General features: G+C 71.3%; 41 protein-coding genes, 1 pseudogene and 2 riboswitches. Of the genes and pseudogenes, 22 read left to right on the top strand and 20 right to left on the bottom strand.

Annotation, left to right across the window (positions count from 1 at the left end; genetic code table 11):
- A pseudogene (locus G6038_RS19190) lies at positions 1 to 341 on the top strand (LLM class flavin-dependent oxidoreductase); the annotation flags it as partial.
- A gap of 72 nt (positions 342 to 413) precedes the next feature.
- On the opposite strand, the gene G6038_RS19185 reads toward G6038_RS19190, so the two are convergent.
- A complete protein-coding gene (locus G6038_RS19185; protein ID WP_165039383.1) occupies positions 414 to 1,466 on the bottom strand; it encodes an MBL fold metallo-hydrolase in 1,053 nt (350 codons plus the stop codon).
- Positions 1,467 to 1,651: 185 nt separating this feature from the next.
- Positions 1,652 to 2,596 (bottom strand): AraC family transcriptional regulator, encoded by a 945-nt coding sequence (locus tag G6038_RS19180; protein WP_165039382.1) that lies wholly within the window; start codon positions 2,594 to 2,596, stop codon positions 1,652 to 1,654.
- A gap of 237 nt (positions 2,597 to 2,833) precedes the next feature.
- On the opposite strand from G6038_RS19180, the gene G6038_RS19175 reads away from it, so the two are divergent.
- From G6038_RS19175 to G6038_RS19155, 5 genes are all read left to right on the top strand, one after another.
- On the top strand, positions 2,834 to 3,406 hold the full coding sequence (locus G6038_RS19175; protein WP_165039381.1) for a flavin reductase family protein: 573 nt from the start codon (positions 2,834 to 2,836) through the stop codon (positions 3,404 to 3,406).
- A 31-nt stretch (positions 3,407 to 3,437) separates the two neighbouring features.
- A complete protein-coding gene (locus G6038_RS19170; protein WP_165039380.1) occupies positions 3,438 to 5,057 on the top strand; it encodes a 4-hydroxyphenylacetate 3-hydroxylase N-terminal domain-containing protein in 1,620 nt (539 codons plus the stop codon).
- Positions 5,058 to 5,076: 19 nt separating this feature from the next.
- The gene (gene catA / locus G6038_RS19165; RefSeq protein WP_165039379.1) at positions 5,077 to 5,925 is read left to right on the top strand and encodes a catechol 1,2-dioxygenase; all 849 of its coding nucleotides are present in this window, start codon (positions 5,077 to 5,079) and stop codon (positions 5,923 to 5,925) included.
- Between the two features lie 80 nt (positions 5,926 to 6,005).
- Positions 6,006 to 8,090, top strand: coding sequence for a phosphate acetyltransferase (gene pta / locus G6038_RS19160; RefSeq protein ID WP_165039378.1), 2,085 nt, complete (start codon positions 6,006 to 6,008; stop codon positions 8,088 to 8,090).
- A complete protein-coding gene (locus G6038_RS19155) occupies positions 8,087 to 9,286 on the top strand; it encodes an acetate kinase (protein WP_165039377.1) in 1,200 nt (399 codons plus the stop codon). The genes pta and G6038_RS19155 overlap by 4 nt, the downstream gene beginning before the upstream one ends.
- A 99-nt stretch (positions 9,287 to 9,385) precedes the next feature.
- Here G6038_RS19155 and G6038_RS19150 read toward each other — a convergent pair whose 3' ends face one another.
- The 4 genes from G6038_RS19150 to G6038_RS19135 form a co-directional block, all read right to left on the bottom strand.
- Positions 9,386 to 10,255: a DUF559 domain-containing protein gene (locus G6038_RS19150; protein WP_165039376.1), complete on the bottom strand. Its 870-nt coding sequence runs from the start codon at positions 10,253 to 10,255 to the stop codon at positions 9,386 to 9,388.
- A 195-nt stretch (positions 10,256 to 10,450) separates the two neighbouring features.
- Entirely contained in the window at positions 10,451 to 12,778 is a 2,328-nt protein-coding gene (locus tag G6038_RS19145) for a serine/threonine-protein kinase (protein ID WP_165039375.1), read from the bottom strand.
- 8 nt (positions 12,779 to 12,786) lie between these two features.
- Positions 12,787 to 13,752, bottom strand: a complete 966-nt coding sequence (locus G6038_RS19140) for a glutamate ABC transporter substrate-binding protein (protein WP_165039374.1) — start codon at positions 13,750 to 13,752, stop codon at positions 12,787 to 12,789.
- On the bottom strand, positions 13,749 to 15,110 hold the full coding sequence (locus G6038_RS19135) for a hypothetical protein (protein WP_165039373.1): 1,362 nt from the start codon (positions 15,108 to 15,110) through the stop codon (positions 13,749 to 13,751). The genes G6038_RS19140 and G6038_RS19135 overlap by 4 nt, the downstream gene beginning before the upstream one ends.
- A gap of 128 nt (positions 15,111 to 15,238) precedes the next feature.
- On the opposite strand from G6038_RS19135, the gene G6038_RS19130 reads away from it, so the two are divergent.
- On the top strand, positions 15,239 to 16,090 hold the full coding sequence (locus G6038_RS19130) for an NUDIX hydrolase (protein WP_165039372.1): 852 nt from the start codon (positions 15,239 to 15,241) through the stop codon (positions 16,088 to 16,090).
- A gap of 36 nt (positions 16,091 to 16,126) precedes the next feature.
- On the opposite strand, the gene thiE is transcribed toward G6038_RS19130, so the two are convergent.
- Positions 16,127 to 16,816: a thiamine phosphate synthase gene (gene thiE, locus G6038_RS19125; protein ID WP_165039371.1), complete on the bottom strand. Its 690-nt coding sequence runs from the start codon at positions 16,814 to 16,816 to the stop codon at positions 16,127 to 16,129.
- A 26-nt stretch (positions 16,817 to 16,842) separates the two neighbouring features.
- Positions 16,843 to 16,955: riboswitch (TPP riboswitch) on the top strand.
- Between thiE and thiO the strand changes: the two genes are divergently transcribed.
- From thiO to G6038_RS19085, 8 genes are all read left to right on the top strand, one after another.
- Positions 16,955 to 18,019: a glycine oxidase ThiO gene (gene thiO, locus G6038_RS19120; RefSeq protein ID WP_165039370.1), complete on the top strand. Its 1,065-nt coding sequence runs from the start codon at positions 16,955 to 16,957 to the stop codon at positions 18,017 to 18,019. (Overlaps the previous riboswitch by 1 nt.)
- Positions 18,016 to 18,231 (top strand): sulfur carrier protein ThiS, encoded by a 216-nt coding sequence (gene thiS, locus G6038_RS19115; RefSeq protein ID WP_165039369.1) that lies wholly within the window; start codon positions 18,016 to 18,018, stop codon positions 18,229 to 18,231. Before thiO ends, thiS begins: the two co-directional genes overlap by 4 nt.
- Positions 18,224 to 19,018 carry a thiazole synthase gene (locus G6038_RS19110; RefSeq protein ID WP_165039368.1) on the top strand — a complete coding sequence of 265 codons (795 nt, stop codon included), beginning with the start codon at positions 18,224 to 18,226 and terminating at the stop codon, positions 19,016 to 19,018. The genes thiS and G6038_RS19110 overlap by 8 nt, the downstream gene beginning before the upstream one ends.
- 300 nt (positions 19,019 to 19,318) lie before the next feature.
- Complete coding sequence (locus G6038_RS19105; RefSeq protein WP_165039367.1) at positions 19,319 to 19,618, top strand: hypothetical protein; 300 nt, start codon at positions 19,319 to 19,321, stop codon at positions 19,616 to 19,618.
- 231 nt (positions 19,619 to 19,849) lie between these two features.
- A complete protein-coding gene (locus tag G6038_RS19100; RefSeq protein WP_165039366.1) occupies positions 19,850 to 20,794 on the top strand; it encodes an ABC transporter ATP-binding protein in 945 nt (314 codons plus the stop codon).
- Positions 20,791 to 21,600 carry an ABC transporter permease gene (locus tag G6038_RS19095; protein ID WP_165039365.1) on the top strand — a complete coding sequence of 270 codons (810 nt, stop codon included), beginning with the start codon at positions 20,791 to 20,793 and terminating at the stop codon, positions 21,598 to 21,600. The genes G6038_RS19100 and G6038_RS19095 overlap by 4 nt, the downstream gene beginning before the upstream one ends.
- A 13-nt stretch (positions 21,601 to 21,613) precedes the next feature.
- Positions 21,614 to 23,074, top strand: a complete 1,461-nt coding sequence (locus G6038_RS19090) for a M28 family peptidase (RefSeq protein WP_206025135.1) — start codon at positions 21,614 to 21,616, stop codon at positions 23,072 to 23,074.
- The gene (locus tag G6038_RS19085; RefSeq protein WP_165039364.1) at positions 23,067 to 23,897 is read left to right on the top strand and encodes an adenylate/guanylate cyclase domain-containing protein; all 831 of its coding nucleotides are present in this window, start codon (positions 23,067 to 23,069) and stop codon (positions 23,895 to 23,897) included. Before G6038_RS19090 ends, G6038_RS19085 begins: the two co-directional genes overlap by 8 nt.
- Here G6038_RS19085 and thiD read toward each other — a convergent pair.
- Together thiD and thiC are read right to left on the bottom strand one after the other, a co-directional pair.
- On the bottom strand, positions 23,869 to 24,711 hold the full coding sequence (gene thiD, locus G6038_RS19080) for a bifunctional hydroxymethylpyrimidine kinase/phosphomethylpyrimidine kinase (RefSeq protein ID WP_165039363.1): 843 nt from the start codon (positions 24,709 to 24,711) through the stop codon (positions 23,869 to 23,871). The genes G6038_RS19085 and thiD overlap by 29 nt on opposite strands.
- Entirely contained in the window at positions 24,708 to 26,324 is a 1,617-nt protein-coding gene (gene thiC, locus G6038_RS19075) for a phosphomethylpyrimidine synthase ThiC (RefSeq protein ID WP_165039362.1), read from the bottom strand. The genes thiD and thiC overlap by 4 nt, the downstream gene beginning before the upstream one ends.
- Positions 26,316 to 26,425: riboswitch (TPP riboswitch) on the bottom strand. It overlaps the preceding gene by 9 nt.
- A 155-nt stretch (positions 26,426 to 26,580) precedes the next feature.
- Between thiC and G6038_RS19070 the strand changes: the two genes are divergently transcribed.
- Positions 26,581 to 26,931, top strand: coding sequence for a GNAT family N-acetyltransferase (locus tag G6038_RS19070; protein ID WP_100059104.1), 351 nt, complete (start codon positions 26,581 to 26,583; stop codon positions 26,929 to 26,931).
- Between the two features lie 34 nt (positions 26,932 to 26,965).
- Here G6038_RS19070 and G6038_RS19065 read toward each other — a convergent pair whose 3' ends face one another.
- The 3 genes from G6038_RS19065 to G6038_RS19055 are packed head-to-tail and all read right to left on the bottom strand — an operon-like array spanning position 26,966 to position 29,354.
- The gene (locus tag G6038_RS19065; protein ID WP_165039361.1) at positions 26,966 to 27,769 is read right to left on the bottom strand and encodes an exodeoxyribonuclease III; all 804 of its coding nucleotides are present in this window, start codon (positions 27,767 to 27,769) and stop codon (positions 26,966 to 26,968) included.
- Positions 27,770 to 27,778: 9 nt separating this feature from the next.
- On the bottom strand, positions 27,779 to 28,747 hold the full coding sequence (locus G6038_RS19060) for a GNAT family N-acetyltransferase (RefSeq protein WP_165039360.1): 969 nt from the start codon (positions 28,745 to 28,747) through the stop codon (positions 27,779 to 27,781).
- Positions 28,748 to 28,754: 7 nt separating this feature from the next.
- Positions 28,755 to 29,354, bottom strand: coding sequence for a peptide deformylase (locus tag G6038_RS19055; RefSeq protein WP_100058906.1), 600 nt, complete (start codon positions 29,352 to 29,354; stop codon positions 28,755 to 28,757).
- A 134-nt stretch (positions 29,355 to 29,488) separates the two neighbouring features.
- Here G6038_RS19055 and G6038_RS19050 point away from each other — a divergent pair, with 134 nt between their 5' ends.
- The 5 genes from G6038_RS19050 (at position 29,489) to G6038_RS19030 (ending at position 33,739) form a co-directional block, all read left to right on the top strand.
- Positions 29,489 to 29,854: a DUF3263 domain-containing protein gene (locus G6038_RS19050; RefSeq protein WP_165039359.1), complete on the top strand. Its 366-nt coding sequence runs from the start codon at positions 29,489 to 29,491 to the stop codon at positions 29,852 to 29,854.
- 48 nt (positions 29,855 to 29,902) lie between these two features.
- The gene (locus G6038_RS19045) at positions 29,903 to 30,451 is read left to right on the top strand and encodes a LytR C-terminal domain-containing protein (protein WP_165039358.1); all 549 of its coding nucleotides are present in this window, start codon (positions 29,903 to 29,905) and stop codon (positions 30,449 to 30,451) included.
- A gap of 59 nt (positions 30,452 to 30,510) precedes the next feature.
- A complete protein-coding gene (locus G6038_RS19040; RefSeq protein WP_165039357.1) occupies positions 30,511 to 31,158 on the top strand; it encodes a superoxide dismutase family protein in 648 nt (215 codons plus the stop codon).
- A gap of 78 nt (positions 31,159 to 31,236) precedes the next feature.
- Positions 31,237 to 32,358 (top strand): glutamate--cysteine ligase, encoded by a 1,122-nt coding sequence (locus G6038_RS19035; RefSeq protein ID WP_165039356.1) that lies wholly within the window; start codon positions 31,237 to 31,239, stop codon positions 32,356 to 32,358.
- Between the two features lie 64 nt (positions 32,359 to 32,422).
- Positions 32,423 to 33,739: a phosphatase PAP2 family protein gene (locus G6038_RS19030; protein ID WP_165039385.1), complete on the top strand. Its 1,317-nt coding sequence runs from the start codon at positions 32,423 to 32,425 to the stop codon at positions 33,737 to 33,739.
- On the opposite strand, the gene mnhG is transcribed toward G6038_RS19030, so the two are convergent.
- From mnhG to G6038_RS19000, 6 genes are read right to left on the bottom strand one after another with little or no spacing between them, the layout of a single operon-like run.
- Positions 33,705 to 34,040 (bottom strand): monovalent cation/H(+) antiporter subunit G, encoded by a 336-nt coding sequence (mnhG, locus tag G6038_RS19025; RefSeq protein WP_100057752.1) that lies wholly within the window; start codon positions 34,038 to 34,040, stop codon positions 33,705 to 33,707. The genes G6038_RS19030 and mnhG overlap by 35 nt on opposite strands.
- Positions 34,037 to 34,297 (bottom strand): monovalent cation/H+ antiporter complex subunit F, encoded by a 261-nt coding sequence (locus G6038_RS19020; RefSeq protein ID WP_165039355.1) that lies wholly within the window; start codon positions 34,295 to 34,297, stop codon positions 34,037 to 34,039. Before G6038_RS19020 ends, mnhG begins: the two co-directional genes overlap by 4 nt.
- Entirely contained in the window at positions 34,297 to 34,797 is a 501-nt protein-coding gene (locus G6038_RS19015) for a Na+/H+ antiporter subunit E (RefSeq protein ID WP_240918587.1), read from the bottom strand. The genes G6038_RS19020 and G6038_RS19015 overlap by 1 nt, the downstream gene beginning before the upstream one ends.
- Positions 34,798 to 34,838: 41 nt before the next feature.
- The gene (locus G6038_RS19010; protein ID WP_165039353.1) at positions 34,839 to 36,425 is read right to left on the bottom strand and encodes a Na+/H+ antiporter subunit D; all 1,587 of its coding nucleotides are present in this window, start codon (positions 36,423 to 36,425) and stop codon (positions 34,839 to 34,841) included.
- Positions 36,422 to 37,030 (bottom strand): Na(+)/H(+) antiporter subunit C, encoded by a 609-nt coding sequence (locus G6038_RS19005; RefSeq protein ID WP_165039352.1) that lies wholly within the window; start codon positions 37,028 to 37,030, stop codon positions 36,422 to 36,424. The genes G6038_RS19010 and G6038_RS19005 overlap by 4 nt, the downstream gene beginning before the upstream one ends.
- Complete coding sequence (locus G6038_RS19000) at positions 37,027 to 39,864, bottom strand: Na+/H+ antiporter subunit A (protein ID WP_165039351.1); 2,838 nt, start codon at positions 39,862 to 39,864, stop codon at positions 37,027 to 37,029. Before G6038_RS19000 ends, G6038_RS19005 begins: the two co-directional genes overlap by 4 nt.
- Positions 39,865 to 40,094: 230 nt before the next feature.
- On the opposite strand from G6038_RS19000, the gene G6038_RS18995 reads away from it, so the two are divergent.
- The gene (locus G6038_RS18995; protein ID WP_165039350.1) at positions 40,095 to 40,517 is read left to right on the top strand and encodes an NUDIX domain-containing protein; all 423 of its coding nucleotides are present in this window, start codon (positions 40,095 to 40,097) and stop codon (positions 40,515 to 40,517) included.
- A gap of 11 nt (positions 40,518 to 40,528) precedes the next feature.
- On the opposite strand, the gene G6038_RS18990 is transcribed toward G6038_RS18995, so the two are convergent.
- A complete protein-coding gene (locus G6038_RS18990) occupies positions 40,529 to 41,701 on the bottom strand; it encodes a hypothetical protein (protein WP_165039349.1) in 1,173 nt (390 codons plus the stop codon).
- Positions 41,702 to 41,703: 2 nt separating this feature from the next.
- Positions 41,704 to 43,264, bottom strand: a 1,561-nt coding sequence (locus G6038_RS18985; protein WP_165039348.1) for an AAA family ATPase, incomplete at its 5' end; no start/stop codon positions are given.

The raw sequence follows: 43,264 nt of genomic DNA, 5'->3' as shown, positions 1-43,264 counted from the left end.
GGATCGACAAGATGATCGAGATCAAGATCTCCTACGACACCGATTCGGAGCGGGCGCTGGAGAACACCCGGTTCTGGGCGCCGTTGTCGCTGTCGGCGGAGCAGAAGCATTCGATCGACGATCCGATCGAGATGGAGGCGGCGGCCGATGCGTTGCCGATCGAGCAGGTGGCCAAGCGGTGGATCGTGGCGTCGGATCCGGACGAGGCGGTCGAGCAGGTCGGCGCGTATGTGCAGGCGGGGCTGAACCATCTGGTGTTCCACGCGCCGGGGCACGATCAGCGGCGCTTTTTGGAGTTGTTCGAGCGTGACCTGGCGCCGCGCCTGCGTGCGTTGGCCTGACGCGGCTGACGCCGCCGGTGTGCCTTTTGGGCGGTCAGGGCAGCCCAAAAGGCACACCGGCGGCGGAGCCGCCTAGTCGATGCGGACGTCGTCGGCGGTGATCGTGAAACTCATCAGGTCCGCGCCGACGGTCAGAGGACCGTCGTAGGTCTCGCGGGTACGGTCGACCAGGACTTCGTCGGTGACGCCCGGTACGCGGCCGGGGATGCCGTTGACGATGTGGCTGTAGACGGCCATCTTCGGCGCGGTTTCGGTGAAGATCTCTCCGGCCTGCCTCGGATTGGTGTGGTGGGCGTAGACGTTCGGCAGGGCCGCGGGATCCTCGAATTCGGCCACCTCGTGGATCAGGACGTCCACGCCCGTACCGTAGCGGACGACGTTGTCCACCGGCACGGTGTCGCCGCTGATCAGGACCGACCTCCCGGCGTAGTCGACGCGATATCCCACCGCCGGACGGATGGCGTCGGCGGGATCGTGCCGCACCTCGAACATGGTGACCTTCACCCCGTCCCGGTCGAAAACGACTCCGTCGCGGTCGAACTCGTGCGGGACGATCGTGGTGGTGGCGCGATCGACCTCGCCGTCCGCGACGCGGACGTCGATGTCGTTGCGGAACGTCTGGGCCAGACCGTCGGTGATATTCTGCACGCCCGTCGGTCCGTACACGTCGAACGTGCCCTCGCGGCCGCCGAACGCGGGAATGAACCCGGTCATCCACAGGTCGTCCAGGCCGTTGACGTGATCGGAATGGAAGTGGGTGAGGAACACGCCGTCGATCTGTCCGAGCGGAACGCCCGCCTGGTTCAGGCGTACCGTCGCGCCGCGACCGGTGTCGAACACCAGGTTCAGACCGTTGGCCTGAACCAGGGTCGACATGCCGTAGCGAGTGGTGCTCGGAACGGGACTACCCGTGCCGAGCAACGTCACTCGCATCTCGCCCTCGGCGACCGGCGCGGCCGCGGGGTGCGGGGCGTCGTCGGCGGAGGTGCCACCGGTCGCCGCGGCGGACGCGGAGTCGACGGGCTCGGACGACGAACAGGCAGCGAACGTGACGCAGAGCGCGCCGGTCGCGAGGGCTGCCGCTGCTCGCCTGCCGAGACGTGAGTGCGGAACTGTCCTCGTCATCGTTCACCTTTCGTCTTCTGCACGAGCCTTCCGGACCGCCGTAGGCACCGTCGCGAATGTACGCAATGCGTACGCATGCTTCACTATGCGTACATAATGATGTGGGAGCGGTCACACGAAAGTCAAACGCGCCGCGGGGCCGCAGTGGATGCCGAGCGAAATCAGGTGCGCAGTCGCGCTGCAGATCAGGCGGTCACGCCGCGCAGCGTCTCGGACGGGCTCACGCCGTACTTGCGCCGGTACGCGGCGGCGAACCGTCCGGTGTGCATGATGCCCCAGCGAAACTCGACATCGGAAACAGTTGCAGTGCAGTAGGTTACGGATAGCTCCGCGTGGACCCGCTCGAGCCGGACGTCGGCGAGGTACTCCATGGGCGTCATGCCGACGCACTCGCGGAACCCCTGCTGGATGCGGCGGACGCTGACGCCGACGAGGTCGGCCATCTCCGCGGCGGTCCACTGACGCGCCGGATCCTGCTGGATCGCGTCCATCACCCGCTTGACGGTCCGCGGCCGCACCCCGGCCGGGCCGTCACCGTCGTCCGGTGCGGCGGCAAGCACCAGGGCAGTCGTGACGGCGCGGCAGAGTTGCTCGGCCACCTGGTCACTGCGCAGTAGGACGTTGTCCCGCAGCGACTCGTCGGCGACCGCTCGCACGAGGCGCAACCAGTCGGCCCCCGCCCCCGACCGCAGATCCAGTTGCGCGGGCAATCGCCTGCCGGGACGGGGGAGCAGTCGGTCCATCTCGCGCTGCACGTAGTCGCGGTCGATCTTGAACCCGATGATCTCGCACGAACTGCTCCACCGGGTGATGACGGTCGGGGTGTCGGGTGGGCAGACCGTCGCCAGGCCGGGAGTCGACACGACCTCGTCGCGACCGACGGCGGTGACGAGGTGCCCGGTCAGGGGAATGTTGATGCCGTACGCGCCGGGATGTTCGGAACGGATCGACACGTCGACGCCGAAGCCGATCCGCGCCAGCCGCGAGGCGCCGAGCCGGGTCGACTCCAGCGACGTGCGGGCTGCGGGTCCGCGGCTGAGGAGTGTCAGCTGGTGCGGGAAGTACGCCTGGGACACCACATCGTGCACTTCGTCCCAGTTCGTGAAGCCGCGGCTTTCCGGTGCTCGCATTCGCCCTTCCAACCCTCCCAACTGGTGCCGTGCCGGTGTGCGGGCAACTCCCCACGCTAGCACCGCACTGTGATCACGGTCACGTGCCGCCCGGTCCGTCCGGTGCGTTCCGTGCCCGCTTCGCAATGCGGATCGCCCCTTCGCAACGCGGATCGACGGGGTGTGATCCGGGTCATATGTTGGTTCTCGTTCCGGATCGACCCGCGATCGCACATCGTGCAGAAAGGCGGTCTCCTCATGGACCAGCGAGCACTTCGCAACATCTTCGGCCAGTTCGCCAGCGGGGTCACGGTCGTCACGTGCGCCAACGCCGACAGCGCGCCGCACGGGGCCACGGTCACCGCCTTCACCGCCATCTCGCTGGAGCCGAGGCTGTGCCAGGTGACGCTGACGCGGACGTCGAAGGCGTGCGGCTACCTCAGCGACGCGCCGTTCGCCGTGAACATTCTGTCGGCCGAACAGATCTCCACCGCACTGCATTTCGCGGGCAGGCCGCAGGCCGTCGCACCGACATGGGACGACACCGGAATCGCCCCCGCCCTCCTCGGCAACGCGGCCACCCTGATCTGCCGCCCGTGGGCCGAATACGACGGCGGCGACCACGTCATCTTCGTCGGCGAGATCGTCGACGCCTCCGTCGACGCGGAGAAGGACCCGCTCCTGTTCTTCCGCAGCACCTTCCACGACCTCGGGGACCGATCCGGCTCGGCCGCGTGGAACGGGTGCCTCGACGATCCGCACAGCGGATGGTTCGACGCCACCGCCACATTCACGCCCCTGCACTCGCAGCTCGCCCGCGCTGCCTCCTGATCCCGCTCCCGCCTCTTTCGAAGGGAAGACAATGACCACCACCGAAGCAGCCCCCGCTACCGGCACCGTCGATCGGTCGAAGGTGAACGTCGCCGCGGACCACCCGGCCAATCAGCAGAAGAACTTCGCCTCGCGGCCCATGACCGGCGACGAGTACATCGCGTCGATCGACGACGGTCGCGAAATCTACCTGCACGGGGAGCGCGTCAAGGACTTCACCAACCACCCGGCGTTCCGCAACTCCATCCGCATGACCGCGCGCCTCTACGACGCGCTGCACACCGGCGAGCACGTCGGCACCCTCACCGCCCCGACCGACACCGGCAACGGCGGGGTGACCATGCCGTTCTTCCGCACCCCGAAGTCCGCGAACGACCTGCGAGCCGACCGCGACGCCATCGCCACCTGGGCGCGGCTGACCTACGGCTGGATGGGCCGCAGCCCCGACTACAAGGCCTCCTTCCTCGGCACGCTCGGCGCCAACGACGAGTTCTACTCGCCGTTCCAGGACAACGCCAAGCGCTGGTACCGCGAATCGCAGGAGAAGGTCCTGTACTGGAACCACGCGATCATCAACCCGCCGGTGGACCGGTCGCTGCCGCCGGACGAGGTGGGCGACGTGTTCATGAAGGTGGAGAAGGAGACCGACGCGGGCCTGATCGTCTCCGGCGCGAAGGTCGTCGCCACCGGCTCGGCGATCACCAACTACAACTTCATCGCCCACTACGGCCTGCCGATCAAGAAGAAGGAATTCGCCCTGATCTGCACGGTGCCGATGGACGCCCCCGGCATCAAGCTGATCTCGCGCGCCTCCTACAGCCAGAACGCCAACGTCGTCGGATCCCCGTTCGACTACCCGCTGTCCTCGCGTATGGACGAGAACGACGCGATCTTCATCTTCGACAAGGTGCTGGTGCCGTGGGAGAACGTGTTCATGTACGGCGACGTGGAGAAGATCAACAACTTCCTCGGCGGCTCCGGCTTCCTCCAGCGCTTCACCCTGCAGGGTTGCACGCGCCTGGCGGTCAAGCTCGACTTCATCGCGGGCCTGCTGATGAAGGCCCTCGACGCGACCGGCGCCGGCGGTTTCCGCGGCGTGCAGACCCGCGTCGGTGAGGTCATCGGCTGGCGCAACCTGTTCTGGTCGCTCACCGACGCGATGGTCAACAACCCGGAACCGTGGATCGGCGACACCGTCATCCCGAAGCTCGAGTACGGCCTGACCTACCGGATGTTCGCGATGCAGGGCTACCCGCGGATCAAGGAGATCATCGAACAGGACGTCGCCTCGGGCCTGATCTACCTGCCGTCCTCGGCGGCGGACTTCAAGAATCCCGAGGTGCGGCCCTACCTGGACAAGTACGTCCGCGGCTCCGACGGGATCACCGCCGTGGACCGGGTCAAGGTCATGAAGGCTCTGTGGGATTCGATCGGCTCCGAATTCGGCGGCCGCCACGAACTGTACGAGCGCAACTACGCCGGCAACCACGAGAACGTCAAGGCCGAGCTGCTGTTCGCCGCGGAGAGCCGCGGGGACGTGTCCTCCATGAAGGGCCTCGCCGAGCAGTTCATGAGCGAGTACGACCTCGACGGCTGGACCGTGCCCGACCTCGTCGGCAACGACGACGTGTCCCACTTCCGCCGCGCCTGACCACTTTCCGGGAGAGATCATGACCATCACCGAGACACCCACCGCGGTCGGCTCCGGCAACGCCGCCACCGACAAGTTCAAGGGCGAACGCTTCACCGCCGACACCTCGCCGGAGCGGTTGTCCGCCCTCGCGACGGAAGCCCTCGCGGGATTCAGTGCACTGATCCGGAAGTATGCCGTCACCTACGACGAGTACCGCGTGCTCAAGCAGTGGCTCATCGACGTGGGCGAGGGCGGCGAGTGGCCACTGCTGCTGGACGTGTTCGTCGAGCACGAGATCGAGGACGTCAACTCCCGGAGGTTCCGCGGCACCAAGGGCAGCATCGAGGGGCCGTACTACGTTCCGGGCGCACCGGAACTACCGGCGCAGTGCGCGCTCCCGATGCGCGACGAGGATCGCGTCCACACCCCGCTGGTCCTGCGCGGACAGGTCACCGACCTCGACGGTCGGGGCCTCGGCGGGGCCCGGATCGAGATCTGGCACGCCGACGACGAAGGCTACTACTCCCAGTTCGCCCCGCACCTCCCGCAATGGAATCTGCGCGGCACCGTCGTCGCCGATGCCGAGGGTCGCTACGACATCACCACCATCGAGCCGGCTCCGTATCAGATCCCCACCGACGGGCCCACCGGACAGTTCATCGAGGCAGCCGGATGGCACCCGTGGCGCCCGGCGCACCTGCACCTGCGGGTGACCGCACCCGGCAGGCAACCGATCATCACTCAGCTGTACTTCGCCGGTGGTGAGTGGCTCGACGACGACGTCGCGACCGCGACGAAGCCGGAACTCGTCCTCGAACCACAGGTCGACGACGCCGGCCGCAAGGTGGCCACGTACGACTTCGCGCTCGACCCGCTCGCGGACTGACGCGGCTGCGCCGCCGGTGCGTCTTTCGGGTTGCTCCCACCGCCCGAAGGACGCACCGGCGCAGCGCTAGGGTGTGAGCCATGAGCGCCGCCGCCGAGTCCGTGTCGAGTATCTACATCGCTGCGCCGGAGGGCGACACCGGCAAGTCCACCGTCGCGCTCGGCCTGCTCCAGGCGCTGTGCGCCTCCGCCGCGCGCGTCGGCGTCTTCCGCCCCATCGCCCGCTCCGACGGCGAGCGCGACTACATCCTCGAACTGCTCCTCGAGCGCATCACCGTCGACCTCGACTACGACGAGTGCGTCGGCGCCACCTACGACGACGTGCACGCCGATCCCGAGGCCGCCCTCAGCGAGATCGTCGTCAAGTACCACGCCGTCGCCGACCGATGCGACGCCGTCGTCATCGTCGGCAGCGACTACACCGAGATCGCCAACCCCAGCGAGCTCGGCTACAACGCGCGCATTGCCGCGAATCTCGATGCGCCCGTTCTGCTCGTACTGCGCGGCTCCCGGCGCACCCCCGACGAGGTGGCGCAACTGACCGGCGTGTGCACGGCCGAGCTCGCCGCCCAGCACGCCCACCTGACCGGAATCGTCGTCAACCGCTGTCCCTCCGACCGGCTCGACGAGATCGCCGCGGCCGTCGGGGACCGGGGCGTGCCGCTGTGGACGCTGCCGGAGGTGCCGATCCTCGTCGCGCCGACCATGGGCGAACTGCTGACCGCGATCGACGGCGAACTCTACAGCGGCGATCCCGAGCTGCTGCACCGCGAGGCGCTGCGCGTCATGGTCGGCGGCATGACCGCCGAACACATCCTCGAACGCATCACCGAGGGTGTCGTGGTGATCGCTCCCGCCGACCGCTCCGACGTGCTCCTCGCCCTCGTGAATGCCAATGCCGCCGAAGGATTTCCCTCGCTGGCCGGCATCATCATGAACGGTGGGCTCCTGCCGCACCCGGCGATGGCGCAACTCGTCGCCGGACTCCGGCCCAGCCTGCCGATCCTGACGACCACCCTGGGGACGTTCGACACCGCATCGGCCGCCGACCGGACGCGCGGTCGCATGGCGCTCGGCGCGCACCGCAAGATCGACACCGCCGTCGCGCTGATGGAGCAGCACGTGGACACGGATCGGCTGCTGAGCCGCCTCGACGTGCCCCGGCCGTCCGTCACGACCCCGCAGATGTTCGAGTACCAGCTCATCGACTGGGCCCGCCGCCGGCGCCGGCACATCGTCCTGCCCGAAGGCGACGACGACCGGATCCTGCGCGCGGCCGGTCGCGTCCTGCAACGCAAGATCGCCGACCTGACGATCCTCGGCGACGAGACGCAGGTGCGGCGCCGGGCGGCCGAACTCGGCGTGGACCTGAGTGCGGCGACGGTGCTGGATCCCAGGTCGTCCGAGCACGCCGAGCCGTTCGCCGAGGAGTACGCCCGGCTGCGTGCCCACAAGGGGATGACGATCGAACGCGCCCGCGAGATCATGAGCGACATTTCGTATTTCGGCACGATGATGGTGCACCTCGGGGTCGCCGACGGCATGGTCTCCGGTGCCGCGCACACCACCGCGCACACCATCCGGCCGTCCTTCGAGATCATCAAGACCGAACCCGGCGTGTCGACGGTGTCGAGCATCTTCCTCATGTGCCTGTCGGACCGGGTGCTCGCCTACGGCGACTGCGCGGTGGTGCCCGACCCCACCAGCGATCAGCTCGCCGACATCGCGATCTCCTCCGCCGCCACCGCCGCCCGCTTCGGCATCGAACCGCGGATCGCGATGCTGTCCTACTCGACCGGCGAGTCCGGTTCGGGCGTCGACGTCGACAAGGTCCGCGCCGCCACCGCCCTGGTGCGCGAGCGCAGGCCGGATCTGCCGGTGGAGGGACCGATCCAGTACGACGCCGCGATCGAACCGTCGGTGGCCAGCGCCAAGCTTCCCGACTCGGAGGTCGCGGGCCGGGCCACCGTGTTCATCTTCCCGGACCTCAACACCGGCAACAACACCTACAAGGCCGTGCAGCGCAGCGCCGGAGCCGTCGCCGTCGGGCCGGTCCTGCAGGGCCTGCGCAAGCCCGTCAACGACCTGTCGCGCGGGGCGCTGATCCAGGACATCGTGAACACGGTGGCGATCACCGCAATCCAGGCGCAGGAGGCCGGCGAATGAGCTCCCAGACGGACGGCACCGTGCTGGTGCTCAACTCCGGCTCGTCGTCGATCAAGTTCCAGCTCGTCCACCCCGAGACCGGAGACTCGGTGGCGCACGGGCTCATCGAACGGATCGGTGAGCCCGAGGGCAGGGTCGTGTTCCACCACACCACCGGCACCGAGGAACACGTCGGTCCCATCGAGACCCACCGCGCCGGGCTGCGGATCGTCCTCGACTGGGTGGAGGGACTCGGCCGCCCCCTGCGCGAGGCCGGCATCATCGCCGTCGGCCACCGCCTCGTACACGGCGGCGAGGTGTTCCACGAGCCCACCCTCGTCGACGACGACGTGGTGCGCACCGTGAAGGAACTGGCCGTTCTTGCGCCGCTGCACAATCCGGCGAACGTCATCGGCATAGAGGTCGCTCGGGAGGAACTGCCCGGCATTCCGCACGTCGGGGTGTTCGACACCGCGTTCTTCCACGCCCTGCCCGCCGCGGCCGCCACGTACGCCATCGACCGGGACGTCGCCCGGGCGCACGGCATCCGGCGGTACGGCTTCCACGGGACGTCGCACCAGTACGTGTCCGAGCGTGCGGCCCGGTTCCTCGGACGTGACCTGTCGGAACTGAACCAGATCGTGCTGCATCTCGGCAACGGTGCCTCGGCCTCCGCTGTCGCCGGCGGCCGGCCCGTCGACACGTCCATGGGGTTGACCCCGCTCGAAGGGCTCGTCATGGGAACCCGTTGCGGCGACATCGATCCCGGCGTGCTGCTGCATCTGAACCGCAGCGCCGGGATGGACGTCGATTCCATCGACGACCTGCTCAACCGGCGCTCCGGGCTCAAGGGCCTGTCCGGCGTCAACGACTTCCGCGCCCTGCTGCGGCTCGTCGCCGAGGGCTCCGAGGACGCGAGGCTCGCCTACGACGTCTACGTGCACCGCCTGCGCAAGTACCTCGGCGCGTATCTCGTCGAACTGGGTGGCGTCGACGTCGTCGTGTTCACCGGCGGGGTGGGGGAGAACAACGTCGACGTCCGTCGCGACGCCCTCGCCGGTCTCGAGCGGCTCGGCATCGCCGTCGACGAGACCCGCAACGCCGCCTCCGCCCGCGGCGAGCGGCGCATCTCGGCGGACACGTCGCAGGTGGAGGTTCTCGTCATCCCGACCAACGAGGAGCTCGCCATCGCGCGGGCGGCCGCGGCGCTGGTGTAGGCCGGGAGCTTCTCGCGTCCACCGGGAGGTTGTTGTCGGTGCCACTCGGTGGATGGCGCCGCCACAGCCCGATCGTCGCGACAACCTCCCGGTCGAATCTCACAACCGAGCGCCGGCGGCCCGTAGCGCCGCCCGGACCCGGTCGAGTACGACGTGCGGCCGTCCGGCGAGCAGTTGAGCACCCACCCGGACAACCCGCCATCCGGCCGCCTCGAGAACGGCGTACCTGTCGATGTCCCGGGTGCGCTGGGTGGGGTCGGTCCAGTGATGGCCGCCGTCGTACTCCACGAGGACCCGCCAGCGCTTCCAGCCCATGTCGCCGCGCGCCAGCACGCTGCCGCCCGAGCCGTAGACGAGCAGCTGGGTCTCCGGCGGTGGCAGTCCGTCGCGGACCGGCAACAAACGGGTGCGGGTTTCGGGTGGCGACTCCGCGCCTGCGTCGACGAGGAGCAGTGAACGGCGCAGATCGCTGATCCCCCGCGCACCTGAATGGCAGCGGGCGACGTCGAGGATCGCCCCGGGTGTGATGCCCGTGGCGTTGCACAGTGCGTCGAGGATCTCGACTCCGCGATCGCCGGGGTGCGCGCGCCCCAGGTCGAATGCGGTCCGTGCCGGTGTTGTCACCACCATTCCGTCCACGAGGCAGAGTTCGTCGTCGGGGACGCAGCCCTGCCGGACGACGATGCCGGCCGGGGCCCGGACGTGTCCGAGCCGGAGGATCTCGGCCGGAGCCGCATCGTCGATCCATCGGGTTCCGTGTACCGCGGCTGCCGAGAGGCCCGTGAGGACCCCCTTTCCACCTGCCCACAGCCATGCCGCCGTCGCTCGGTTCCGGGCAGTGGATGCGACGCCGCATCGGACGTACACGTTGCGGTGGAGCCGAACGAATCCGTGCCGAAGTTCGTATGCGGTGAGCGCGCCGGCGGCGATCGCATCCGTGCCCAGGAAGGATGCGTCGAAGGTGTCCATCCGGTCCACGATGTAGGACGAGCCGCACTCCCGGAAGTCCCGTTGCCGCGGTTGTGGAGAAGTCGCGAGTTATCCACAATCGGACCGAGCGGGGCCTTTTCGTGGCCGGCGGGAGGTTGTTGTCGGTGCTACTCGGTCGATGTCCCAGCGACGGCCCGTTCGCCGCAACAAGCTCCCGTTCGGCACGGAGACGGGCTACAGGATGCTGCGGGGGCGGATGGCGTTGGCCAGGTCGACGAGGGTGTAGCGATGGGTGCGGGCGGGGGCGTTGCGGGCGAGGGCGCGCAGGCCGGACTCGGTGCCCGCGCGAAGTCCCCTCTCGGTGAAGGGGACGTCGAGGATCGGGTCGAGTTCGCGGCGGGCGGAGTGGCCGGCGCGCACCCAGTCGAGCGCCGTCGACAGCACCAGGGTACGCATCTGCAGGAACCGGCTCTCGTCGGGCGACAACGTCCCCACCCGGCGCGCGGCCTCGCGCAGCTCGGCTTCCTCCAGTTCGTCGATCGGCCTGTCGTGCAACAGGATCAGCACCGTGGTCATGCGGGCGACGGCGTGGTGCCGGGAACTCGCGGGCACCTGGTCGAGCGCCGCGATCGCACCGGCCCGGTCGCCGCGGCGGGTGAGCTGCCGGGCGAGGCCGAACGCCGCGCTGACGACGTTGTGGTCGGTGCGCCACACGGTGCGGTAGTAGCTCTCGCAGAATCGGCGCCAGGCCTCGGGATCGTCGCTCTCCCAGTGCTGCAGGATGAGTTCCGCGGTTGCGGCGAGCGCCAGCTTGGGTGCGGTCTCGCCGGGCATCGCCGCGAGTACCTTCTCGAATCTGCCGAAGGAGGACTCGAATTCATCGTTGACGAGTTCGGCCAGCCCGGCGTACCAGTCGATGCGCCAGTCCGCGCCGAGGTCGCGTTCGAGCTTGCGCAGGATCTCCGCGGCGCGGGTGCCGTGGCCCAGGTCGAGATGGGCGCGCACCTCCGCGAGGGTGATCTCGCGGGAGAACGAGACGTCCGCGGTGCCGACGACGCGTTCGAGCCCGTTGTCGCGCGCGTGCCGCAGCGAGTCGAGGGTCTGCTGGGGTTCGCTGTGCACCGCGGCGGCGAGCAGCGCGGCGCTCGGATCGTTGGGGTCGAGCAGCGGGACCGGCAGCGCCGTCGCCACGTCGCGGGCCGAGAGGTTCTCGTCCCGCGCGATGCCGTCGACGATCGAATCCGTGCGTCCGACGGCCTCGTCCGTGCCGAACGTCGTCCGCTGACGGCTGAACACCGACGACAGGCCGGGATGCTCCTCGCCGGTCTGCTGCGACAGGATCTCCCGCAGGACCCCCGTCAGCTGGCTCGCCATCTCGTCGGCCGACCGGAACCGCTGCTCCGGGTCGGCGTGGGTCGCCCGCAGCAGCAGCCGGTGGTACGACTCGTACTCCGCCAGCAGCGGTGCCTTCTCGGGGGTGGGCAGGCCGTCGGCCAGGCGGCCCTGCTGCCACGGCATGTCGAGGGTGAGCACGGCCAGGGTCCGGCCGACAGTGTAGATGTCGGTGGCGACGGTCGGGCCCGTGCGCACGATCTCCGGGGCCTGGTAGCCGGGCGTGCCGTACAGGTAGCCGTAGTCCTCCACGCCGGTGACGGCCCCGAGGTCGATGAGCTTGAGCTGCTCCTCGGTGACCATGATGTTCTCGGGCTTGAGGTCGTTGTAGACGAGCCCGATCGAGTGCAGGTAGCTCAGCGCCGGCATGATCTCGAGGACGTACGCGATGGCCTGTTCGACGGGCATCCGGGCCGGCTCGGGACAGCTGTCGAGCACCTCGCGCAGCGAATGCCCGCCCACGTATTCCATGACGATGTAGCCCATCGGGGTGCCGTCCGGGCGCAAGTGCTCGACGAAGTTGAAGATCTTCACGATGCTCGGGTGCGTCACCTCGGCGAGGAACTGCTTCTCGGCGACGGCGACGGCCTGCGCCTCGGCATCGCCCGAGTGCAGCAGGCCCTTGAGGACGACCCACCGGTCGCTCACGTTCCGGTCGACGGCGAGGTAGATCCAGCCCAGCCCGCCGTGCGCGAGGCAGCCCTGCACCTCGTACTGCCCGCCGACGATGGCGCCTGGCGGCAGCATCGGGACGAACTCGAACGGGGTGCCGCACGAGGGGCACCGCCCGGAGGTGGGGCCCGGCCCGTTCGGCGTGCTGCGGCCGACCGGCTTGCCGCACTTCCAGCAGAACCGCTTGCCCTCGGCCACGTGCGGATCCGGGAGCACGACGGAGGCCGGGTCGACGGGCGCGGGGACCGGGATGTCCACGAGCCCGGCGAGGCGCCGCCGCGAGGGCACGCGCGGCCGGGATCGCCGCGACGACCGTTGCGACGGGACGCTGCCACGGGCGGGGGCGCTGCGCTGGGCGGCGGGTGCGGTCTCCGGCGGGGCGCTGCGCTGCGTCGCGGGTCCCGTCTCCGGCGCGGCGCTGCGCTCGGTGGCGGGCCCGCCGTCCGGCGGGGCACCGCGCTGCGTCGCCGCGCCCGGTTCGTGTTCGGTGTCGGACATGCGGCCTCTCAGTCCACGTACGTCGGGGTCGGCGGCGCCGGGGCGGGTCCGAGGACGAGGAGCCAGCGGTTGTAGAGCTGCGTCCACGTCCCGTCGCGGCGGATCCGCTCGAGGGTGCCGTTGACGAACCGCACCAGGTCCTCGCGGCCCTTGGCGATGCCGATGCCGTACGGCTCGATGCCGATCGACGTCCCGACCAGCTCGAGGTACGGATCCTGCGAGGCGAGGCCGGCGAGGATCGTGTCGTCGGTGCTCACCGCGTCCACCTGACGCTGCTGCAGCACGACGAGGCAGTCCGCCCACGTCGGGACGGTGAGGATCGCCGCGGACGGCTGCAGCTGCCGGAGGCGGTCGAGCGAGGTGGTTCCCCGCACGACACACACCCGCCGGCCGGCCAGGTCGGCGACGTCGCGGACATCGGACCCCTTGACCACCAGGACGCGCTGCTGGGCCCGGAAGTAGACGGTGGAGAAGTCGACCCGTTCGCGGCGGGCACACGTGATCGTCATCGTCTTGGCGACGATGTCGACGGTGGAGTCCTGCAGGGCCTGCTCGCGGTCCGCGGAACTGAGAATCCGGAAGTCGAGCAGGTCCGGGCTGCCGAGCAGGTCCCGCGCGATCTCCCGCGCGACGTCCACGTCGAATCCGGTGATCCGGCCGGTCGCCGGATCCCGGAAGCTCATCAGGTTGCTGCCGGTGTCGAGCCCGACGACGAGCCGGCCGCGCGCCCGGATCGCGTCGAGTGTCGGTCCGGTCGTCGCGCCGTCGGGACGCAGACCGGCGGTGGGGTCGCCGCAGTCCGGTTCCGGGGGGACGGGCGCCGCACTGGGCGCGACAATGGCGCGTTCCGGCAGGGGCGGCTCGGTATAGGACGGGTCCGGGTCGGCGAGGATCTCCGGCGGCGAGGTCGCGCAGCCGCCCGTGAATGCGGCGACGGCGACGACCGTCGCGGCGACGAGACGACGCACGTTCACCGGTACTCCCGCAGGCGCGGCCACAGCCCGACGACGATGCCGAGCAGCGCCAGCCCCGTCAACGCCGTCGTGGCGGGGGCGAGCGCGGACAGGATCTGCGCGGCGCGGTCCTCGTTGCCGCGCAGTTCGGCGCGGGCGAGGTCGATGCCGCGTTCGAGGGCGCGGTCGAGGGTGGCGAACTGGGCGACGGCCTCGTCGGGGCCGGGGCCGGTCGCGAGGATCGCGGCGGCCGGGAAGTCCCCGCGGTCGAGCGCGGCCTGCATGCGGTTGTGCGACGCCAGCCATGCGGTGCGTGCCTCGGCGGCGCGCACGGCGGGATCGGTGACGATCTCCACCTCCTCGCCGGACGCGTACCCGGCGAGCAGCTCACCGAGCCGGGACATGCTCTGGTCGAACGTCGCGTCGTACTCGCCGGTGGCGTCGCGGCGCACGAGCTGCAGGGTCTCCGCGGTGCGTGCCTGCTGCGCGAGGATGCGGCTGTCGGTGAACACACCGAGCGGCTCGGCCCCGTGCACGATCGCCCGCTGGGTCGCGCTCGACGAGATCAGTCCGGCCACGAGCAGCCAGCACAGCAGGATTCCCGTCGCCGCGATCGACAGCAGCAGACCGGGATTGAGCGTGCGCCGGCTGATCCGGGAGATGATGACGTGCACCGCGGTGAGCGCGACGACCGTCACCAGCAGCAGACCGATCGACGTCCACGGTGGCCGCACCGAGGCGCGCTGCGTCGACGAGACCGCCGAGACGCTCTGCGTGTGCAGCTCCTGCGCCATGGGCAGCAGCTCCGACTGCATCAGGTTCGACGCCTCGCCGAGATAGGCGGCACCCACCGGGTTGCCGACGCGGTTGTTCGCCCGCGCCGTCTCGACCAGGCCCGTGTACACGGTCAGGCGTTCGGCGATGCCGGACAGCAGCCGGGTGCCCGCACGGTCGTCGGCGGGAATCCCGCCGGCGGCGGCCACGAGCTGGGCGGACGCCTCGCCGATGGCCTGGGCGTAGCGGTCGCGGACCTCCTTCGGCTCGATGCCGCCCGAGATGAAGCCGGTGGCGGCCGCCGCGTCCGCTACCGACAGCGCGCTGTAGAGGTTCTGTGCGGCATCGGCGAGCGGTTCGGTGGTGGCGAGCAACCGATCGTGGGTGGCCTTGCGGCCGGTGACGGTCTGGCCCGCCGCGACCCCGGAGACGAGGAGGAGCACGGCGAGCAGCACACCGAGGGTGACGAGCTTGGCGGGGGTGGATCGCAGCAGGTCGCGCAGCTCGTCGGGGGGTCCGGCGTGGGCGGTCGTGGCGGCCGGCACGTCGCTACGCTGGAGGCGACCCCCCACCGCACCGAGCGTGGGGGTCACGCGCACGTCCACGAGAGCACCCCTTCCGATGTGGCACTGTGTGTGGCGAGCATATAAGCAGTAACGGGATGTTGTTGCCGTCCGAGGACGGTGGACGCCCGGCTCGCGGTCGGCGGCCGGGCGGCAGGGAGGCGGACGCGATGCGAGGTGACGGGGACGGCTGGGCCGTGGGACCCGACGGTGATCGCCGGTGGGGCAGATTCGGCGCGGCCGGACTGCTGCTGCGCGCGCCGCTGCCCGACGGCACGCCGGCCGTGTTGCTGCAGCACCGCGCGGCGTGGAGCCACCAGGGCGGCACGTGGGCGCTGCCCGGCGGCGCCCGCGACAGCGACGAGAGTCCCGTCGCCGCGGCCGTGCGGGAAGCGAACGAGGAGACCGGGATCGACCCGGCGGCACTGAGCGTGCGCACCGAGCGGGTCACCTCCGGCGTGGCCGGGGGATGGACGTACACGACGGTCGTCGCGGACACCCCGACCCCGATGGAGACGACCCTCAACGGCGAGAGCACCGAACTGCGCTGGGTGCCGGAGGCCGACGTCGAGACCATGCCGCTGCACACCGGGTTCGCGGCGGCCTGGCCGGACCTGCGGACCCGCGCGGTGCGGATGCTGCTCGACACCGCCAACGTCCTCGGGGCGCGGCCGACGGGCTGGTGGCGCGACCGCCCGGGCGCCACCGCACGACTGCTCGCGGAGCTGGCGGCGGCGTTGCCCCGCACCGTCGAGCTGCCCGACGGGTGCTTCGGCTGGGTGAGCCGCATCGAGGCGGTCCTCGAGGGACAGGCCCGCGAGGCGGTGATCGACGACGACCGCACCCCGGTGCACACCGCCGCCGGCAGCGGAGACGACGAGCTGGCCTCCCTGGCGGCGGGCACGTCGGCCGTGCTGGACCAGGTGCTCACCGTGGTGGTGACAGCCGACCGGGGACTGCGCGCCCGGCTGCCCGGGGACGTGCCGGCCCTGTCGCCGTCGACGGTCCTGGGCTGGCTCTAGCGGACTGCCGGCCGGCGGGCTGGCTCCAGCCGACTGTCAGCCGGGCAGGGCGGCTTTCAGCGCCGCCGCCGCGGCCCGCGGGTTCGGTGCCGCGGTGATGGCACGGACCACCGCGATGCGGGTGGCGCCGGCGGCGAGCACCTCGGGCAGCCGCTCGGCGTCGATGCCGCCGATCGCGAACCACGGCCGCTGCGGCTGCGACCGGGCCACCTCCCGCAGCACCTCGAGTCCCGCCGGGGTGCGCCCCGGCTTGGTGGGGGTGGACCACACCGGCCCGTGGGCGAAGTAGTCGACGCCCTCCTCGATGTCGGACAGGCTCGCCTGCGCGCGGCTTCCGGTGGACCGGCCGATCACGATCTCCTCGCCGAGGATCTGCCGGGCGTATCGCACCGGCAGGTCGCCCTGACCCAGGTGCAGGATGTCGGCGCCCGCGGCGAGGGCGATGTCGGCACGGTCGTTGACGGCCAGCAGCGCACCGTGCCGGCGGCACGCCGCCGCCAGCACCTCGAGTGCCGCGAGTTCCTCGCGGGCCTCGAGCGGGCCGAACTTCTTCTCGCCCGCCGAGCCCTTGTCGCGGAGCTGGACGATGTCGACTCCGCCCGCGAGGGCCTCCTCCACGAATCGGGCCAGGTCTCCGGTGTCGCGACGGGCGTCGGTGCACAGGTAGAGCCGGGCCTGCGCGAGGCGTTCCCGGGGGGCGGGACGGTTGCCGCGGTAGGTAGTCACGGCGAAGACGGTAGTCTCTGCACTGAACGAATCGACACGGGAGTCCCGGGGATCGCGGGGCTGAGAGGGGGCCTGCCGGCCCCGACCGTCAGCACCTGAACCGGATCATGCCGGCGCAGGGAGTGAGGTGGACGAACTGTGGGAACCGTATCCGTCGTCGGCGGAGGCGTGATCGGGCTGTCGATCGCGTGGCGCGCGGCCCGTGCCGGCTGGACCGTGACCGTGCACGACCCGTCCCCGGGGGCGGGGGCGTCGTGGGTGGCCGGCGGGATGCTGGCACCGTTGTCGGAGGGCTGGCCGGGGGAGGAACACGTCCTCGAGCTGGGCGCGGCGTCGCTGGCCCGCTGGCCGGAGTTCGGCGCCGAACTGTTGCGGGCGACCGGTCTGGACCTGTTCACCTCCGACGCGTCGCTGACCGTCGCGCTGGACGCGGCCGACGCGGCCGATCTGCGCACGATCGCCGAGTGGGTGTCGGCTCAGGGGCACGAGATGCGCGTGCTCGGCCGCGCCGAGGTGCGCGAGCTCGAGCCGTCGCTGGGGCCGCGCATCCGCCTGGGCCTGCTGGCCCCGGACGAGCTGGCCGTGGACAACCGGATCCTCGTCGACGCGCTGCGGCGGGCCGTCGCCGAGGCCGGTGTGGCCCTGGTCGATGTGCCGGTGCGCGACCTCGCGGACCTGGACGCCGACCGGGTGGTGCTCGCGGCGGGCGCGGCGTCCGCGCGGCTGTGGCCGGGCTTACCGGTGCGGCCGGTCAAGGGGGAGATCCTGCGCTTGCGGACCCGCCCGGGCGCGGCCCCCGCCCCGCACCGGACGGTTCGCGGCAGTGTGCACGGCCGACCGGCATACCTGGTGCCCCGCGCGGACGGCCTCGTCGTGGGCGCGACCCAGTACGAGGCCGACGACACGCAGGTCACCGTCGCGGGGGTGCGGGACCTGATCGCCGACGCCGAGGCACTGTTCCCGGCGATCGGCGAGTACGAGCTGCACGAGGCGAGCGCGGGGCTGCGGCCCATGAGCCCGGACAACCTGCCGCTGATCGGCCGGCTGTCCGAACGGGTGATCGCCGCGACCGGGCACGGCCGCAACGGGGTGCTGCTGACCCCGGTCACTGCGGACGCGGTGGTCGCGGAGCTCGCGGACGAACCTCTTGCTGTTTCGAAACATGCTGATCCGCAACGATTCTCGAAGGGAAGAAGGTCATGAACGGTGCGCCGACGGTGGGTGTCACGGTCAACGGGGAGGAGCGCTGGTTCGCGCAGGCACCGACGATGGCCGAACTGCTGAGCGAGCTCGGTCTGCCCGACAGGGGCGTCGCCGTCGCCGTGGACGGTGCCGTGTTCCCGCGGGGGCGCTGGTCCGAACGCGTCGAAAAGGGCTGGCAGATCGAGGTTCTCACGGCGGTGCAGGGTGGCTGAGCGCGACACCGGCCGCGATCCCGGCCACGACCTGCCGCCGCTGACGATCGCCGGGCAAACCTTCGCGTCGCGGCTCATCACCGGCACCGGTGGGGCCGCGAACCTCGCGGTGCTCGAGGAGGCCCTCGTCGCCTCCGGCACCGAGCTGACCACCGTGGCGATGCGCCGGGTGGACGCGGGGTCCGGGACCGGCGTGCTCGACCTGCTGCGCCGCCTCGGCATCGCGCCGCTGCCCAACACCGCCGGCTGCCGCGGCGCCGCCGAGGCAGTGCTCACCGCCCGACTCGGCCGCGAGGCCCTCGGGACGGACTGGGTCAAGCTCGAGGTCATCGCCGACGAACGCACCCTGCTGCCCGACGCGATCGAACTCGTCTCCGCCGCCGAGCAACTCGTCGACGACGGGTTCGTCGTGCTGCCCTACACGACGGACGATCCGGTGCTGGCGCGACGGCTCGAGGACGTCGGCTGCGCCGCCGTGATGCCGCTGGGCTCGCCGATCGGGACCGGCCTGGGCATCGCCAACCCGCACCACATCGAGATGATCGTCGAGGCCGCCGGGGTGCCGGTGATCCTCGACGCCGGCATCGGCACCGCCTCGGACGCCGCGCTCGCGATGGAACTCGGGTGCGACGCGGTGCTGCTGGCGACCGCGGTGACGCGGGCGAAGGACCCGGCGCTCATGGCGTCGGCGATGCGGCACGCCGTCGAGGCGGGTTTCCGGGCCCGGCACGCGGGCCGCATCCCGAAGCGGTTCTGGGCCCAGGCGTCCTCGCCGCTCGAACCGTAGGGCGCCCCGATGTGAACTCGAGCAGCAACTTGCGGCGGCCCCGGAAGCCGGGATCGGCCCACCACCGCCCGGCCGGCGAGCAGAGTCACCGGCACAACACCAGCAGTTCGTAGAGATCGAGGGCGATGTAGGTCCACAGCACATCGCATACCTCGTCCGGTGCGATGTCCGGGCGCAGGTGCTCGGTGCCGAGCAGATTCAGCCCGGGGGTTGCGTGGATGCACCCCAGGGTGCGTTGCTGCCGCGCAACCCGCAGCTCACAGTCGAGGTGTCAGGTCGCCACCAGAGAGGACCAGTCCCATGGCACTATCTTTCCTCACCCCTTCGGTCACGATTCCGGTCGGAACGGGCCGCAGGAGCATTCAGCAGTCGGTGTCGTTCCCGCGAAACGTGCTGCGCGCCGGAGTCGCCCTCAACGGCTTCAAGCTCGACTACGACGCCGATGATCACCACATCAACATCGTGGAGGTGGACACCGATCTCGTTTCCATCTCGGGCGCCACGGTGACCTTCCGGGTGGAATGTCACTACGCCGACAAGAATTTCGACGACAAGTACGGCGGCTACGTCACCGCGCTCGTCATCGCCGAAACCGCTTGATCGACAGACGCCGTCCACGCCTGCCGCGCCGCGATCCACGCCCCTGACCCCCCGTCGACGGCTGGTAACGGCCCGGCAGGTGCGGGCGGTGGAACCGATCCGCAGCACCGGCCCGGCGGCCGCCGAGGTCCTCGTCGTCGCATGCACCGACCACCACTGATCGACCGGCACGCAGGACCGTAGGGTGACCCCGCGCGGCGCGATCCGCCCGAATCGGGCAGGCTGTGGGTCATGATCGAAGTGACCGGACTGACGAAGACCTTCGGTTCCACCGTCGCCGTCGACGATGTGACGTTCACGGTCCGGCCGGGAATCGTCACCGGATTCCTCGGCCCCAACGGGGCCGGCAAATCCACGACGATGCGGATGATCCTCGGCCTCGACCGGCCCACCGCCGGGACCGCGCTGATCGACGGCGTCCCCTACCGGCAGCTGAAGCGGCCGTTGCGGACCGTCGGCGCGCTGCTCGACGCGCGCTGGGTGCATCCGAACCGGTCGGCGCGGGCGCACCTGCGCTGGCTCGCCGCGTCCAACGGCCTGCCGAACTCGCGGGTCGAGGAGGTGCTCGCGCTCGTCGGCCTGACCGAGGTGGCCGACAAGCGCGCGGGCGGTTTCTCGCTCGGCATGTCCCAGCGGCTGGGACTGGCCGGTGCTCTGCTCGGTGACCCGAAGGTGCTGCTGTTCGACGAACCCGTCAACGGCCTGGATCCCGAGGGCATCGTGTGGATCCGGCGGTTCATGCAGGTCCTCGCGGCGGAGGGCCGCACCGTGCTCGTGTCGAGTCACCTGCTGTCGGAGATGGCGCAGACCGCCGACCACCTGCTGGTGATCGGCCGGGGTCGGCTCATCGCGGACACGTCCGTCGCGGAGTTCGTCGAGCGGGCGTCGGAGGCGACGGTGCGGGTGCGCAGCCCACAGCTCGACACGCTGCGGACGGCACTGACCGGCCAGGGCCACACCGTCCGGGACGACGAGGGCGCGCTGATCGTCACCGGCGTCACCACCGCGCAGGTCGGCGAGCTCGCCGCCGCGCACTCGGTGGTGCTGCACGAGCTGGCGGGCCAGAACGCGTCGCTCGAGGAGGCGTTCATGAAACTGACCGGAGACGACGTGCAGTACCAGGGAGCCGTGGCCGGGGGCCCGGCTGTGCAGCCGATGAAGGGGGAGCTGCGATGAGCGTGGCCGTGGACAACGCCGGCACGACGAGCGTGGTCGTGGACACCGTCAAGGCGGAACGGATAAAGCTGACCTCCACCCAGTCGCCGTGGTGGTGCACCGTCGTGATCGTCGCGCTGGGCCTCGGCCTCGCGGCGATCCTCGGTGCCGCGTCCAAGGCGAGCATGTCCGTCGACGACGAGGTCGGCCGGTTCTACCCGACCGTGGACATCGCGGTCAGCGGCGTCGCCGGCTTCGGCGTGCTCGTGCTGATGATCCTCGCGGCGCTGTCGGTGACCAGCGAGTACCGGTTCGGGGTCATCCGTACCACGTTCCAGGCCATGCCGAACCGCACCGCCGTCCTCGTCGTCAAGGCGCTGCTGATCGGGGTGTTCGGCGCGGTGCTGACCGGCGTGCTGGCCCTCGCTTCGTTCTCTCTCGCCAAAGCCCTCGCCGGCCCGGAGGCCGGGCGGGACCTGGTGCTCGAGGGCGACGATGCGTGGCGGTCGATCTACGGCGTCTCGATCTACGCCCTGCTGTGCGCGGTGCTCGCCGTCGCGGTGGGGGCGCTGTTGCGCCAGTCCGCCGGCACCATCGCGCTGCTGCTGTTGTGGCCGCTGCTGATCGAGTCGCTGTTCGCGCTGTTCGGCTCGTTCGGCCGGCAGGTGCAGCCCTTCCTGCCGTTCGCCAATGCCAACCACTTCCTCGGCAGCGAGCAGGGCATCGACTTCCACTGGGGGCCGTGGGGTTCGCTGGTGTACTTCGCGGTGTTCGTCGGCGTGGTGTTCGCGGCCGCGCTGGTCGTGGTGAACCGGCGCGACGCGTGAGTATCCTCGGCGGATGAATCGGGGAGCGCGGGTACGGGTCGGGGGCGTCGTCGCGGCGATCGTGCTGCTGGTGGCGGCATGCTCGGAGGAGCTACCGTCGCCGCCGCCGGTGGACCCGGCCGCGCTGGCGGGGGCCGTGGGAATCGACGCGGTGGTCGGCCACCTCACGGAACTCGAACGCATCGCCACCGAGCACGACGGCAACCGCGCCGTGGGCACCGCCGGCTACGACGCGAGCGTCGACTACGTCGCCGGCCGGTTGCGTGACGCAGGATTCGACGTGCAGACCCCGGAATTCGACGTCCGCAGTTTCGACGTCGAGACCGAGACCCTGACCGTGGCCGGCGCGCCGGTGCCGGTCCGGGCCCTCGAGTTCTCGCCGTCCACCGGCCCGGACGGGCTCACCGCCCGGCTCGTGCCGGTGCCCGCCGACGACACGCCCGGGTGCGAGGCCTCCGACTACGACGGGCTCGACGTCTCCGGCGCCGTCGTGCTCGTCACGCGCGGAGTGTGCCCGTTCTTCGTCAAGCAGCAGGTCGCGGCCGAACGCGGTGCGGCGGCGATCCTCGTCGCCAACAACGAGGACGATGCGCTCGCCGGCGCCACCCTCGGGGAGGAGGGCAACGACCTCGTGCCCGCCGCGGGGATCAGCGGCGCCGACGGCCGCGCGCTCGCCGCCGCACCCGCCACGGTGACCCTCGTCCTCGACACCCGCGTCGACAGCGTGCGCTCGCGCAACGTGCTCGCGCAGACCGCCACGGGCTCGACCGACGACGTGGTCGTCGTCGGCGCCCACCTCGACAGCGTCCCGGAGGGGCCGGGCATCAACGACAACGGCACCGGCGTCGCCGCGGTGCTCGAGACGGCCCTGCAGCTCGGCAGCGACCCGGGTGTCACCAATGCGGTGCGGTTCGCGTTCTGGGGCGCCGAGGAGGTCGGGCTGGTCGGCTCCACCGACTACCTGGCGTCCCTGGACGACGCCGCCCGCGAGGACATCGCCCTGTACCTGAACTTCGACATGCTCGGGTCGCCGAACCCGGGATACCTCGTCTACGACGGCGACGACTCCGACGCGGTGGGCGCCGGGCCCGGGCCGGAAGGCTCGGCCGGCATCGAGCGCACGTTCCTGGGCTACCTGACGTCGCGGGGCGTCGCCGCGGACGGCACCGACTTCGACGGCCGCTCCGACTACGGGCCGTTCGTCGACGCGGGCATCCCCGCCGGGGGCGTGTTCTCCGGTGCCGACGACCGCAAGACCCCGGAGCAGGCGGGCAAGTGGGGCGGCACCGGCGACGCGCCGTTCGACCCGAACTACCACAGCCCGCAGGACACGCTCGCCAACATCGACCGGGCCGCACTCGCCGTCGCCGCGTCGGCCGTCGGGTACGGGGTGGGCACGTATGCGCGGACCGTCACGGGACCGGACGGGGTTCCCGTCGGGCCGCAGCGCACCGAGGTCCGCTCCGATGGATGAGACGCCGGCGCCGGGCTTCGGTCGTCGCCTCGCGGACCGGTTCTCGGCCGTGGACCGGCGGCCCGAGCTGGTCCGGCTGGCCCGGCGGCTGCGGCGCACGCTCCCCGGCGATCCCGGGTTCGGCGATCCGCTGTCCACCGCCGGGACCAGCGGGCCGCAGGCCGTCGCCCGGCTCGCCGGACGGTGGCGCGACGTCGACGAACCGAGCGCGGTGCACGAACTCGGATTCGGCGTGCTGCAGGCGTGGCAGGCGCTGCTCGAACGCGCCGGTGCCGGCCGCGGCGACCGGGAGGTCACCGTGGTCTTCACCGACCTCGTGGGGTTCTCGACGTGGTCCCTCGCCGCGGGTGACGTCGCCACCCTCGACCTGCTGCGGAGCGTCGCCCGGGCGCTGGAGCCGGCGTTCACGGACCGCGGCGGCACCGTCGTCAAGCGGCTCGGCGACGGTCTGATGGTGGTGTTCGACCGGCCGGAACGGGCGCTGGAAGCGATCTTCGCGGCGCGGGCCGCCCTGACGGCGGTGACCGTGGACGGCTACCGGCCGCGGATCCGGGTCGGCGCGCACACCGGTCTGCCCCGGCGGATCGGCAGCGACTGGCTGGGCGTCGACGTCACCGTCGCGGCCCGCATGATGGAGCTCGCCGGGAACGGGCACGTGGTGGTGTCCTCGGCGACGCTCGACGCACTGCCGGCCGGTGCCCTCGACACGCTCGGCCTCGAGGTGCGCCCGCACCGGCGCGGGCTGTTCGCCTCGGCCCCCAAGGGCGTGCCGCCGGAACTGGGGATCTGGCGGATCAGGGCTGCAGTCGCCACAGGGGGTTGACCGGGCCGTGCCCGGCGCCGAGGTCGTACGACCACTCCAGGCACCGGGTGACCCACTCCTTGCCGAACTCCACGGCCTCGGGCACCGACCACCCGTGGGCGAGGGCCGACGCGATCGCCGCGGCGAGCGTGTCGCCGCCGCCGTGGTCGTTGCCGGTGTCGATGCGGGGGCTGGTGAACTCGAGAAACCGGTCCCCGTCGAACAGCAGGTCGGTGCTGACGTCGGAGGTGCGCAGGTGCCCGCCCTTGACGATCGCCCACTGCGCGCCGAGGCCGTGCAGCGCCTCGGCGGCGCGTCGCGCAGAGGCGTCGTCGACGACCTCGATGCCGGTGATCAGCCGCACCTCGTCGAGGTTCGGCGTGACCACCGTGGCCTGCGGTATCAGGGTGTGCCGCACCGCGTCGAGAGCCTCCGCGTGCAGCAGGGGATCGCCGTGCATGGACGCGCACACCGGGTCGACCACGAGCGGCACCGGCCGATCGCGGCCGATGCCGACCTCCGCGCACACCGCCGCGACCGCCTCGATGATCCCGGTGGAGGCGAGCATGCCGGTCTTGGCACCCGAGACGCCGATGTCCTCCACCACGCACCGCACCTGCGCGGCCACCGTCTCGGGCGGGATCTCGTGAAAGCCGCTGACGCCCACGGAGTTCTGCACGGTCACGGCCGCGACGGCGACGCAGGCGTGCACGCCGCACATCGCCATGGTGCGCGAGTCGGCCTGGATGCCGGCCCCGCCACCCGAGTCGGTTCCGGCGATGGTGAGGGCACGGACCGGGGTTCGGCCCTTCGGGGCCAGGGGCAGCAGCTTCACGGCTGCGACCCTACCGATTCGATCGGGACGTAGACCCGACCGCCCGCGCCGGTGAATTCGGCGGCCTTGCCGGCCAGCCCGGCCCGCACGTCCGCGGAGATCCGCATCGAGCAGAACTTCGGGCCGCACATCGAGCAGAAGTGGGCCTTCTTGGCCGGCTCCGCCGGCAGCGTCTCGTCGTGGAACGCGCGGGCGGTGTCCGGGTCGAGGGACAGCGCGAACTGGTCGTGCCACCGGAACTCGAACCGGGCGCGGGAGAGCGCGTCGTCGCGTTCCCGGGCGCGCGGGTGGCCCTTGGCGAGGTCCGCCGCGTGGGCGGCGATCCGGTACGCGATCACCCCGGTCTTGACGTCGTCCCGATCCGGCAGGCCCAGGTGCTCCTTGGGCGTGACGTAGCACAGCATCGCGGTGCCGGCCCGGGCGATCATCGCGGCGCCGATCGCCGAGGTGATGTGGTCGTAGGCGGGAGCGATGTCGGTGGTGAGCGGCCCGAGGGTGTAGAAGGGAGCCTCCTCGCACAGCTCCTCCTCGAGCCGCACGTTCTCCTCGATCAGGTGCATCGGCACGTGCCCGGGGCCCTCGATCAGCACCTGGACGCCGTGCGACTTCGCGACGCGGGTGAGCTCCCCGAGCGTGCGCAGCTCGGCGAACTGGGCGGCGTCGTTGGCGTCGGCGACGGAGCCGGGACGCAGCCCGTCGCCGAGGGAGATCGTCACGTCGTAGCGTTGCAGGATCTCGCACAACTCGGCGAAATGTGTGTACAGGAACGACTCCCGATGGTGCGCCAGGCACCATGCGGCCATGATGGCGCCGCCGCGCGAGACGATGCCGGTCACCCGGTGCGCGGTGAGCGGGATGTGCCGCAGCAGCACGCCGGCGTGGACGGTCATGTAGTCGACGCCCTGCTCGCACTGTTCGATCACGGTGTCGCGGTACATCTCCCAGGTCAGTGCCGCCGGATCCCCACCGGCCTGCTCGACGGCCTGATAGATCGGCACCGTGCCGACGGGCACCGGCGAGTTGCGCAGGATCCACTCGCGGGTCTCGTGGATGCGCGGGCCGGTGGACAGGTCCATGACGGTGTCGGCCCCCCACCGGGTCGCCCACACCATCTTGTCGACCTCCTCGGCGATCGAGGACGTCACCGCGCTGTTGCCGATGTTCGCGTTGACCTTCACCCCGAACGCCTTGCCGATGACCATCGGCTCGAGCTCGGGGTGGCGGTGGTTCGCCGGGATCACGGCCCGACCGGCGGCGACCTCGGCGCGGACCGTCTCGGCGGGTACGCCCTCGCGGGCGGCGCAGTAGCGCATCTCCGGGGTGACGACGCCCGCGCGGGCGGCGGCGAGCTGCGTGCCCGGGTGCCGCCGCCACCCGGCCCGCAGTGCCGGCAGCCCCGCGGTCAGGTCGACAACGACGTCGGACTCGGTGTACGGCCCGGACGTGTCGTACAGGTCGTGGTGTTCGCCGGTGGTCAGGTGAACCCGGCGGACCGGGACCGACATGCCCGGTTCCCCGGGCACGGCGACGTAGTGCTTGGTGCTGCCCTCGATGGGGCCGGTGGTGACGGTGCCCGCGCCGGACGCGGACGAGCCGGATACAGCTGTGCTCACGAGATGATCTCCCTACGCCGGAATTACCCGGTCAGGTTCTACGGTCGACGGCCCCGAGCCGTCCTCTCAGCCCGCTGGTGCGAGCTCCCGTGTGGTTGCGATGTGCGGTGCCACCCTAGCGCAGTCTCGTGCCGGGGGCAGTGCGGCACGGTGCCCGGGGCAGTGCAGATATATGTCCCGCACGTCTCGGCGGATACACCCTGCATGCTCTATAGTGGCGTAGGTCACAGTTCGGTTACGGCACCACGGAGGGATCATGCTCGTCAACTCGCCGCGAACCGAGGTGACCGACAACAAGGATCAGAACCGCTTCGAGCTGCGCCTCAACGGGGATCTTGTCGGGATCCTCGGGTATTTCGACACGGATCGTCCCTCGGGCGTGCCCGGGCGCAACCATCCCGTCGTCGATTTCCTGCACACCGTCATCGTCGAGGACTTCGGGCACCGTGGGCTCGCGGGGGTGCTCGTGGGCCACTCCCTGGATCTCGCGCGCGAACGCGGCTGGCGGGTCCGGCCCGTGTGCACCTACGTGCAACGATTCCTCACCGCCCACCCCGAGTACCGGGACGTCGTCCTGCCGCTCGAGCCGACCGCCGGCCGTCGCTGACGCGCGGTTTCCGCACCGCCGTGGCCGGGGCGCCTCAGTCGGCGAGGTCGACGACGACGGGCGCGTGGTCGCTCGCGCCCTTGCCCTTGCGCTCGTTGCGGTCGATCTCCGCGCCGGAGACCCGCGCCGCGAGCGCGGGGGAGCCGAGGACGAAGTCGATGCGCATGCCCTGGCGCTTCGGGAAGCGCAGCTGGGTGTAGTCCCAGTAGGTGTATACACCCGGGCCCGGGGCGTGCGGGCGCACCACGTCGGTGAAGCCGCCGTCGAGGAAGGCGCGGAACGCCTCCCGCTCCGGCTCCGACGTGTGCGTCCGGCCCTCGAAGAACGCCGGATCCCACACGTCCTCGTCGGTGGGAGCGATGTTCCAGTCACCGACGAGCGCGATCTGCTTGCGCGGGTCGGCGGCGAGCCAGGCCTGTGCGTCGGCCCGCAGCTTCGCCAGCCACTCGAGCTTGTAGACGTAGTGGGGATCGGCCAGCTCGCGCCCGTTGGGCACGTACAGGCTCCACACCCGCACGCCGCCGCACGTCGCGCCGATCGCCCGGGCCTCCTGTGCCGGGTCGGCGTCCGGGTCCTTGGTGAACCCGGGCTGGTCCTCGAACCCGACCTGCACGTCGTCGAGACCGATGCGGGAGGCGATGGCAACGCCGTTCCACTGGGAGAGCCCCACGTGTGCCACCCGGTAGCCGAGTTCTTCGAACCGCTCGTACGGGAACTGCTCGTCCTTGCACTTGGTCTCCTGCATGGCGAGCACATCGGTGCCCGTCCGCTGCAGCCAGTCGAGGATCCGGTCGGTACGGGCACGGACGGAGTTCACGTTCCAGGTAGCAAGACGCACGTCCCCACTCTAGGCGAGCGGACCGACAGGTTCCGTGGCGTACCGGTAGCGGTGGTGCTCGACGAATCCGAGCGCCCGGTACAGGCCCCGGGCGGCGGCGTTCCCCGCCGCGACCTGCAGGTATGCGTGGGTGGCGCCGTGGTCGCGACCCCACTGCAGCAGGGCCCCGCACACGAGCGTGCCGAGTCCGTGCCGGCGGTGCGCGGCGGCCACCTCGACGGCGGTCAGGCCCACCCAGCGGCGGCCGTCGGGGGCGTCGGTGACCGCGGCACGGGCGATCGCCAGGGTCTCCGTGGCGCCGCCGATGCGGCCGAATCCCAGGACGCCGCCCAGGACGGACTCGACAACCGCCCGGCCTTCGGCAGGCATCGGCGCGCCGCGATACCGGTACAGCGACAGCCACCCGGGGTCCGGGCCGGCGCTCACGGTCACGGGGGTGGCGACGCCGGGCAGCGGCACGTTGTCGAGGTCGGCGGCCAGCACCTGCACCTCGTCGCTCGGTGCCCACCCGTGCGGGAGCCGCGCGAGCCGGTCCGGGAGCAGGAGCCGCAGCGGCAGGCCGCGGACCGCGAACCACGCGCGCATCCGGGCATGCACGTCCGGATCGAGAGGGTCGGCGACCGTGCCCGGGTCGCCGAGCGGGGTGGCCGAGTTCGCACGGCCGGTGAAGCCGGCGCCGGCCCGCAGGAGCCAGCCGTCGATCCAGCCCTGTTCCAGCCCGGGCCAGGCGGCGGCCGCGGCGTTCTCGAGGGCGCGGATCTCACCGGTGCGGATCGGCCGGGCACCGAGTGCCTTGAGCGCGACCACGGCGTCGGGCGCGACCTGCACGAGGCGGCGGTCGGCGGTGCGCACCACCACGGCCGGTTCTAGGGAGACCAGCTCGCCGATCACGTCGGTCATCGGGTGGCTGTAGCCGGCGGGCAGCCGGTAGCGCAGCACCACCCGGGTGCCGACGGGTACGGGCTGCTCGGTCGTCACCGGTGCGTCAGTCCTCGTCGTCGTCGTGGCCGAACGGGTCCTCGACCGTCCCGGGCACCCAGCTGAGGCCGGGCACGCCCCACCCCGCCCGCTTGATCGTCTTCTTGGCGGCGCGGGCGTTGCGTCCGATGAGCTTGTCGACGTACAGGTAGCCGTCGAGGTGGCCGACCTCGTGCTGCAACATCCGGGCGAAGAAGCCGTGGCCCTCGATCTCGATCGGGTTGCCCTCGGCGTCGGTGCCGGTGACCTTCGCCCACTCGGCGCGCCCGGTGGGGAACTGCTCGCCGGGGACCGACAGGCACCCCTCGACGTCGTCGTCGGGGTCGGGCATGGTCTCGGGGATCTCCGACGTCTCGAGCACCGGGTTGATCACCTCGCCGCGGCGGCGGACCACGTTGCCGGCCCCGTCCAGGTCGGGGCAGTCGTAGACGAACAGCCGCAGGTCGACACCGACCTGGTTGGCGGCGAGACCGACGCCGTTCGCGGCGTCCATCGTCTCGTACATGTCGGCGATCAGCTGGGCCAGTTCGGCCGGCGACTGGGTGACCGGTTTCGTCGGGTGATGCAGGACGGGGTCACCGACGATCCGGATCGGAAGAATTGCCATGGTGCAAGAGGATAGTGGGCGGGACTCGCCCGTCCGTTGAGCCGGTACCTGTCGTACCACCATGGTTGAATTGCCCTCGGAAACACCCGGGTCCGATCGGACCTCGGAGTGATTCGAGGCAGTCGAGGAGTGAGATGGACGGCGCAGCAGCGCATATCGGTAACGAATCCGAGCAGGTTTCCGACCGGAGCAACCACGCCGAGAACAACCACCCCGCGGCCGGCCCGGACGAGGCCGGCGCGGACGGTCTCTCGCGCCGGGAGCGCGACATCCTCGCCTTCGAGCGGCAGTGGTGGAAGTACGCGGGCGCCAAGGAAGAGGCGATCAAGGAACTCTTCGGTCTGTCCGCGACCCGCTACTACCAGGTCCTCAACGCGCTGGTGGACCGGCCGGAGGCGCTGGCGGCCGACCCCATGCTCGTCAAGCGGTTGCGCCGGCTGCGGGCCAGCCGGCAGAAGGCCCGGGCCGCACGCCGGCTCGGCTTCGAGATCACCAAGTAGTACGAGTACGACGGTGATCCGGCGGGTGCGGCAACTAAGGTCGAGAGCGTGAGCACAACCTCGGAATCGTCGGGTCCGCCGCTGCGAGCGCTCGCGATGGTGCTGATCTCTCTCGCCATCCTGTTCGCCGGCCTCGGCCTCGCCTCGCTCGGAAGTTCCGATTCCGAGAGCCCGGCTCCCGAGCCGGCGACCGAACCGGCGGCCGCCCCGGCGACCACGTCCGCGACGTCGGCGCCGCTCGCTGCGACGTCGGCGAGGACGACCGCCCCCGGCGCGGTTCCGTCGGCCACGACGACGGTCTCCGCCACCACGTCGGCGGGGGCCGCCGCCCCCGTGCGGGTGCTCAACAACAGCAACGTCTCGGGCCTGGCCGCCCAGACCGCCGGCCTGCTCGAGGACGAGGGATTCACCGTCGCGGAGACGGGCAACTACAGCGACGGCGTGGTCGAATCCACGTCCGTGTACTACGGCACGGGTCCGGGGGAGCGGCAGACCGCGGAGGCGGTGGCCGAGGCACTGGGGGTGACGGCACAGCCGCGCTTCGCCGGGATCCAGGACTCGTCGCCGGGCGTCATCGTCATCGTCACCTCGCCGTGAGGGCTTCGGCCCCCCGGCTATGATCAGGTGACTTTTCGCCACTTCGAAGGAGCGGTTTGATGGCCTCGAGTTCCACCCGTCGCATGTCCTGGCGTGCCCTGGCCCCGATCGTCGCGATCGCTGCGGTGGGCCTGAGCGCGTGCTCGAACAGCGAGGAGCCGAGCGACACCCCCGGCACCACCCCGCCGGTGTGGACGGGTTCCGCGGCGCCGGAGGGCGCCGACGAGGCCCACGGCGGCAGCGCTGTCCCGGGGGAGGCCACGACGGGCGCGTCGGGTGGCGCCGGCGGCGCGGAGCACTCCGCCGAGCTGCAGACCCCGGCCGGTGCGGCCGCCGGCACGGTCACCTTCACCGAGGTCGACGGAGCCGTCGAGGTGACCGTCGAGCTCGAGGGCATGCCGGTCGGCTACCGCGGCGTCCACGTCCACGAGGTCGGCAAGTGCGAGACCAACTCCACCGCCCCGACCGGAGGCGAGCCCGGCAACTTCCTGTCCGCGGGCGGACACCTGCAGGCCGGCGGCAACACCAGCGTCCCCGAGAGCGGTGACCTCGGTGCGGTCGTGGTGCGTGAGGGCGGCGCCGGGTCGCTGACCGTCACCACCGAGTCGTTCACCCTCGACGACCTGCAGGGCGGGGACGGCACGTCCGTCGTCGTCCACGAGGAAACGGCCGCCGGCGAGCGTCTCGCCTGCGGCGTCGTCTCCTGACGGCCACCTCCCGAGACTCTTCCCACAGGGCCCCGGCGACCGGCGACGGTCGCCGGGGCCCTGTGGTTGGATCGATTCGTGCCTGTACCGTTTCCCGGTTCACCCCGCCCGACCCTCGGCGTCGAGTGGGAGATCGCGCTGGTGGACAAGAAGACGCGCGACCTGTCGAACACCGCCGCAGTCGTCTTCGACGCGGTCGAGCGGCGCGCCGGGCAGACCCCGCGGCTCACCAAGGAGTTCCTCCGCAACACCGTCGAACTCGTCACCGACGTGCACGACACCGTCGCCGAGGCCGTCGACGACCTGGCCGAATCCCTCGACCTGCTGCGCACCGCCGCCGATCCCGCGGGTGTGGATCTGATCTGCGCCGGCACCCATCCGTTCGGGCAGTGGACCGACCAGGTCGTCACCCGGTCCCCGGACTACGACGAGATGATCGAGCGCACCCGCTGGTGGGGCCGGCAGATGCTCATCTGGGGCGTGCACGTCCACGTCGGTGTCTCGTCCGCGGAGAAGGTCATCCCGATCCTCAACGCGCTGCTGGTGAAGTACCCGCACATGCTGGCGCTGTCGGCCTCCTCACCGATCTGGGCGGGCGTGGACACCGGCTACGCGAGCAACCGCGCCCTGATGTTCCAGCAGCTGCCGACGGCCGGACTGCCGTACCACTTCGAGAGCTGGGCCCAGTACGAGAGCTTCATCGAGGACCAGCTCAAGTCCGGGGTCATCACGAAGCCGGGCGGCATGCACTGGGACATCCGTCCGTCGCCGAGGTGGGGCACCATCGAGGTCCGGGTCTTCGACGGCATCACCAACAAGGCCGAGCTGGCCGCCCTCGTCGCCCTCGTGCACTCGCTCGTCGTGTACTACGACGAGCGTCTCGAGCGGGGCGAGCAGCTGCCCACCCTGCAGCCGTGGCACGTCAAGGAGAACAAGTGGCGCGCCGCCCGCTACGGCCTCGAAGCCGAGGTGATCCTCGATCCGGTGTGCCACGAGCGTCTCGTCACCGACGACCTGAACGACCTGCTCGAGCAGCTCACTCCCACGGCGGCGCGGCTCGGCTGCGCGGACGAACTCGCCCAGGTGGCGCAGATCCCCGTGCGGGGGGCCTCCTACCAGCGGCAACGACGGATCGCGGAGCAGACCGGCGGCGACCTCATCGCGGTGGTGGACGCGCTCGTGGAGGAGCTGCGCGCCTGAGCGCTCGACCGCGTTCTCGCACAGTTCACGCGCTGTTTACCATGTATCGGTGTCGATCCGAGGGGTGGAGCGCCCGAAGGCGCAGCGGGCGCATGTGCCGCAACTGTTCGTGCCCCTCGCTCTGACCGGCGCGATCCTCGGTGTCCTCGTGGCCGAGACGGTCGCCCGGTACAGCGGGTTCCCCGGCCCTGTCCCCGGACTCGTCGGCGACGTCGTCGCGATCCCGCAGTCGGCGTCCGTGCCGTGGGCCGGGCTCGCGCTGGCGATGGTGGGCCTGACCGCGCGCCTGCGGTACGTGTCCGTCGGTGCCGCGGTGCTGCTCGACGTGGGGTTCGCGGCCGAGCGGTACCTCACCGGGGGCCCCCTGACGGTGGGGAACGGGCCGACGATCGTGCTGGTGCTGCTGGCCGGATACGTCGCGGTCGCGTTGCAGGGCGGCCCGCGCCGCGGTGCGCTGCGCGGCATCGCCCTCGGGGTGCTGCTGGTGCTCTCGGTCAAGATCGGCGACACGTGGCTCGAACTGACCGCACGGACCCGGCCGGACGTGCTCGACGAGTACGTCCAGCTCGCCGACCATGCGCTGGGCAATCCGTCGTGGCTGGCCGGCCGGGCGCTCGAATGGCTCGGGCCCGGCGTGTACGCGGTGCTGCACTGGGTGTACATCGAGCTGCCCGTCGCGGCGATCGTCGTCGCCGTGTACCAGCTCCGCAACGTCGGCGGCGGCCGCCCCTGGCCCGCGCACCACCTGGTCCGCACCTTCCTGCTCATCGGACTGGTGGGGCCGCTGATCTACATGCTGTTCCCGGTGGTGGGCCCGATCTTCGCGTTCGGCGACCACGGCGAGGGCTGGCAGGTGGGGACCTTCTGGCCGGCTGCGGTGCCGTGGAATCCCGACCCGCAGCCGATCCCGTTCGACGCGATCACCCCGCGCAACTGCATGCCGAGCCTGCACACCGCGTGGGCGCTGGCGCTGTTCCTGCACACCCGCGGCGGTCCCGGTTGGCTGCGGCTGCTCGGCACCGGGTGGCTCGGCTGCACCCTCGCCGCCACGCTGGGCTTCGGCTACCACTACGGCGTGGACCTCGTCTCCGGCGCGGTGCTGTGCCTGACGCTCGAGGCCGCGCTGCGCGACCCGGACCGCGGCTGGGGCTGGTTCCGCATCCGCCTCGTCGCGGGCGGCGCGGCGGTGCTGGCCGCGCAGCTGGCGGCCTACCGGTACCTGCCGGGTCTCATGGCGGAGCACGCCGTGCTCGCCGGGCCCCTCCTGATCGGTTCGCTCGTGGTGGTGGCGGTGGCCTTCCACGTCACGTTCCATGTGGCCGACGGCGATCGTCGGCCGGACGTGGTCAGCTCCCGTCCGGCGGCCGCTCGTCGCCGCTGAGCAGACCGTCGCGGCCGAGCTGCTCCCGGTAGGCGAGCCGGCCCACCCGGTGGGCGATGACGGGAGCGGTCAGCACCATGAACATGCCCGCCAGCGCCAGCATCCAGATGTCGACGTTGCCCCGCAGGATGAGTATCGCGCCGCCGAGCACGAACAGGAGGCCGACCACCTGCGGTTTCGTTGCGGGATGCATGCGCGAGAGGGTGTCGCGGAAGCGCACGATGCCGACCGCTGCGGTGAGGGAGATGACCGAGCCGATCAGGATGAGGACGTGGCCGACGAGTTCCAGCACGGTGGTCACTGGTCGTCACGCACCCGGAAGCGTGCCACCGACACCGAGCCGATGAATCCGACGAGGGCCAGAGCGACGACGGCCGGCACGATCGTCGTATCGCGGCTGTGCACCGCCCACGCAGCGAGCCCGCACATCGCGACGGCCAGCAGTGCGTCGAGGGCGATCAGCCGGTCCAGCGAGGTGGGGCCGGCCAGCACCCGGTAGGTGATCAGCGCGGCCGCGACCACCAGCAGAGCGCCCGAGAGCGCCAGTATCACGGTCATCACGCCTCCTCCCGGACGACCCAGGGGCTGGGCTGCCATTCGTTGTTGCGTTCGAACGTCGAGATCAACAGGCGTTCGATGCGCCGCGCGGAGCGGTAGAAGTCCGCAACCTTCCGGTCGGTGCCCACGTCCAGGACGTGGACGTGGACGATCCGGCGGCCCTGGTCGATCTCGAGGACCATCGTGCCGGGGATGTTGTTCATGATGTCCGCCCACAGGGTGAGCACCAGATCGGACTTGATGGTGAGCCGGCACCGCAGCACACCGGTCACCGGCGGCGGCGCCGGCCGGATCGCGAGCCACGCGACCGAGACCGTGGATTTCATCGTCTCCACGAAGATCACGGTGGCCAGGCGCACGGCGGAGAGCACGTGCAGGCGGCCCTCGACGGGAACCCGCGGCAGCGGCAGCATCACCATGACGATCACCGCGACGGCGATCCCGCCGAGCAGGTTCGCGGCGCTGAAGGTGCCCCACAACAGCACCCACACCAGCGTCATCCAGCCCAGGACGAACAGGCGGAGCAGATTCGACCGACTCGTCACGGCTGACCTCCCAGCACTGCTTCGATGTAGACGGACCGATCCCGCAGGTTCTCGGCGGCACGGTCGCTGATGTCGATGAGCGGGCCGGCGAACACGGTCAGGGCCAGGCCGACGACGACGAGACCGATCGTCGGAACCAGCATTGCCGGGGGCATGCGCCCGACGTCGGCCCGGTCCGAGAAGGCGACCTCCATCCCGGATTCGTCGATCAGCGCGGACGGGGCGGCGTCGGCGAGGCCGCCCTCGGGGGCGTCGGCGCGGGCCCGCCAGAAGGCCTTGGTCCACACCCGGGCGACGACGTACAGGGTGAGGAGGCTCGTGACGGTGCCGCCCGCAACCAGCCCCCACGCCAGGACGGATCCGTCGGCGGCGCCGGCCTGCAGCAGGGCCACCTTCCCGATGAACCCGGAGAACGGGGGGATGCCCCCGAGGTTCAGCGCCGGGACGAGGAACGCGATCGCGAGGACCGGGCTGGCGAGGGCGAGTCCGCCGAGCCGCCGCAGCGACGCCGAGCCGGCCTGCCGCTCGATCAGCCCGACCACGAGGAACAGCGTCGTCTGGACCAGGATGTGATGGGCGACGTAGTACACGGCGCCGGACAACCCCGCCTGCGTCGAGAGGGCGATCCCGAACACCATGTAGCCGATGTGGCTGACGAGGGTGAACGACAGCAGACGCTTGATGTCGTTCTGGGCGATGGCGCCGAGGATGCCGATCACCATCGTCAGCAAACCGGCCACCAGGAGCACGTTGTCGAGCTCGCCGCCCGGGAACAGCAACGTGTGCGCCCGGATGATGGCATAGACGCCGACCTTCGTGAGCAGGCCGGCGAACACGGCGGTGACCGGTGCCGGGGCGGTGGGGTACGAGTCCGGCAGCCACGTCGACAGCGGGAACACCGCCGCCTTGATGCCGAATGCGACGAGGAGCACGCCGAAGATCGCGGCGCGGGTGCCCTCCGGCACGTCGTCCATCCGCACCGCCATCTGCGCCAGGTTCAGGGTGCCGGTGGCGGCGTACGCGAACGCCATGCCGGCCAGGAAGATCAGCGACGAGACCATCGAGACCATCACGTACGAGACGCCGGCGCGGACCCGGTCCGCGCTCGCCCCCAGGGTGAGCAGCACGAACGACGCCGCGAGCAGCACCTCGAACCCGACGAAGAGGTTGAACAGGTCACCGGCGAGGAATGCGTTGCACACGCCCGCGGTCAATGCCAGGTATGTCGGCAGGAAGATCGACACGGGCTGCTGGTCGTTGCCGTCGTGGATGCCCTGGCCGACCGCGTACAGCATGACGGCGAGCAGCACGATCGCCGACACCACCAGCATCAGCGCCGAGAGCCGGTCGACGACCAGGGAGATCCCGATGGGGGAATCCCATCCGCCGACCTGCACGACCGCGATGCCGTCCCGGTCGGCGAGGTACAGCAGCAGGCCCGAGACCACCAGCACGGCGACGAGCGCAACGACGGTCACGGCCCGCTGCGCGCGGGGCCGGCGCCCGAGGATCAGCGTCGCGGCCGCCGCCAGCATCGGGATGAGGACGGGCAGGGGGGTCAGCGCCGTCGCGGACAGGGTCATCGGGTCCTTCCTCCCCGGGACGGTGCGTCGTCCCCGCGGGCCGTCTCACCGTCGCTGTAGGCCGAATCCGTCTCGTCGTCGAAGTCGCCGTCGTGCAGGTCCTCGTAGGATTCGAGGTCGTCGAGGTTGACGAGTTCCTCCAGGGGGATCGGGTTGCCGGCCGCGTCGAACGCGTCGCCACTGCGGCTCGGCAGGCCGGTGAGCGGATCGTCGGAACGGTCGCGGTCGGGGGCCTCGGCGGGCGAGCGCCGCTGCGACACCTTGGTGTCCTCGGGGTCGTTCTCGACCTCGTCGCGGGCGCTGAGCGTGAACGACCGGTACGTGAGCGCCAGCACGAAACCGGCCACGCCCATGGTGATGACGATCGCCGTGAGGATCATCGCCTGTGCCAGCGGGTCGGCCATGTTCTCGTGCAGGTCGTTGCGGGCACCGACCACGGGCGGGCCGCCGGCCGGCCCGGCGAGGGTGAGGATCAGCAGGTTGATGCCGTTGCCGATCAGCAGCAACCCCAGCAGCATCTTGATGATGCTGCGCTCGAGCAGCAGGTACACCCCGGAGGCGACCAGCACCCCGACCAGAGCGAGCATGGTCAGATTCGCGCTCATCGCTTCTCACCCACGATCTCCGCATCGAGACGCGCGCCGAGACTGCGGAGCACGTCGAGTACCAGGCCGACGACGATCAGATACACCCCCAGGTCGAAGAACAGTGCGGTGACGAGCTTGATGTCGCCGAGCAGCGGCAGCGTCATCTCGACGGTCGCCGACGACAGCGGCGGCGCGCCGAGGAACAGGGAGACCAGGGCGGTGCCCGCCGAGAACGTCAGACCCAGGCCGAGGATCTTGCCCGCGTCGATGGGCACCGCCTCGCCGAGCTCGTAGCGACCACCGGCCAGATACCGCAGCACCAGCGCAAGCCCCGCGATCAGGCCGCCGGCGAAGCCGCCGCCGGGCGCGTTGTGCCCGGCGAAGAAGAAGTAGACCGACAGCACCATCATCGTCGGGAACACCAGGCGGGTCGTGACCTCGAGGACGAGCGAGCGGTGCCGCGGGTCGATGAGGTCCCCGCCACGCAGCCACGTCGTCTCGGTGCTCGACGACATCGCGTCGAGCTGCGCCGCGGGGGCGTCCGAGACGCGCGGCGCCGAACCGAAGCGGCGGGTGCGGAACACCAGGCTCGCCACGCCCGTCGCCGCGACGAGCAGCACGGAGATCTCCCCGAGGGTGTCCCACGCCCGGATGTCGACGAGCAGCACGTTGACCACGTTCTTGCCGTTGCCGAGTTCGTAGGCCGCCTCCGGCAGCAGCAGCGCGATCGGGTCGGCGGTGCGGGCGTTCGTGGCGAACACCCCGATCGTCGTGACCGCGGCGCCGACGGCGATGCCGAGCAGGGCGCGCGGCAGCTTCCGGCCCACGACGTGTTCGGGACGGGACTCGGCGGGGAGCTTGCGCAGCACCAGCACGAAGATGACGAGGGTCAGCGTCTCGACGAGGAACTGCGTGAGTGCGAGGTCCGGGGCGCCCTGCAGGGCGAACAGGAAGCCGCACCCGTATCCGGTCAGGCCCACGAGCAGCACGCCGGCGAGGCGGTTGCGCATCACCGTCGCCGCCAGGGCGCCGCACATGATGATGGCCGCCGCCGCGAACTGGACGGACGAGTCCCACCACCGCACCGCCATGTCCCGCTCGGGGCCGAACACCAGCAGCAGCGTGGTGGGCAGCACCACCAGGGTGACCAGGATGATGCCCTGGGTCAGCGGCAGCGAGCCTCGCTGGGTGGAACCGGTCAGCCGTATCGACACGGTGTCCATGAAGCGCAGCGTCGCGTCGTACATGCGGTCGGCGTTGCCGAACAGTTGACGCTCGAACCTCAGGCGAGAGATGGCGCGGTGTGCGAAGTACAGCGCGGTGCCACCGGCCACGACGACTGCGGTCAGCACGAGGGGAAGGCCGACGCCGTGCCACAGCGCGAGGTGGTAGGGCTTGTCCAGGGTGCTGGGCAGCGTGTCCGCGTAGGGGGAGAGCAGCGTGTCGATCCACGGCGCCGCGAGTCCGGCGGCCAGCCCGCCGAAGGCCAGGACGGTCGGGGAGAACAGCAACAGCGGTCCCGCGGCGTGGAAGTTCTGCACGGCCGGACTCGGGCGCTTGAGCTGCTTGCGTCCGAAGGCGCCCCACACGAACCGGATGCTGTACGCCACGGTGAGGATCGACCCGGCGACGATCGCGGTGAGCACCGCGATCCGGGCCCACGGGCTCAGCAGGGTCGTCACCTGCACGGCCTCGAGGGCCGCCTCCTTGCCGACGAACCCGATGAACACGGGCAGGCCACCCATGCTCATCGCGGCCACGGCCGCGACGGCCGCGAGGAACGGCGCCCGCTTCCCGAGGTGCGCGAGCTTGCGGATGTCGCGGGTGCCGGCGCCGTGGTCGACGATGCCGACCACCATGAACAGGCAGGCCTTGAACATCGCATGGGCCACGACCATGGCCATGCCGGCCAACGCCGCCTCCCGGCTGCCGATCCCCACCAGGGCGATGAGGAAACCGAGCTGGCTGACGGTGCCGAACGCCAGGATCAGTTTCAGGTCGAAGGCCCGGAACGCGCGCCAGCCGGCGAGCAGCATCGACGCCAGGCCGAGGGTGACGACGATGGGCCGCCACGGCGCCGCATCGGCGAAGGCCGGAGCCAGCCGCGCCACCAGATAGATGCCCGCCTTGACCATCGCGGCGGCGTGCAGGTACGCGGAGACGGGGGTCGGGGCCGCCATCGCGCCGGGCAGCCAGAAGTGCAGCGGCACCACCGCGGACTTCGACAGGGCGCCGACCAGCACCAGGGCGACACCCACCCCGGCCAGCCAGCCGCTCGGGGCGGCCGCGATCACGTCGGAGAGGTTGTAGCTGCCCACCAATTGCCCGAGCACGATGATGCCGACGAGCATCGCGAGGCCACCGGCGGTGGTGACGAGCAGGGCCTGGGTGGCGGCGCGGCGGCTCGACGCCCGCTCCGCGTAGTGGCCGACCAGCAGGAACGACAGCACGGTGGTCAGTTCCCAGAACGTGTAGAGGACCAGCATGTTGTCGCTGGTCACCAGGCCGAACATGGCGCCGGCGAAGGCGACCATCTCGGCGGCGAAGATCCCCAGCCGGGGCTCGGCGTCGGTGAAGTACCGGGCGCAGTAGAGCAGGATGAGCGCGCCGATGCCCAGCACCAGCGCCGACATGATTGCCGCGAGGGAGTCGAAGCGCATGTCGATGTCCATCGACAGGCCCGGCGCCCACGCGATGTGCAGGGTGCGTTCCGTGCCCCAGTTGCCGATCACCCAGCCGAGGCTCGCCAGTGGCACCAGCGCCAGCGGTAGGAACGCATTTCTCCCCATGACTCTGACCAGAGGCGGCGCGACGAGAGTGGCGACCGCGTGGGCGATGAGTATGGCGAGCAAAAGGCACTCCGTCGGGGTCGGGCCTGGCGGCGGGGTGTAACAGGCTTGCAATTGTTGTGCGTCACCCACAGGGGGCGATGCCTGAGCCACGCGGACCCGGGAAATCCCGATACACGCGCTGCTATGCAAATGGACAAATCGGATTCGATGTCAGCTTACCGGGATCATTCGCATGGTTGCGAACCGGCCGCCGACGCTCCGGTGTCCGATTCCCATCGTAGAGTGCCCTCATGCCCGACACCGGACCGATCCGTACCGCCGCGCTCGCGTACGTCCGCGACGGACGGCTGCTGCAGACCCGCTCCGCCGGCAAGACCGCCTTCTACATGGCGGGCGGCAAGATCGATCCCGGCGAGACCCCCGAGCAGGCCCTGCACCGGGAGATCCGCGAGGAACTCGGCGTCGGCCTCGTCGACGGCACCGTCGCCGAGATCGGGATCTTCGAGGCCGAGGCCTTCGGCCACCCGGTCGGCACCCGCCTGTACATGACCTGCTTCACGGCCGAGCTCGCCGGGGAACCGCGCCCGGCGGCGGAGATCGCCGAGCTCGGCTGGTTCACCGTCGCCGAGTACGGCGCCCTGCCCGAGGTCGCACCGGGTTCGATGCTTGTGTTCGAGCATCTGTCCGCCCTCGGTCTCGTCCGGGCCGAGTGAGACCGGCCACGTCAGCCCCGGCAGCGCCAGGCGCATACCGCCCCGGTCGCCGCCAGCGCACCGGTGAGCAGCCGCGGGTCGGCGGGTAAGGCCCACACCGCGGCGACCGGGGCCGCCGCAACCGGCAGCACCAGGCCCATCGCGGCGACCGGTGCCGCACCGGGCAGCGCCGCCCCCAGGGCCAGGCCGGTGCCCGCGGCGACCAGCGCCACGCGCACCAGCAACTGCGGGCCGTCCGCCGCGGCGTCGGGCCACAGCGCCGCGGTCAGCGTGACGACCAGGGCGACCCCCAGGCCCAGCTCGACCCGCGGGACCCGCCATGCGAGCGCGGCTCCCGCCGCGACTGCCAGCACCCCGGCCGCGGGCACCCAAGCGGACACCTCCCTCCCGGCAAGGTCGTCGACCAGCGGGTACGCCGCGGCCGTCGCCCCGAGCGCGGCGACGGGGAACCGGCCGTCCGCGAAGGGCAGGAAACGGGCGACGGCCTCCGTGCCGAGCACCGTCGCGGCGAGCACGGCCGCGGCGGCCGGCCACATCCACACCGCTGCCGAGGTGGCCTGCTCGTCCATCCAGCCGGCGAGCACGTGCATGCCGACGGTCAGCGCCGCCGTCGCGCCGACCGCGACCATCGGCAGCCGCGCGTCCGGCCGCTGCACCCGGGCCCCGGCCCCCGCGACGAACGCGGCGAGCACCACGGCCCCGGCCGCGACGGCGAGCGGCCACTGCAGCGGCGACGGCAGCGCCGACGACTGCAGGGACGTCCCCATCGGGCCGGCGAGCAGGAACACTGCCCACGCCCCGACGACCACCGCCCACTGCCCGACCGGTTCGCCCCACGTCGCGGCGACCGCCGCCCCGAGCAGGATCCCGGCGGCTCCCGCACTGATCAGGTGCAGCACGGTAAGGGTGTCGGGGTCGGCGGCGGGCACCGCGAAGCGCACCGTTCCGAGCACCACCGTGCAGCCGGCCGCCAGCAACCACGCCGTGCGGCGCGACCCCGAGTGTTGCAGGCCCGCGACCGCGAGCACCGCCGCCACCGCGAACACGATCGGCCCGGTGGCGCTGCCCGTAGCGACGGGGAGCGCCACCCCGTCCACCGCTACAGCGAAGCCGGCGAGGGCACCCGCGCACAACGCCGCGAGACCCGCGACCGGCTCGTCCAACCGCACCGTCGTCGCCGGCATCGTCAGCGCCCCTCGGCGTAGGCCCGCAGGTGTTCGACCTGCGCGGCCTCCAGCGACGGGCGCACCGCCTTCCGGGCCGCCGCCACATCGCCGGCGGTAACCGCCGCGGCGTCGACGCTGCGGCGCATCGCCGCGAGCGCGGCTTCCCGCAGGAGCGCCGAGCAGTCCGCCGCGGAGTAGCCGTCGAGGTCCGCGGCGAGGGCGCCGAGGTCCACGTCGTCGGCCAGCGGTACCGACTTGCCGGCGGTGCGCAGGATCGCGGCGCGCGCCTCGGCGTCCGGCGGCGGCACGAACACCAGCCGCTCGAGCCGGCCGGGGCGCAGCAGGGCCGGATCGATCAGGTCGGGCCGGTTGGTGGCGCCGAGCACCACGACGTCTCGCAGCGGTTCGACCCCGTCGAGTTCGGTGAGCAGGGCGGATACCACCCGGTCGGTGACACCCGAGTCGGAGCTCTGCCCGCGGCGCGGGGCGAGCGCGTCGATCTCGTCGAGGAACACCAGCGCCGGTGCGGAGTTGCGGGCCCGCTGGAACAGCTCCCGCACGGCCTTCTCCGAGGCGCCCACCCATTTGTCCATCAGCTCGGCGCCCTTGACGGCGTGCACACTCAGCTGTCCCGAGCTGGCCAGCGCGCGCACCAGGAAGGTCTTGCCGCAACCCGGCGGTCCGTAGAGCAGCACACCGCGCGGCGGCTCGACGCCGAGGCGGGCGAACGAGTCGGGGTGCTGCAACGGCCACAGCACCGCCTCCGTGAGCGACTGTTTGGTGTCGACCATGTCGCCGACGTCGTCGAGGGTGACACTGCCGATGGCCAGCTCCTCGGTACCCGATCGCGACAGCGGGCGGATCACCTCGAGCGCACCGAGCAGGTCGCCCTGGGTGAGCCTCGGCTCGGTGTCGTCGCGGCTCGCCCGCGCCGCCGCCCGTAGCGCCGCCTCCCGGCACAGGGCGGCCAGGTCGGCGACGACGAAGCCGGGCGCGCGGGCGGCGACGGCGTCGAGCGAGAGGTTGTCGGTGGGCACCCGGCGCAGCAGCACGTCGAGCAGGGCGCGACGGGTGGCGCCGTCGGGCAGGGGCAGGGCCAGTTCCCGGTCGCAGATCTCGGGGGAGCGGACCCGCGAGTCCACCTCGGTGGGGTGCGCCGTGGTCGCGACGAGCGCGACCCCGACGGTGTCGACGGCGCGGCGCAGCTGGTCGAGGATCAGCGCCGACACCGGTTCGGGGGTGGCGGGCAGCAGGGCGTCGATGTCGGTGACGAGCAGAACCCCGCCGGCGGCCAGGTCGGCGACGGCGGTGGTCACCCGGCGCAGCCGATCGTCGGCGGCGGTCGCGCCCACGCTCGGCCCGTCGAGCTCGACGACGCGTCGGCCGGCGAGCACCGCGCGGGCGAGGGTGGCCTTGCCGACGCCGGCGGGCCCGGTGATCAGCACTCCGAGGTGGGGGGAGGCGCCGAGGGTGCGCAGCAGTTCGGGTTCGTCGAGGGCCAGCTTCAGCCACTCGGTGAGCCTGCCGGCCTGGGTCTGCACGCCGACGAGGTCCTCCACCGGTGGTGGCGGCGGTGCGGGG

The sequence above is a fragment of the Rhodococcus sp. 14C212 genome, assembly GCF_011058195.1.
GTDB classification, from domain to species: domain Bacteria; phylum Actinomycetota; class Actinomycetes; order Mycobacteriales; family Mycobacteriaceae; genus Rhodococcus; species Rhodococcus aetherivorans.
This window is presented reverse-complemented; position numbering and strand designations above follow the sequence as displayed.

Excerpts from the sequence above, each read along its gene's own strand:
- G6038_RS19155 (WP_165039377.1), top strand. The coding sequence starts at position 8,087 with ATGAGCTCCCAGACGGACGGCACCGTGCTGGTGCTCAACTCCGGCTCG.
- G6038_RS19020 (WP_165039355.1), bottom strand. The coding sequence starts at position 34,297 with ATGACCGTGATACTGGCGCTCTCGGGCGCTCTGCTGGTGGTCGCGGCC.
- G6038_RS19050 (WP_165039359.1), top strand. The coding sequence starts at position 29,489 with ATGGACGGCGCAGCAGCGCATATCGGTAACGAATCCGAGCAGGTTTCC.
- G6038_RS19170 (WP_165039380.1), top strand. The coding sequence starts at position 3,438 with ATGACCACCACCGAAGCAGCCCCCGCTACCGGCACCGTCGATCGGTCG.
- G6038_RS19010 (WP_165039353.1), bottom strand. The coding sequence starts at position 36,425 with ATGACCCTGTCCGCGACGGCGCTGACCCCCCTGCCCGTCCTCATCCCG.
- G6038_RS19150 (WP_165039376.1), bottom strand. The coding sequence starts at position 10,255 with ATGGACACCTTCGACGCATCCTTCCTGGGCACGGATGCGATCGCCGCC.
- G6038_RS19180 (WP_165039382.1), bottom strand. The coding sequence starts at position 2,596 with ATGCGAGCACCGGAAAGCCGCGGCTTCACGAACTGGGACGAAGTGCAC.
- pta (WP_165039378.1), top strand. The coding sequence starts at position 6,006 with ATGAGCGCCGCCGCCGAGTCCGTGTCGAGTATCTACATCGCTGCGCCG.
- G6038_RS19005 (WP_165039352.1), bottom strand. The coding sequence starts at position 37,030 with ATGAGCGCGAATCTGACCATGCTCGCTCTGGTCGGGGTGCTGGTCGCC.
- G6038_RS18995 (WP_165039350.1), top strand. The coding sequence starts at position 40,095 with ATGCCCGACACCGGACCGATCCGTACCGCCGCGCTCGCGTACGTCCGC.
- G6038_RS19070 (WP_100059104.1), top strand. The coding sequence starts at position 26,581 with ATGCTCGTCAACTCGCCGCGAACCGAGGTGACCGACAACAAGGATCAG.
- G6038_RS19175 (WP_165039381.1), top strand. The coding sequence starts at position 2,834 with ATGGACCAGCGAGCACTTCGCAACATCTTCGGCCAGTTCGCCAGCGGG.
- G6038_RS19040 (WP_165039357.1), top strand. The coding sequence starts at position 30,511 with ATGGCCTCGAGTTCCACCCGTCGCATGTCCTGGCGTGCCCTGGCCCCG.
- G6038_RS19085 (WP_165039364.1), top strand. The coding sequence starts at position 23,067 with ATGGATGAGACGCCGGCGCCGGGCTTCGGTCGTCGCCTCGCGGACCGG.
- G6038_RS18990 (WP_165039349.1), bottom strand. The coding sequence starts at position 41,701 with ATGCCGGCGACGACGGTGCGGTTGGACGAGCCGGTCGCGGGTCTCGCG.
- G6038_RS19095 (WP_165039365.1), top strand. The coding sequence starts at position 20,791 with ATGAGCGTGGCCGTGGACAACGCCGGCACGACGAGCGTGGTCGTGGAC.
- G6038_RS19105 (WP_165039367.1), top strand. The coding sequence starts at position 19,319 with ATGGCACTATCTTTCCTCACCCCTTCGGTCACGATTCCGGTCGGAACG.
- thiS (WP_165039369.1), top strand. The coding sequence starts at position 18,016 with ATGAACGGTGCGCCGACGGTGGGTGTCACGGTCAACGGGGAGGAGCGC.
- G6038_RS19185 (WP_165039383.1), bottom strand. The coding sequence starts at position 1,466 with ATGACGAGGACAGTTCCGCACTCACGTCTCGGCAGGCGAGCAGCGGCA.
- G6038_RS19130 (WP_165039372.1), top strand. The coding sequence starts at position 15,239 with ATGCGAGGTGACGGGGACGGCTGGGCCGTGGGACCCGACGGTGATCGC.
- G6038_RS19145 (WP_165039375.1), bottom strand. The coding sequence starts at position 12,778 with ATGTCCGACACCGAACACGAACCGGGCGCGGCGACGCAGCGCGGTGCC.
- catA (WP_165039379.1), top strand. The coding sequence starts at position 5,077 with ATGACCATCACCGAGACACCCACCGCGGTCGGCTCCGGCAACGCCGCC.
- G6038_RS19090 (WP_206025135.1), top strand. The coding sequence starts at position 21,614 with ATGAATCGGGGAGCGCGGGTACGGGTCGGGGGCGTCGTCGCGGCGATC.
- G6038_RS19100 (WP_165039366.1), top strand. The coding sequence starts at position 19,850 with ATGATCGAAGTGACCGGACTGACGAAGACCTTCGGTTCCACCGTCGCC.
- G6038_RS19055 (WP_100058906.1), bottom strand. The coding sequence starts at position 29,354 with ATGGCAATTCTTCCGATCCGGATCGTCGGTGACCCCGTCCTGCATCAC.
- G6038_RS19015 (WP_240918587.1), bottom strand. The coding sequence starts at position 34,797 with ATGACGCTGGTGTGGGTGCTGTTGTGGGGCACCTTCAGCGCCGCGAAC.